Below are 57671 nucleotides of genomic sequence, written 5' to 3'. Positions count from 1 at the left end.
GCTTGACACCGGATTTCAAGTGCGAAATTCGAATGTGATTTCGAAAAAAATTACACTCAACACCGGTTATCAGTTCAATGAAATCGGAATTACCAATTTTGACGAAGTCAATCAGCCGTTTTTTTCCAGAACAATCACCAATGTTTTGCTGACGCATGTTGGGATTGCTGAAGGTATTTTTGAAACAGAAAACAAAAAAACATTTCTAAAAACCGGGGTTCGTGCCAATTACTTTGACAAGTTTGGTTTCTTTCTTTTGGAACCGAGAGTGCAGTTTAACCAAGCCCTAACTTCGGCCTTGCGATTGGAGGTTTTGGGTGAACAAAAAAGCCAAACACTTTCACAAATTATTGACTTACAACAGGATTTTTTAGGTGTAGAAAAAAGACGCTGGACTTTGGCGAACAATTCAACCATTCCCATTCAAAAAAGCAATCAAATTTCTTTGGGTTTGAGTTTTAAAAAGAACAATTGGTTACTGACTTTAGACAATTTCTACAAAAAAGTTACCGGAATTACCAGTAGTAGTCAGGGTTTTCAGAACCAGTTTGAATTGGACAAAACAGTCGGCAATTATCAGGTTTTGGGTTCGGAATTTTTGATTCAAAAATCTTTTAATCGATTTTACACTTGGTTGAGTTATTCTTATAACGACAACCAATACCATTTTGCCGAATTATTGAATACTTCTTTTCCTAACAATTACGACATTACGCATGCCATCTCCTGGGCCGGAATTTATGAGTGGCAAAAACTCAAATTGGCTTTGGGAACCAAGTGGCATACCGGAAGACCTATTACAACTCCTTCTGCTTTTATTGTAACCACGGCCAATCCGGATATTGTTTATAATTCTCCTAACAATTCTAAATTAAAGGATTATTTTCAAGTGAATTTTTCGGCTTCGAAAGATTGGAAATTAAAAGAGAAAATCACGCTACAAACTTCTGTCTCTATATTGAATTTACTCAATACTAAAAACAGTTTGAATCGTTTTTATCGGGTAAATACGGCGGATAATTCGGTGGAAAGCGTTGATACGTATTCGCTCGAAATGACGCCTAATATTAATGTAAAGATCAGTTTTTAGTATAAAAAAAGGCCGGAATAAATCCAACCTTATTTTTTTACATTCGCTCCGGAACATCTATTCCTAAAAGTTTGAAGGCTGATTTTATAGTTTCGCCCACTTTTTTGGAAAGCTGGACTCTAAAGGTCTTTTTATTCAAATCTTCCTCGCCCAAAATTGACACCGATTGGTAGAACGAGTTGTATTCTTTGACCAATTCATAAGTGTAATTGGCAATTAGCGCCGGACTGTGATTGTGAGCTGCGTTTTGAATTACTTCCGGAAAAAGTTCGATTTGTTTTAGCAATTCTTTTTCTTTTTCGTGAAGTTCAATGTCACTTGTGGTTGCATTCAAATCGAAATTCGCTTTGCGCAAAATCGATTGGATACGCGCGTAAGTATATTGAATAAACGGACCGGTATTTCCGGCAAAGTCAACTGATTCTTCCGGGTTGAACAAGATTTGTTTTTTCGGATCTACTTTTAAGATGTAATATTTCAAAGCACCGAGACCAATGGTTCTGAAGAGCTTTGCTTTTTCTTCGTTGGAATACCCTTCTAACTTTCCTAGTTCGGTGGAGATTCTTCCGGCCGTTTCGGTCATTTCTTCCATCAAATCATCGGCATCAACGACGGTTCCTTCACGAGATTTCATTTTCCCCGAAGGCAATTCTACCATACCATAAGACAAATGATATAGTCTTTCCGCCCAATCAAATCCTAATTTTTTCAAAATTAAGAACAACACTTTAAAGTGATAATCCTGTTCATTTCCAACGGTGTAAACCATACCGCCGACATCCGGAAAATCTTTCACACGTTGGATAGCCGTTCCGATGTCTTGCGTCATATAAACTGCTGTTCCGTCAGAACGCAGCACGATTTTTCTATCCAAACCATCTTCGGTTAAATCAATCCAAACCGAGCCGTCAGTATCTTTTTCGAAGATACCTTTTTCTAAGCCGAATTGGACAACTTCTTTTCCTAATAAGTAAGTATTGCTTTCGTAGTAATAGCTGTCAAAATCAACACCTAAATTTTTATAGGTTTGGGCAAAACCATCATAAACCCATTGGTTCATTTTTTTCCAAAGCTCAATGACTTCGGGCTTTCCGGCTTCCCAATCTAGAAGCATTTGTTGGGCTTCCATAATAATTGGCGCTTGTTTTTTGGCTTCGTCTTCGGTTTTACCTTGAGCCATTAAACTGCTAATTTGGGTTTTGTATTCTTGGTCAAATTTTACGTAGAAATTCCCTACCAACTTATCGCCTTTTAAACCGGCGGACTCGGGTGTTTGGCCTTCGCCGAATTTTTGCCAGGCCAACATCGATTTACAGATGTGGATACCTCGGTCGTTGATGATTTGGGTTTTGTATACTTTTTTGCCCGAAGCTTTGATAATTTCGGCTACGGAATACCCTAAGAGATTGTTACGAACGTGACCTAAATGCAATGGTTTGTTGGTATTAGGTGAAGAATATTCAACCATGACCGCTTTATCATTTGGCGCAGCCGAAACAAAACCGAAGTCTTCATCAACTCTGATATTATTGAAGAAATCCAAATAATAGGCATCGGCAACAACGATATTCAAAAAGCCAGAAACCACGTTAAAACGAATCACTTCCTCCGCATTGGTTACCAAATAATCCCCGATTTTCGTACCGATATCAATTGGATTGCCTTTAATCACTTTCAGCAAAGGAAAAATAACCATCGTGATATCGCCTTCAAAATCTTTGCGGGTCAATTGGAACTCTACTCTGTCAACGGTGACGTTGAATAATTCCTGAATGGCTACTTGTATGTGTTGGGTTAAAATTTGTGAAAGCTTCATGGTAATTCTTTTAAGTGGGCAAAGATAATCATTAGAATACAAATTTTAATGCATTGGTTTTAGGAATAAAAAAGGGTGGTTTGTGAGTATCAAAACATGCTTTTGTAGGTATTTTATAGATGTAAAAATAAATAAAATGCATTTTGTCGATTTTATTTGCATTTAAACGATTTAATGCTCAATATTTGCATTGTCAAAATCCCCCAAGAAATGAAAAAACTATTAACAACAATTAGCCTACTAATCAGTGCAGTTGGTTTTTCACAGCCCATTACAGTAAGTTCAAGCCAGTATACAGTCCCGCAATTAGTCAATGATGTATTGATCAACTCACCTTGTGTCTCTGCAACAAATATTACCTGGCGAACCGGAACCGACTATGGTTCATCTAACGGAATTGGCTTTTTCCAAAATACTAATTCCGGCTTTCCAATGCAAAGCGGTGTGATTTTATCAACCGGAAATGCTCTTAATGCTCCCGGACCGAATAGTTCAATATTAAATGACGGATCGGCAACATGGATAGGTGATGCCTCGTTGGAAGCTACTTTAGCCGCATCGGGAATTTCAATGGTTTCAACCAATGCAACTGTTTTGGAATTTGACTTTACGCCTATTTCACCCAATTTTAGTTTTGACTTTATATTTGCCTCTGAGGAATATGGTAATTTTCAATGCCAATATTCTGATGCTTTTGCCTTTTTGCTCACCAATTTAAATACCGGAACGACCACGAACTTGGCGGTCGTGCCTAACAGCACCAATCCCATTTCAGTAGTTACGATTAGAGAGTTCTTATACAATTCCTCTTGCCCATCGGTTAACTCACAATATTTCGGAAGTTTTAATGGAGGTTCAAATGCTGCGAACTCCGCCACCAACTTTAATGGTCAAACAACTGTATTGACAGCCGCTTCTGTTTTGACGCCGGGTGTTCCGTACCACATTAAGTTAGTCATTGCCGACCGATTAGACCCGCAATCAGATTCTGCAATTTTTATCTCTTCAGACAGTTTTAACATTGGCCAAGATGTTTTGGGGCTCGACTTAACAACAAGCAGCAACACTGCCTTGTGTTTTGGGTCTAACCATACTTTAGACACCGGTTTAAATGCAGCTGAATATACTTTTTCGTGGAAAAGAAATGGCACTACAATCAATGGTGAGACCGGACCAACATTAATAATCAATCAAGCTGGTACTTATAGTGTTACTTATACTAGTATTGACAATTCTTGTCAGCCTATTACTGATAGTATTATTGTGGAATATCTCCCGCAAATAAATTCGCCAAATCCGAATAATTTATCTAAATGCGATACCGGAGCCACGACTTATACATACAACTTAGATGCGAATACCAACAGAGTTAAACAAGGTTTGAATCCATCGACTGTAGTAACTTATCATGCTTCTCAAAGCGATGCTAACAATAATATCAATCCGCTACCGCTTCAATATAATGGCACTTCAGGACAAATCATTTATGTTAGAATTCAATTGCCTAATGGTTGTTTCAGAGTAAAATCATTCCAACTCTTGGTTTCCCCACCACCAACAGCTACACAGCCTCAGAATATAACTATGTGTGCAACCTCTTTGACACAAGTCAATGCTCAATTCAATCTTACTTCACAGAACGCTGCTATATTAAACGGACAACCCGGGTCAATTTATGCTGTAAGATATTATACCTCGCTAAATGATGCTACAAACAGCGTTAATCCAATTAGTGGTGCCGGTAGTTTTGTGTCTTCGGGGCAAACCATTTATGTTAGGGTATACAATGTTTCGGATCCGAGTTGTTTTAGCCTTACAAGTTTTAATTTAATTGTCAATCCTATACCTGTAGTTGATGAATTGGAAAATGTTTTGGTTTGTTCGAATTATACTTTACAACCTTTGACTAACGGCAACTATTTTACCGAAATTAATGGAGGCGGAACACCTTTATTTGCAGGAGATGTTATAACAGAAACCCAAACCATATTTATTTACAATCAATCCAACGGACCTGGTTCATGTACCGCTAATAGTTCTTTTACTGTAACTATCGTAGATACTTCTGACTTAACTCCTGAAGATGTAAACAGTTGCGGAAGCTACACTTTACCATCATTGAATTATGGAAAATACTACACCGGGCCAAGTGCCTCAGGAACAGAAATTCCAGCCGGAACGGTTATCAACTCCTCACAAACGATTTATTATTATTTCATAACTGAAATAGCTCCAGTTTGTATAGTTGACAGCAGTTTTACCATTACCATTTTACCCACTATAGAGGTTGGAGACAGAGCAGATGTCTTTGAGTGTACATCTTATACTTTACCGGCTTTATCTATTGGTAATTATTATACCGGAACCGGTGCTTCAGGAAATCAGCTTGCTCCCGGAACCGTAATTACTTTGAGCCAAACTATTTATGTTTATGCCACTACCACCGGAACTTCGCCTTGTAGTGACGAAGACAGCTTTGAAGTTTACATAGGTTTACCTCAGCCACAAAATATTGCGCAATGCAACGGTTACACCTTACCGCAATTGCCAATTGGAAATTATTATACAGGACCAATGGGTACAGGCCAACAAATTCCGGCAGGTACCGTAATTAATACTAGTAGCACAGTCTATATTTATGCTCCGACTGCAAGTGGCGGTGTAAACTGTACAGATAATTTAAACTTTACTATCAGTATTTCCCAACCACAAATTGATACTTTAAGCGATGTAACGGTTTGTGAAAGTTATACTTTACCTTCTCTAACCAATGGAGAATACTATACTGAAACAGACGGAACAGGAACGATGTTATATCCGGGAGATGTTATCCTTGCGACACAAACCATTTACATTTTCAAAAGATTAAACAGCAGTTGCTTCAATCAATCAAGTTTCACGGTAACTATACTTCCCTTACCGGCCATTAGTTCAAGATCGGATATTGATATTTGCGACCAATATGTATTGACTAATTTACAAGTAGGTAATTATTTCACAGGTCCGGATGGCACCGGAACTATGTTGGCTGGTGGTACAGTGATAACCAGCTCTCAAAGAATCTATATTTATGCCGTTTCAGGAACAACTCCGCCTTGTGTTGTCCAAAATAGTTTCCAAATAAACATATTTAGTACCTCGGCTGATGTAATGGCAGACGTAACAACTTGCGACAGTTTTACTTTACCTACATTGACCGCTACTAATAAATACTATACCCAATCTGGAGGTCCAAACGGAAGCGGTGTAGAGATTTTACCCGGAACAGTCATTACAACCAGCCAAACCATTTATATATTTAAAGAGTCCTTAATCCGAACCTCATTCTCTTGCGTTGATGAAACTTCTTTTACGGTTACGATCAACAACACGCCGGTTATTCCGACTATCGTTGACGTTTATGCTTGTAATTCTTATACGCTTCAACCCTTGACATTGGGGAATTATTACACCGGTAGCGGCGGAACCGGAACTTTATTACAAGTCGGTGATACTGTAACCCATTCTCAAACTGTGTATGTTTTTGCCCATACAAACACTACGCCTGATTGTAGCAGTGAAATTAGTTTTAACATTACTATTTTCAATGTTGATGTGTTGCCAAATGTGACCACCTGTGAAAACTATACTTTACCCAATTTAACAGTTGGACAGTACTTTACCGGATCTAATGGAACGGGATTGCAATTGAATGCCGGAGCAACTATTACAACTTCGCAAACAGTATATATTTACGGATTATCGCCATATTTACCGAGATGTTCCGATGAAAGTTCCTTTACAGTAACCATAATTGATACTCCGATAGCCAACTCCGTTCCGACAGCGCTTAGATCAGTATGTGATATGGATGGAAACAATGATGGCATAACTTCTTTTAATTTGACAACATTATCGGCAACCATTTTAGGCACTCAAACCAGTGCTGAATTTACCATTGCCTATTATGCTACAATGTCGGATGCCTTAAACCAATCAAATGCTATTACCAGTACTACGCTTGCTACAGTTTATGTTAGAGTTAGTAATACTTTAACCTCAAGTTGTTTCGACATCAAACCAATATCCATAGTGGTAAATACATTGCCTGAACCAACTCCGGTTGACGGAATCATTTGTTTTGACAGTGAAACACAAACACTTTTGAATGCTTATACTATTCACAGTGGTTTGAGTTCGGCTACCCATAGTTTTATATGGACCAATGAAGCAGGAACAACCGTGGGAACAGCAAGCAATTATACAGCTGTTTTACCGGGAATCTATACTTTAATAGCTACCAAAACAGCCACAGGATGTAGCTCAGAACCGGTGAATGTGACGGTAAATCCATCTGAGCCGGCTGTAGTTACTTACACTGTTGAGGAAGATTTTTCAGATTCGCAGTCGATTATTGTTACCGCTACCGGTCAAGGGAATAACTTTGAGTACCAGTTGGACAACGGACCATTCCAAGACAGTCCGGTTTTTAACAATGTATCTTCAGGAATGCATCTCATCACCGTAAGAGACCGAAACGGTTGTGGCTCTACTACTATTCAAGCAGTAGTAATCAATTATCCTAAATACTTTACCCCAAATGGTGATGGATATAACGACACTTGGAATATTACTAATTTGTCGAACCAACCTTCCGCCAACATTATTATCTATGATCGATACGGAAAAATCATCAAACAAATCAGACCCAACGGTAACGGATGGGATGGGACTTACAATGGCAATATGATGCCTTCCGATGATTATTGGTTTAGTGTGAGCTACACTGATGAAAATCAGGTAAGTCAGGAATTCCGTGCTCATTTCGCCATGAAACGTTAATCCCAAAAAAACATATCCCCTTGAAAACTCTCAAAATATTTTGAGAGTTTTTTGTTTTTTAGTGTAACAAATAATCGTTTTAACAGTCTACTTTGGTGATTGAATTAACAATTGTTGAAGATTTTAAAATTGAAATCTTTAACTCATCTCAACATTAAAAAAGCAACAAAAACAAAATGAAATTTAAATTATTATTCCTTTTAGTAGTTAGTAATTTTACCATTCTAATGGCTCAAAGCACATCAAATCCCGGTGTAATAACAGGTAAAGTGATTGACAAGAACACTAAACAACCTCTTCCTTATGTAAATGTTTCGGTTCTAGAAGATGCCAAAATCATAACCGGAGGAATTACTCTAGAAAACGGAAGTTTTTCTATTAAAAACCTAGCCTTAAAAAAATATACTGTTGAAGTGCAATTTATTGGTTATAAAAAAATAACCCAAGAAGTTACATTATCAGAAAGCAACAAGAATGTCAATCTTAGCACTATTGCCATTGAAGAAGAAGCCGTTCAATTGGCCGGTGTGGAAATTGTAAAAGAACGTTCCACTATAGAGCAAAAAATTGATCGTAAAGTGGTGAACGTCGGGAAAGATTTAATCGCTTCCGGAAATACAGCTTCTGAAATCATGAACAATATTCCCACAGTTAGTGTTGACCCACAAACCAAAGAATTAAGTCTAAGAGGAAATTCGAATGTGAGGGTTTTGATTGACGGAAAGCCGTCTAACATTGATGCGGCTCAATTATTACAACAAATTCCGTCATCTTCTATCAAACAAATCGAATTGATTACAAATCCTTCCGCCAAATATAACCCTGAAGGAATGAGCGGAATCATCAATATCATTTTGCACAAAAATTCACAAGAAGGTTTTAACGGAAGCATCAATTCGGGGGTGACTTTCGGAGTTACGCCTAAAGTTAATTCAGCCCTAAACCTCAACTACAAAGTCGGGAAAGTAAATTTCTATACCAACTACGGATTCAATCACGGTCAAAATGAAAATCACGGTCACATTAACAGCTATCGACCGCTTTTTGAGAACAGACAAGAATTTGGCGGATCAAACCTCAACACATCCCATTTGGTTAAACTGGGAATGGATTATTATATCAATGAAAAAAACAGTATTTCCTTTTACACCAACCAAAATATTGTAAATGGTGGCGGTACCGGATTTACCAATGTAGATTATACAAATGCATTACAGAGAGATTCCAGACAAACCTCTGATTCGGATACAGAAAACTATACCCAAACTTATGATTTAGCCTATAAACATGATTTTGATAAAAAAGGAGAAACTTTAGATTTTCAGGCGAATTTTTCCAACACCGAGAGCCCGGAAAATTCCGATTATTTGTTCAACCAAGAAAATCCAACTTCGACCAGATTCACCAATAACGACATTAAGCGTGATACGGATTATTTGCAAATTAACGTAGACTACGTAAACCCATTATCCGAAACGGTTAAATTAGAAATCGGAGCTGAAACCCGAATCCAAAAAATTACCAATGATTTTGATGAAACCATCAGCGAACCCTCGGAATCATACAACAGACAAGGAAATTCAAATTTTGAATTCACGCGAAACATTCATTCCTTTTACACCAATATTGGAAAACAATGGAAAAAATGGAGCGTTCAGGCCGGGATTCGTTTAGAACAATACGAAATTGAAGGTGATTTTCAAAATGTAGTTACCTCTTCTACTCCATCTGAAAACATTAACGATCAAAGTACTATTGAAGACGATATTTTCGCCATTTATCCGTCTTTATTTTTCAATTATAAAGCCAGTGATAAAGACTCGTTTAATTTCAACTTTTCAAGACGCGTTGACCGACCAAGCATTGGTCAAATCAGTCCGATCAGAGAATGGACAACTCCTTTGGTTGAATCCAGAGGAAATCCTTCATTGGAACCGCAATTCACCAACTCTTTCGAAGTAAATTATACCAGAACTACTAAAATCGGTTCTATTACAAGTGGCGTTTTTTACCGACAAATTAATGACGAAATCGGTAGAATCATCTATAAGAATCCGGATAATATCAATCAAGACATCATTTCTTATGACAATTTTGACGACAACAGTGCTATAGGTGCTGAAGTTTCCGCCAATTTAAAATTGACTACTTGGTGGTCTGTTAATGCCAGCAGCGATGCTTATTTCAAAACTGTCAGAGGTACTGTTCAAAATGCTAATACCCAAGAACAGGAAAGAGCCGAAGCCGATGTTATTATCTTTAATGCCAGAATAAACAACAACTTTGTAGCGACTAAAAAATTGAGATTCAATTTATTTGCCATGTACAGAGGAGAAGATTTAGGCTTACAATTTGAAAGAAAACCAATGTACAAAATGGATATTGGCTCAACCTACACCGTTTTGAAAGGAAAAGGAAGTATTACAGCCCGATTTAATGACGTTTTTGAAACCATGCATTTTGCTTTTGACGGGAACATTCCTTATCGTCAAACCGGAGCTTTTTACTGGGAAAGTCAAACTTTCTACGTAGGATTCAATTATATGTTTGGCGGTGGTAAAAACGCTGCTATGCAACGCAAACAAAGAGATCAAAATGAGACACAAGGTAGTGGTGGCCTTTTATAATTATCACAAAATTATTTGAATAGTTGTTAATGAAAAAGCCAAACGTAAAGTTTGGCTTTTTTTATTTATTGAAATTCCTTTTTACCACTTTATGATAGCGCTCGCCCAAGTAAATCCACTACCAAAAGCCGCTAAAACCAGGGTATCACCTTCTTTGATTTTGCCTTGTTCCCACGCTTCGGTCAAAGCTATCGGGATGGAAGCTGCCGTGGTGTTTCCGTATTTCTGAATGTTGTTGAAGACTTGGTCGTCCGTCAGTTTGAATTTTTGCTGAATAAACTGTGAAATTCTCAAATTGGCCTGATGCGGAATCAACAAATCTATATCAGAAACCTGCAAATTGTTGGCTTGCAAGCCCTCGTTAATCACTTCACTAAAACGCACAACCGCATTTTTGAATACAAATTGTCCGTTCATATAAGGGAAATAACTTTCGTCTTCAGGGTTATTTTCTGCGATAATATCAGTTACCCATCTTCCGCCCATACCCGGTGCTAAAACCGCTAACTCTTTGGCATGTTCTCCTTCTGAATGCAAATGTGTCGACAAGATTCCTTTGGTTACATCTTCTTCTCTACTAATCATTGCTGCACCGGCGCCATCACCAAAAATCACTGAAACGCCACGTCCTCTATCCGTCATATCTAATCCTAAGGACTGCAATTCCGAAGCAACTACTAAAATGTTTTTATACATGCCGGTTTTGATGTATTGATCTGCTACCGATAGCGCATAGATAAAGCCTGAACATTGGTTTCGGATATCTAAAGCGCCTATGGTTTTCAATCCTAATTCTTTTTGTAAAGCCACACCGGGTCCGGGAAAATAGAAATCCGGTGAAATCGTGGCGAAAACTATAAAATCAATATCGTCATTACTCACACCTGAACGCTCTATGGCAATCTTGGCTGCCTTTACACCCATCGATGTGGTAGTGTCTTCACCTCTTTTAATGTGTCTTCTTTCTTTGATGCCGGTTCTTTCCTGAATCCATTCGTCATTGGTGTCCATAATTTTGGCCAAATCGTCATTGGTCACAACATTATCAGGAACATAAAAACCTAAGCCTGTTATTTTGGAGTGGTACATATTTTTGCTTATTTACTAAAATGAGAATAGCAAATTTAACAATCTTATATTTCTAAAAGCTATTTTTAGATTCTAATTTACAGATTGACAAAAAAGGTTAATCTTTCATTTGCTTTGACCAAGGCCAAGTTTAACAAATTCTTTAAAATATTGTAACCGGAAAACTTTATTTTAGACAAACATTTTAAATCACATTAAACCAACAACAACATATGAAACTACAATTTACCTTTCTATTCTTAATCGGATTGGGATTTTCTTCTATGGCACAGGAGAATCTGAATTTCCAAAAACCTTCAGCTGAAATTTTGGCTTTGGCCGATTATGAACGCTCTCCATCGGTAAGCATGGATTCTAAAAAAGAATACATGCTTTTGAGTTACCGAAACACTTATAAAACCCTCGACGACCTGAATCAGGAAGAAATGCGTCTGGGCGGTTTACGAATCAACCCCATTACCAATATTTCGAGTACTGTGACTTACATCAACAACTTGAAATTGAGAAAAGTGACTGATAAAGTGGAAACTCAAGTTTCCGGCTTACCGCAAAATCCAAGAATCACGAATATTTCCTGGTCGCAAAACGAAAAGAAAATCGGGTTTACCAACACTACCAATACCGGTGTTGAACTTTGGGTGATTGATGTGGTTTCGGCTTCCGCCAAAAAAGTGACAGAGGCTAACTTGAATGCCAACTTAGGCAGTCCTTACAGCTGGATGAAAGACAATGAAACACTTTTGGTTAAAATGCTGCCCAAAAATCGTCCGACTTTAATTGACAGCAAAAAAGATTTGCCCAAAGGACCAACGGTTTCTACCAGCGACGGATCAAAATCACAAAACAGAACTTATCAGGATTTGTTGAAAAACAAAACAGATGAAGCCAATTTTGATGCTTTAGTAACTTCAGAATTGTATAAAGTCTCTTTATCCGGAAAGACAGAATTATTCAAATCGGCGGACATTTACGCCGGAGAAAGTTTCTCTCCGGATGGCAATTATTTGATGATTACCACTATTTTAAAACCGTATTCTTATATCGTACCGCTGAGCCGTTTTCCGCAAAAATCAGTTGTTTATGATTTGAACGGAAAAGAAATCAAAACAGTCAATGAAGTTCCTTTGAGCGAAGTGATTCCTAAGGGCTTCTCATCGGTTAGAAAAGGCAAAAGAAGCATGAACTGGAGAGCCGACCAACCGGCCACTCTTTCTTACGTGGTTGCTTTAGACGAAGGTGATCAGGCCAATAAAGTTGAATTCCGTGATGAAATTTTAATCTGGGAAGCACCTTTTAATAACCAACCTTATTCGGTTTTAAAAACACAACAACGATTTGGGGGCATTATTTGGGGTAACGAAACAACTGCTATTGCCTATGATAGTTGGTATGACACCCGTAATCAAAAAGCGTATTTATTTAACCCTTCAAATCCGAAATTAGCACCAAAAATTATTATGGATCGAAACTCACAAGATATATATAGTGATCCGGGAAATTTAGAAACCAAACGCAACCAATACAACCGATCTGTTTTGGCTATCGAAAATAACAATGTGTATCTGATTGGTGACGGATTCACCAAAGAAGGTCAGTTTCCTTTTATAGATGAATTCAATTTGGCTACCCTAAAATCTAAACGTTTGTATACTTCAACGTTTAAAGACAAAAAAGAAGACTTACAATCGATAGAAGATTTTAAAAAAGGGGATGTTTTAGTACAAATCCAATCCAAAACCGATTTTCCCAATTACTATTTCCGCAACATCAAATCGGGTAAATTAACCCAAATTACCAACTTCAAAAATCCGTTTGAAAGTATTAAAAATGTATACAAAGAAGTGATTAAATACAAACGAAAAGACGGTGTCGAATTGTCGGGTACACTTTATTTGCCGGCCGGTTACGACCGAACTAAGAAAGCGGAAAAATTACCATTATTGATTTGGGCTTACCCGGAAGAATTTAAAGATAAAAACAGCGCCGGACAAAGCAACAAAAATCCTAACGAGTTTACTTTTCCTAACTATGGTTCGTTTGTGTATTGGGTAACCAAAGGTTATGCGGTTTTAGATGACGCTTCGTTTCCTATTATTGGTGAAGGCAAAACCGAACCTAACGATACTTTTATGCCGCAATTGATTGCCAATGCGGAAGCTGCTATTGACGCGGTAGACAATTTGGATTACATCAACCGCAAAAAAGTCGCTATTGGCGGACATTCATATGGTGCTTTTATGACGGCTAATTTATTGACGCACTCCAATTTATTCGCTTGCGGAATAGCCCGAAGCGGTGCTTATAACCGAACACTGACGCCTTTTGGGTTCCAAAGTGAACAAAGAAATTATTGGGATGTACCGGAAATTTACAACGGTATGTCGCCGTTTATGAATGCCGATAAGATGAAAACACCATTATTATTAGTTCACGGTGATGCCGATAACAATCCCGGAACATTTACGCTGCAATCAGAACGTTATTTCCAAGCGTTGAAGAATTTGGGTGCGCCGGTTCGTTTGGTTTTGCTACCGAAGGAAAGTCACGGTTATGCCGCCAAAGACAATATTTTACACTTGCTTTGGGAACAAGACCAATTCCTTGAAAAGTATTTGAAAAACTAAAAAAAGAAACCCTGAAATTAATCGATTTCAGGGTTTTTTATTTCGAGATAAATTTTAGTTCCGATTGGAATATTGGTTTGATTTTCAAAGAAAATAATTTCCTTATTGTGTTTGGCTTCCGCCAAATAATGGCTGCCTTTGTAATAACAATTGACTATTTCAACTTGAATTTCGGATTTCGGAACCCTTTTTAATTGGTGAGGATAAATGTATTGTAAATTCCCGCCAATCTTCATTTCATTGACATCGCCAAAAAGTGAAGCGATGTATTTGTTCGTTGGATTTTGGTACAAACTTTTTGGTGAATCTGTCGCGATGATTTGACCATTTTGCATCACAATCACCTCCTCCGAAAAGGACAATACATCAGAGCTGTCATGAGTAGCAACAATAGTAGTGATTTGTTTTTCTTTTAAATAAGCAAACAATTTTCGGCGCAGGCTGTTCTTTCTGAAATTATCGATATGGCTGAACGGTTCGTCTAACAATAACACTTCGGGTTCTAAAGCTAAAACTCGAGCCAAAGCTACGCGTTGCATTTGACCGCCGCTCAAAAATTGGGCTTTTACTGACGCGAATTCCGTCATTTCAACGATGTCTAATAGTTCAGCGATGCGTTCCTTTTTCTTATCCGCATAAATGTTTGACAGGTATTTACCCACATTTTCGGCCACGGTAATAAAAGGCATTAAGTCAAAATCTTGAGCCAAATACTTCATGTACTCCATACCGGGAATCAGATGAAATTTGGGCCCTAAAACCTCGTTATCGTCCCAAAAAATATGTCCGGCATCCAAATCATATAAGCCGTAAACCAATTTGAGCAACGTACTTTTACCGCAACCGCTTTCGCCGATTACCGCTAAGTTTTTGCCTTTCATTAGTTCAAAAGAAAGCAAATGAATGGTGGGTTTTTCTTTATAGGAAAAGGAAATGTTTTGGACTTTCAGCATTTTGATAAAGTGTATGCAAACATACGAAGTTTATTAAAAAGATAAGAGCGACAGAACTCAAACGTGGAGTGTCGCTCTTACCAACCTAACCAATAAATAAACAATCTTTAATTCGGTATATATTTTTCGAATGACTTGGTGTCAATTCGTGCTTTTAAATCGTGTAACAAATTATACAGTCCGAAAAACGTTCGGTTGATGTATAAAAAGTGTTTTGAACCTCTATTGCCGTTCATTTTTCTGAGTTGGGTGTCTTTGGAAAACTCTTCTCCCATTTGGGCTATTTTACCAAAGAAATCTTCATCGGAAAAATCAAAATAGTCACCATGAAACGGTTTGGTAAACAAACTCAACAAGTCGTGGAATATTTTGGTGAAATACTCAATTTCCTTCTTGCTGTCATCGTGACGCAATATTTCTAATTCATATAATTTTTCGTTGAACAATTTCGGATTATCGATAACTTCAGGTTTGGCCAGTTCAAAATACGGCACATAAAACTCTTCAGGCACGTGCTTGATACAGCCAAAATCTATTGCTACCAATTTCCCGTCTTCATCTATCAAAAAGTTGCCCGGATGCGGATCGGCATGCACTTGTTTCAAATGGTGCATTTGGTACATATAAAAATCCCACAAGGCTTGCCCTATCTTATCTCCTTTAACCCTATCTTCATTGTGTGCGGTGAATTCTGAAAGGTGCTCACCGTCTATCCATTCCATTGTTAAAATTTTCTCCGAAGAAAACTCAGGATAATATTTCGGGAAACGCAAATTGTCAATCTTACTACACCAATCGGATACTTCCAAGCTTTGTTTTAGTTCCAAAATATAATCGGTTTCTTCAAGCAACTTGTGCTCCACTTCCTGAAAATATTTATCGGAATCTTTCCCTTTGATGTTAAACATTCTGATCGCAAAAGGTTTAACCAGCGCTAAATCAGAACTTATACTATCTGCCACTCCGGGATATTGGATTTTCACAGCAAGTTTTTCCCCATCTTTGGTTGCTTTGTGTACCTGACCGATACTCGCCGCATTCATAGCATCCGGAGTGAAAGAATCGTATAACTCTTCGGGGTATTTCCCTAAATATTTTTTAAAGGTTTTTCGAACCAATGGCGCTGACAATGGCGGAACCGAGAACTGTGACAGCGAAAATTTTTCTACATAAGCTTGAGGCATAATGCTTTTATCCATGCTCAACATTTGAGCCACTTTTAAAGCACTTCCCTTTAGATTTTTTAGTCCGTCATAAATATCTTCGGCATTGTTTTCGTTGAGTTTGTCACGATTCAAAGACGGATTGACAATTTTTTCACCATAATAAGCAACGTAATTTCCGCCTACTTTGATTCCGGTTTTGACCAATTGACTAGCCCGTTCTATTTTTCCGGTTGGAATTTTATCTAATGTTTTCATTTACTGCATTTTTTCTTTCCAAAGGAATTTGCCTAAGTCAAACAGACTTTCCAACGGTTTTGTGTCTAATAAATCAACTGCGGTGTTAACCGATTTTTCGATCAACACATCGGTTTTTTCGAATCCTTTCGAAGTATCGTCCATCCAAAATTTCAATATGAATAAGAACTGAAGCCAAGCACCTTCAGAGAAAACGGGTTCGGTTACTTTCGCCACTTTCCCGAATGGCTCTGAGGGTTTTGACTTTATTTCATTTACGATATAATCTTTAAAACGGTTTCGGAACTCTTTTAAATTTTTGAGGTTTTTTAATCCTTCTTTATTTTCTTTCAATGTAAACAACACATAGCTTCTGTTCAAAGTCAGGATTTCAAACAAAGTAAAATTTAGCGTCAACAATTTATTTTTATCAGAATAGCTGTTAAAGGCTTCCTCTTTTTCAATGGTCGCAACGGCATTTTCAAAAAATTTGACCCATATACTCTGCTTTACTGCGTCGAGTGAACCAAAGAAAGAGTAGAAATCACTTTCTTCAATATTATGCTTCTTACAGAATACAAAAGCGTTTTTCGGTTCTTCATTGGCTTCCAAAACATCAGTCATGTATAGTGAGATGATAGCATCGTCATTGAGAGCTTCTTTTTTTGCTTTTGTGCGTTTGATTGTTGCCATGGTATAGGTTTTAAATACAATGTAAATTTATTAATGTTTAACTATTTTAAAAAATAACTAAACAAAAAGTTTTGTTAAATGTTGTTCAAAAAAAATGAAAATAAAAAAAGCGCCCATTGGTGATGAACGCTTTAAGTATATAAAAAAGTAAAGTTTTATTTTCCGGCCTCTTTTTGAGCTTCCTGTATCATTTTTTCATTGGCTGTAATCGCAAATTCTACACGACGGTTTTGACTTCTGCCTTCCGGTGTATCATTAGTCGCAATAGGATCGGCAATCCCTAAACCCGTAGTTACAAATCGGGTAGAAGACAATCCTTTGCTCGACAAATAAGCTTTGACAGAAGCCGCTCTTTGATCAGACAAAGTCAGGTTGTACTCAGGTGTTCCGGTGCTGTCGGTGTAACCGTAAATTTGAATGTTGGTATCCGGATATTGGTTGAAAACCGGTACTAATTTGTCTAAATTGGCCTTAGCCGTTGGAGTCAAGCTTGATTTATTGGTATCAAAACGCACGGCATTCTCACCTAAAGTCAATTTGATTCCTTCTCCTACTCTTTCTACTTGTGCACCGGGCAATGCCGTTTCGATTTCTCTGGCTTGTTTGTCCATTTTAGTTCCAATAACACCGCCGGCAACTCCTCCGATAACGCCGCCTAAAACCGCTCCAAGAGCACCGTTTCCGCCTTTACCGATATTGTTTCCTAAAATTCCACCGATAACCGCTCCGCCTACGGCTCCAATCGCAACTCCTCGTTGTTGATTACTTGTATTTTTTACGGCTTCACAACTGGTAAACACCGTTGAAACCATCATTAAACTTCCTAATAATAGTGCGCTATATTTTCTCATGTTTTGTTAATTTATTTTTTGAAATTGATATACTACATCGGTTAAAGTACCGCCAACATTGATTTTGTCAATCAACTGAAACGATTTATCCGTTTGGTTGGCCACTTTCAAAACGTAGCCGGATTTTACTGTTTTGGCTTTCGCTTCATCTAAAATTTTCAATACGAACTCGCCTTCTTTATTGATAAACCAAGAAATCGGTGTGGAATAGGCCGTACAACTCGTACTGTTCAAAGCCATATTTCCTTTGTTACTCATCGAAACAAACTTCCATTTGCTTCCAATAAAACATTTAGAATCCGCTAAGTCAAATGAGGTTACTTTAATCACTTCAGAACCAGGATAATTAACCGAGGATATCACCCATTCACCTTTAATCGCAGTTTGCGATTTCGAATCTATTTTAGTGCTGGTGGCAGAATTTTTTGATTTGCATGAAAAAATCAAAATGGAGACTAAACTTAGAAAAATAATTTTTTTCATCCTTATTATGAGATTATGAATTAATATAGACAAATATACGCTCATTTTTGATTTTCCGTTTACATAATTTTACTTAATCCTTGTAGAATTGTTACTACGTCAATTTGTCATAAACGGCACAATTGGTATTAGTTTTGACTGATTGATTTTCAAATTGTTTAACCCGCCTGCCGTTTGGCAGGTTTAAAAATCGAATTATGACAACAGGAAAAATTAATGTATCAGTAGAAAACATCTTTCCGCTAATCAAGAAGTTTTTATACAGCGACCACGAAATTTTCTTGCGTGAATTGGTATCCAATGCTACGGATGCTACTTTAAAATTAAAACATTTAACCAGTATTGGCGAAGCCAAAGTAGAATATGGCAACCCAATTATTGAAGTTAAAATCGACAAAGAGGGGAAAAAATTGCACCTCATCGACCAAGGTTTGGGAATGACTGCCGAAGAAGTGGAGAAATACATCAACCAAGTGGCATTCTCAGGAGCCGAAGAATTCCTTGAAAAATATAAAGACTCTGCCAAAGATTCAGGTATCATTGGTCATTTTGGATTAGGTTTCTATTCTGCCTTCATGGTAGCGGAAAAAGTGGAAATCATCACCAAATCGTACAAAGACGAACCGGCGGCACACTGGACTTGTGACGGTAGTCCGGAGTTCACTTTGGAACCGCATGACAAAACCGACAGAGGAACCGAAATCATCTTGCACATCGCCGAAGATTCTTTAGAATTTTTGGAAGAATACCGAATCCGTGAATTGCTAACCAAATACAACAAATTCATGCCGGTGCCGATTAAATTTGGTACCCGAAAAGAAAAAATCGAACAGAAAAAAGGCGAATCCGTTGCCGAAGAAGACAAAGACAATATTTTCACCGAAGTGGAAGTGGACAACATCATCAACAATCCAAATCCGGCGTGGACTAAGCAACCGGTGGATTTGACCGATGAAGATTATAAAAATTTCTACCGCGAATTGTACCCAATGCAGTTTGAAGAACCATTGTTCAATATTCATTTGAATGTGGATTATCCTTTCAACTTGACCGGAATTTTGTACTTCCCAAAAATGTCAGCCGATTTGCAGTTGCAAAAAGACAAAATTCAATTGTACCAAAATCAGGTTTATGTAACAGACAACGTTGAAGGAATTGTTCCTGAGTTTTTAGGCATGCTGAAAGGTGTTATTGATTCTCCGGATATTCCGTTGAACGTATCGCGTTCTTATTTGCAAGCCGATGGCAATGTGAAGAAAATTTCGAATTACATCACCCGTAAAGTGGCTGATAAATTGAAATCGTTATTCAACGAAAACCGCGAAGACTTCGAGAAAAAATGGAACGACATCAAAATCGTTTTGGAATACGGGATGTTATCGGAACCGAAATTCTACGAAAAAGCCGGTGATTTTGTTTTGTATCCAACAGTAGATGACAAATATTACACATTGGCCGAATTAAAAGAAGCCATTACGGCAAACCAAACCGACAAAAACGGAAAATTAGTAGTCTTGTATGCTTCCAATAAAGATGCACAACACAGCTATGTGGAAATCGCCAAAGACAAAGGATACGAAGTATTGTTATTAGATTCGCCTATCGTTTCGCATTTGATTCAGAAATTAGAAAGCGATAATGAGAACTTGACCTTTACACGTGTCGACTCAGACCATATCGATAAATTAATTCAAAAGGAAGACACTCAAATTTCAAAACTGTCTGAAGAAGAATCAACGCAATTGAAAACGGTTTTAGAAGAAATTGTACCCAAAACCAATTACTCAGTACAATTGGAGCCAATGGACAGCAGCGCAGCGCCATTCATCATTACCCAACCGGAATTCATGCGAAGAATGAAAGAAATGAGTCAAACCGGTGGCGGCGGTATGTTCGGCATGGGCAATTTCCCTGAAATGTATAATTTAGTGGTGAATACCAATTCTGATTTGGCCACAACCATTTTAAACACTTCGGACAAATCGGCTCAGGAGAGTTTGGTGAAACAAGCATTAGACTTGGCTAAGATTTCTCAAGGTTTATTAAAAGGCGAAGAATTAACCGCTTTTGTAAAGAGAAGTTTTGAGTTGATCAAGTAATTAGGCATTAGCCAAAAGGCAATAGTAAAAAAAACCTGTGAGTGAAAACTTGCAGGTTTTTTTATTGGCTAAATTTGTCGAACTTCGTATTCGTAAATCAAACTTTACCCTTACCATGACACTCAACATAGAAACTCCGGCGCTTTTATTCTCTGCAACTTCGTTGATTTTGTTGGCCTATACCAATCGTTTTTTGACGATTGCTCAAATCGTTCGCAGCCTGAAAAAGCATTATGACGAAAACCATACACGAAGCATTTTGTTGCAGATTAAAAACCTCAACCTGAGACTGTCTTTAATTCGTTATATGCAGCTTTTCGGCGTATTGTGTTTGTTTCTTTCAGTGTTTGCCATGCTTTGTTTGTTTGTAGAATGGCATACTGCCGGTATTTATCTTTTTGCCGCAAGCCTACTGTGTTTATTGACTTCGTTGGCGATTTCTTTTTGGGAGATTAGTATTTCGGTAACGGCTTTGCGTTTCCATTTAAGTGATTTAGAAGAGGAAGAGAAAAAAAAGTAAAAACTTACATTGTTTTTTATATCTTTATTGATGTCAAACAGTTACTAAAACCAACATCAATGAAACAAAAACTACTATTCCTCTTTTTACTGACTTTTTCTATTGTCTTGGCTAAGCCGAAAGAGAAAACTACTGTTAACCCTGCTATTGGGATATTAATGTCCGCTACTAATTTAGGTACAGACATTTATTATAATATCAGTATTAAAAATATTGGAGAAGAAACCTTAACCAACGTTTTTGTCACACAAGGACCAAATACTTTTGGCATGACTTTTTGGTTTGGGACAATAGCAACTTTAGCTCCGGGAGAGGAAATTACCGGTTTAACGGCCCAAAAATTGGGTAGTGGTTGTTATGATCAAAGTCAAGTAATCGTTCATGCAACGCCTTCTTCAACAACTACCGAGATAACCGACTTGTCTTCAGATCCATTTGGATATGACACCAACGGGTTGCCGGGCACATATTACAACAACTTGCCTACAACAAGTTCCTATTTTGTTTATATTTATGGCTCTCAAGATGGTGTTTACCAAGACTTAAACAATAACTCCATAGTTGATGTTGGTGATATTATCAACTATACCTACACCGTTTCTGGTGGATCAGATGGAGGAGAAATTTATGACAGCAACGCTATTGTGACTAACCCTGTTTTTACAGGTGGTTTCTACATCACATCGGGAATTCATTATATCACTCAAGCTGATGTTGATTTGGGTTATGTATATAACACTTCCTATATAATATCATTTGGTCCATGTGATGTGGGCGGTTATTTTCAAGATGAATCCTATTGTGCCTGCCCAAATCCAAATGGTGCCAATATTGTAACACCATTAACGAGTTTATTGCCCAATAAAATTACAGGAACAGTGACATTCAATGCTAATAGTGACAATTGTGCTACCGGACTTAGTTTTCCTAATCGAAGAGTCAATACCACAGACGGCACTTACAACTATGCCAGTTACACTAATGCTGCCGGAAATTATCAGATTTTAATTCCGAATGTCGGTAATTATACAACCTCTGCATTGAACAATTTAAATTCTAATTTTACTTCCAATCCAAGTTCGACAGTAATTGTAAGCTCAGGCTCAGGAATGAATTACAATAACACTAACTTTTGCATCAGTTCAGCCGCCAATTTTGCCGATTTGAACGTAAATATGTTCAACATCAACCAAGCTATTCCGGGCAATGTGGCAACATACAGAATTGTATATACTAATCATGGAAGCACCAATCTCAATGGAAGCGTTCAGTTGACTTTTGACAATGGAAAATTGACTTTTGGCAATAGTACTCCTATTCAAAACAGTTCGACTACCAATACTTTGACTTGGAATTACACCAACCTATTACCATTTGAAAGTCGACAAATTAATCTGTCCTTAAACGTGCTAATTCCACCGGCTGTAAACGTCAATGATTTATTAAACTTTACGGTGGTAGCAAATCCAATTGCCGGTGACAGTAATGTAGCTAATAACACTATGGTTTGGGACCAAATCGTTAGGAGTTCGTTTGACCCCAATGATAAAACCGTTATTGAAGGTTCAACCATCACCACTGCGGAAGGTAGTAATTACTTGACTTATGTCACTCGTTTTCAAAATACCGGAACCGCTAATGCTACTACTGTGGTGATTAAAGAAACGCTCGACGCTAAATTAGATTGGAATACTTTTGAGCCTATTGCTTCAAGCCATACGGCCGACATCCAACTGCGTTATGGCAATGATTTGACTTATACTTTCTCCAATATTGATTTACCTTATGAGTCGGCTAACGAACCGGCAAGTCATGGTTGGATGGTTTATAAAATCAAACCTGTAAGTAACTTTGCCGTTGGCGATATTGCCAGTTCCAATTCAAATATTTATTTCGATTACAATCCGCCCATTCTTACCAATACAGTAACTACCGAAATGGTGGCTTTATCAATAAATGAAAACATTCAAAGTAATTTCACTTTGTATCCGAATCCGACATCAAATCATTTTGTAATTGAAATGCAAAACGAATTGAGTGCGCAATATGAAATCTTTGACCTCAACGGCAAGCGACTTCAAGCCGATACAGTTCAGCATTTGAAGCCAATAGACATCAGTGCCTTTCAAAGTGGTTTTTATTTCGTAACCATCAATACGGAACAAGGAAAAGCAACATACAAATTAGTTAAAAACTAACATAAAAAAATCCCGAGCTCACACTCGGGATTTTTTATTTATTTACTTAAGTACATTTTTCTTCTGGAGTACAATTCGTAGAATTGATCGTCTTTCAAATCATCTATGAATAAGATGCTTTCTCCTGTTGATTTCATTTCCGGTCCTAAAGCTTTGTTTACATTCGGAAATTTGCTGAAAGAGAATACCGGTTGCTTAATCGCATAACCTTTCAATTGTGGATTATAAGTGAAGTCGGTTACTTTGTTTTCTCCCAACATTACTTTGGTAGCATAGTTTACATAAGGTTCGCCATAAGCTTTTGCAATAAACGGCACGGTACGCGACGCTCTCGGATTGGCTTCGATGATGTAAACGATATCATCTTTGATGGCAAATTGGATATTGATTAAACCAACGGTTCTCAGAGCCAAAGCAATTTTCTTTGTATGGTCTTTGATTTGTTGCATTACAAATTCGCCCAAGTTAAACGGTGGTAAAGTCGCATTCGAATCACCCGAGTGCACACCACAAGGCTCGATGTGCTCCATGATTCCGATGATGTAAACATTTTCTCCATCACAAATAGCATCTGCTTCAGCTTCAATGGCTCCGTCTAAATAATGGTCAAGCAACAATTTGTTGCCGGGTATATTCTTTAGCAAGTCGATTACGTGTTCTTCTAATTCTTGTTTGTTGATGACAATTTTCATGCCTTGACCGCCCAATACATAAGAAGGACGAACCAATAACGGAAAATCTAAAACATCGGCTAGAGCTGACGCTTGGTCTGCATTTTCGGCTACGCCAAATTTTGGAAACGGAATTTTTAAGTCGGTTAACAACTCTGAGAAACGACCTCTGTCTTCGGCTAAATCCAAAGCATCGAAAGAAGTTCCTAATATTTTGATGCCGTAACGGTCTAATTTTTCAGCCAATTTTAAAGCGGTTTGTCCGCCTAGCTGTACTATTACACCTTCCGGTTTTTCGTGTTGAATGATATCGTAAATGTGCTCCCAAAACACCGGTTCGAAGTACAACTTATCAGCTGTATCAAAATCAGTCGAAACCGTTTCAGGATTACAGTTGATCATGATGGTTTCGTAGCCACATTCTTTGGCTGCTAAAACCCCGTGAACACATGAATAATCAAACTCAATTCCTTGTCCGATACGGTTTGGTCCCGAACCTAAAACCACAACTTTCTTTTTAGGAGTGACAATACTTTCGTTGTGAACGTATCTTTCTCCACTAGCGGTTTGGATTTGTGCTTCGAAGGTTGAATAATAATATGGTGTTAATGCTTTAAATTCGGCGGCACAAGTGTCTACCAATTTGTAAACACGCTTCACATTCATTTCCTCTCGCAGTTTGTAAACCTGACTTTCCAAACAACCCATCATGTGGGCAATCTGACGGTCACCGTAGCCTTTTTGTTTGGCTTCGAGTAATAATTCTTTGGGTAAAGTATCTACTTTGTAGTTGGAAATTTCTCTTTCCAGCAAGTATAATTCTTCGTATTGTTTTAAGAACCACATGTCTATTTTGGTGATTTCGTGGATTCTGCTCAAAGGAATTCCCATGGCAATCGCATCGTAAATCACAAATACTCGGTCCCAACTCGCGAAAGTCAGTTTCTCGATAATTTGTTCGTAGTTTTTATAGCCTTTTCCGTCTGCTCCGATTCCGTTGCGCTTGATTTCTAGTGATTGAGTCGCTTTGTGCAAGGCTTCTTGGAACGAACGTCCGATGCCCATTACTTCACCTACCGATTTCATTTGCAATCCTAAGGTTCGGTCTGAACCTTCGAACTTGTCGAAGTTCCAACGCGGGATTTTTACGATTACGTAATCCAAGGTTGGTTCGAATAAGGCGGAAGTTGATTTGGTAATTTGGTTTTGCAGTTCGTTTAGGTTGTAGCCTAACGCTAGTTTGGTGGCCACTTTCGCAATCGGATAACCGGTTGCTTTTGAGGCTAAGGCTGAGGAACGAGATACACGCGGATTGATTTCGATGGCTACAATGTCCTCTCTTTCGTCTGGAGAAACGGCAAATTGCACATTACAACCTCCGGCAAAATTTCCGATAGAACGCATCATCAAAATGGCCATATCACGCATTTTTTGGAAGGTTGTGTCAGACAAAGTCATCGCCGGCGCTACCGTAATCGAATCTCCGGTGTGGATTCCCATTGGGTCCATATTTTCGATGGAACAGATGATTACCACGTTGTCATTTTGATCGCGAAGTAATTCTAATTCGTATTCTTTCCAACCTAATAAAGCTTTATCGATTAAGACTTCGTGAATGGGTGACGCTTCTAAACCTCGGGTTAGTAACTCATCAAAATCTTCTTTTTTGTGTACGAAAGCCGCTCCGGTTCCACCCAAGGTAAACGAAGGACGGATTACCAATGGGAAACCGAATTCTTGTGCTATTTCTTTTCCTTTTAAGAAAGAAGTCGCCGTTTTCGCAGGTGCAGTTGGCACGCCTATTTTTTCAAGCAATTGTTTGAATTGCTCACGGTCTTCAGTAATGTTGATGGCGTTAATATCCACTCCGATTAACCTTACTCCAAAATCTTGCCAGATACCTTTTTCATCGGCTTCCAAACAAAGGTTCAAAGCGGTTTGTCCGCCCATGGTTGGTAACACGGCGTCAATTTGCGGGTGATTTTTTAAAATCTGGATAATCGATTTGGTGGTTAGTGGCAAAAGGTAAACATGGTCGGCCATGCTGGGATCGGTCATAATCGTTGCCGGATTGGAATTGATTAAGATGACTTCGATTCCTTCTTCTCTGAGTGAACGAGCAGATTGGGAACCGGCATAATCAAATTCGCAGGCTTGTCCGATTACGATGGGTCCTGAACCAATAATTAAAACCGATTTGATGGAGTTGTCTTTAGGCATTGTAGTGTTGTTGTTTTGTAGTTTAGTTGTTGTTTAGTTTACCGAATGTCCACCGGACATTCTCCTCTTAATATCAAATGTATGTTGTTGTTTATTCTTAATCCTAGCCCCGATGGCAGTGGCATCCTTTTACACTGGTCGCAGACCGGTGTAAAAGATACAACGAACAGCGGGAAACAGCTTCAAAAAATTATCAATATTTATGAACAGGTTTAAAAAAAAGCCGCTACTAATAAAAGTAACGGCTTGATATTGATTAGTCTCTAATCATTATTTTTTGTGTCTTGGTTCAGAAGATACAGTCAACTTATGTCTTCCTTTTGCTCTACGACGCGCAAGGACTTTTCTTCCATTTGCAGAAGCCATTCTGTCCATAAATCCGTGTTTATTTCTTCTTTTTCTTTTCGATGGTTGAAACGTTCTTTTGCTCATTGCTGTGTATCTTTAAAATCTTGTATTAATTTCTATGGTATACGGCTGTTTTAAAACCGAGTGCAAATATACAAACCTTTTTTTTTCCGGCAAGCACTTTTTTAAAAATATTTTTAATTCATTTTATTACCTTTGTGCCACTAAAAAACAAAAGACATGTTTCACAGATTTATTAAATTAATTATAGCGGCTTTGATGGTCGTAGCAGGAGTTTGGCAATTTACGGAAGGTAATATCGGCAATGGTATTTTTCTGATTTTATTGACCGCCATTCCAATCTTTTTATATTATAAAAACGAATACATCTTACTGGCATTCTTAAAATTAAGAAAACAGGATTTTGCCGGAGCGAAAGTTTGGCTGGACAAAATCAAAAACCCTGAAACGGCTTTGGTAAGAAAACAACAAGGCTATTACAATTACTTGCACGGCTTGATGACATCGCAAACCAATTTGCACCAATCGGAGAAGTTTTTCAAAAAAGCGATTGAATTAGGGTTGAGTATGGATATGGATTTAGCCGTAGCCAAACTGAACTTAGCCGGTATCGCCATGTCGAAAAGACGTAAAATGGAAGCCACTACTTTGTTGAACGAAGCGAAAAAGCTCGACAAACAAAACATGCTGAATGATCAGATTAAGATGATGAAAGAACAGATGAAGAAAATTTAGTGTTCAGTAAACAGTTACATTTTAACATAAAAAAAACGTCCTGAAAATTTCAGGACGTTTTTTTTTTCTGATTACTGCCAACTGATCACTTCTTTAATATCCCGCTAGCGGAATCTCAATCTCGTATCTTTTCTTATTAGGATTTACCAATTTCTTATCTCTCAACCACGGATTGTGGATTTTTAGAATCTTATAGTTAATACCTTGTGATTTTGCAAAACCGGTTAAATCGTTTATAGTACTGTCTACTTCTATTTTCTTAGTTGGAATTGGCGCGTACAAATCACCTGAAAAAATACTGAAACCGTATTTCGCAGGTTGTTTCATGATTTCTTTTAAGGCCAAAATTCTGAAAACATAGCGGGAAGTTTCTTCTGTTAAAGCCAAATCATAATAATTAGTGACTTTTTGTTCGTCAATCTTTTTGGTAATACCGTTCATACCGCCGTTGTATGATGCTGCAGCTAAGGTCCATGAACCAAATTTATCTTTAGCGGTCAACAAATAGCGGCAAGCAGCTTCTGTTGATTTTTCCAAATGGTATCTTTCATCTACAATATCATTGACTTCCATTCCTTTTTCCTTGGCGGTTTCGGGCATGAATTGCCAAACACCACGAGCTCCGGCTGAAGAAACGGCATTGACCAAACCACTTTCGATTACGGCTAAATATTTAAAATCATCGGGCACACCGTATTTGGCTAAAATCGGTTCAATGATGGGAAAAGCACGGTTGGCTCTTTTTATAATCAAGGCTGTTGTCGCATCAAGATTGGCATTGATCAGTAACTCTCTGTCTAATCTTTCTCGAACATCAGTAATTTGCAGCGGTGCTTTTTCTCCGGCAAAATCAACTTCTTCGGGAAAGTACATCGGAGTACCTTCGTGTATGCGCTTCTCTTTATTGTCGCCCGAAGTGCCAAAAACAAGAACTCCGGAAAGCAGGACAACAGTTAATACGGATAATAGGGCTTTATTCGTTTTCATAATGAAGGATTTTTATTTATTATGGGTCATTGTGGAATCACAGAAGTGATTTCATAATCTTTCTGTTTTAACGTTGTAAAACTACAACTTTATAGGGTAAAGCTACAAAAATTGAGCCGTTAAGCCTTATCTTCTAACAAAATTTTAGGCAAATTATCATTCAACCAACGGTACTTACTGAGAATCATGATATGCGTTCCACCTTTGACCGGAATAAAATTCTTAAGGTATTTTGGCGGAAAAACCTCGTCGGCATCACCATGGATATGAATGATTTCTTCGTCTATTACCGTTCGATCCCAATTGATGATTTGCTCGATGGCCCAATCTAAGTATCTCTTGTCACGAACAGCCAAAAACTTTTCATACAAGGCTAACCGCTGTTTGACAATAGCCGAACCAAAGGTAAACTTGACCAACATTTCAATATTCTCAAACAATTTCGTCGGGATTAGTTTATAAGCTTTCGTGGTTTTGGCCACTTTAAATCGCCTTGGAAATTCTGTATTTGATTTGACACTCGAAATAATGATTACTTTTTTGGGATTCAAAAACTGTTTCATTTCCTGAACTAAAACGCCTCCAAAAGAAACACCAATCAAAATTGGATTTTCATGGGTTACTTTTTCGGCTATTCTTTGAGCATAAGCCGCTAAACTTTCTCCGGCATTTGGAATCTCCCATTCGAGGAAATGCATTTCAAAGAATTCTTCCGGCAATTGGATTCGTTCAAAAATGGTAGAACTGGCTGCCATACCCGGCATGAAGTAAACATGGATTTTAGTCATTATTTAACTGTAAGCTCGTTAATTATTAGTAAATTTGCATAAAAATAATCCTTTTATTTCACTTGATTATGAACACAACATTAATTTCAGATAAAATGGAAATTAAAGACAACACCTTTGCACGACAGTTTGAAACGTTGGTAGGTGGGAAATTGATTTCTGTTGAATATTCCTTTCAAGAAAAGAAAATATTCCTGACGAGAATTAATACTTTTGAAGGCTTTAATGACGAGGAGTTTATCAATGATTTGCTGAAAAACATCATGGAAATTGCTTATGAACGGAAACTAAAAGTGGTTCCGATTTTACCCAAAATCGCACTTTTTTTTAGAAAGAACACCATCTATAGGGATTTATTACCACCGGGAATAAAAATCTAATCCCAGAAAATAACTTTAACACAAGTCGTCTTAAAACAAAGGCGACTTTTTTTGTGGATTTTATTTATATTTATCCGATGAATTCAGAAGCCTTTCTACAGAACATTATTGCTTTTTTTGAGCAAATCGATAAATATTATGGTTCGAAAACCGAAATCACGGAAGGTTTGTGTACCGATATGGAAGCTTTAGAAGCCAATTTGACCACTTGGAATTTGTCCGAATTCGAACTCATTCGTTCGGCTTATCGTCAAAATGGAGACAAATTTATGATTGAAGGCAGCAATATGTACTATGAAATTTCAGCCGTCAGAATCATCAGCTTTGAACAACTCGGCAGACACAAATTTGAATTCATTGAACAATATAGTGATTCTGTTTTTAGGATTACCAAAATCAGATTTCATTATAAATATTAAACACTAATTATGCTTCAACGTTTAAGAACTCCATTCTCACGCTTCCGTCTTCATCGATTCTTGACAAATTGATTTCGTGTAAAGTATTAACCAACTCCGGATTCCAAGGTGTTTTTACTTTGACGTAGTTTTCGGTAAAACCGTGAATATAGCCTTCTTTGTTTTCGCCTTCAAACAAAACGGTTCTGTTGGTTCCGATTTGGCTCTCATAAAACGCGCGACGTTTTTTTACCGACAAACCGCGAAGCATTTTACTTCTTTTGGAACGCACATTTGCTGGCACTACACCATCCATTTCGGCCGCTTCGGTATTGTCTCTTTCGGAATAGGTGAATACATGTAAATAGGAAATATCCAATTCGTTTAAGAAATTATAGGTTTCCAAGAAATGCTCGTCCGTTTCTCCCGGGAAACCAACGATTACATCCACGCCAATACAAGCATGCGGCATGACTTCACGTATTTTTGACACTCTGTCGGTATAGACTTCGCGCAAATAACGGCGTTTCATTTTCTTGAGAATTTCATTGCTTCCGCTTTGTAACGGAATATGAAAATGAGGTACAAATGTTCGACTTTGGGAGACAAACTCGATGGTTTCGTTTTTTAATAAATTGGGTTCAATTGAAGAAATACGCAATCTTTCAATACCTTCTACTTCGTCTAAAGCTTTGACTAAATCTAAAAAAGTATGTTCGTGCTTTTTGTTGCCAAATTCTCCTTTCCCATAATCACCAATGTTTACACCGGTCAAAACGATTTCTTTGATGCCTTGTTGTGAAATTTCGAACGCATTTTTCAACACATTGTCCAAAGCATCGCTACGCGAAATCCCTCGTGCTAACGGAATCGTGCAATAAGTACATTTATAATCGCAGCCATCTTGTACTTTCAGGAAAGCACGCGTTCTGTCGCCTATGGAATAACTGCCCACATAAAAATCGGCTTCTTCAATTTCGCACGAATGCACTTCACCCATATCATTTTTGGACAAATCATTGATATAATCGGTGATTTTGAATTTTTCTGTGGCACCCAAAACCAAATCGACACCGTCAACAGCAGCTAATTCTTCGGGTTTTAATTGCGCATAACAACCAACAGCTGCCACGAAGGCTTTTTCGTTGAGTTTCATGGCTTTTCTCACCACTTGTTTGAATTGTTTGTCGGCATTGTCGGTCACCGAACAAGTGTTAATGACATAAATATCGGCTATATCTTCAAAATCAACGCGGTCAAAACCTTCGTCTTGGAAGTTTCTCGCGATGGTAGACGTTTCGGAGAAATTCAATTTGCACCCTAAAGTATAAAAGGCGACTTTCTTTTTTTGTTCCATAAGTATGCTCAATTGATGAAATCGTTGTCAAAAAATTGAGTGTGCAAATTTACACACAATTATCGAATTACTATAAATGTCTGTTAAAATATTATTTAAGCGCTTTATTTTTAGTAAATTAGAGTCAGCAAATCCAAAAACCGCAACCTTATGAAAACCAAAATCATTTTTGCTGTTTTATTGCTTTTCATGGCAATGACAGCCATCGCACAAAAAAGAATTACTGTGGCCGAATTACCGCCGGGAGCTGAAGATTTTATCACCCAACATTTCCCAAAAGCCACTATTACCATTGCCAAAAAAGATTGGGAACACGGAGAAAAAGGCTTTGAAGTGATTTTATCCGACGGCACCGAAGTGGAGTTTTGGAAAGACGGCACTTGGAGAGAAGTTGACGGTCGAGGCAAACCCATTCCAACGGCCTTTATAGCACCTTCAATAGTAGAATATGTAACCAAAAATTACCCCAACCGCAAAATCACACACATTGATTACGGCCACAAAGATGTTGATGTTGATCTGACCGGGAAAATAGATTTGGAGTTTACCAAAGACGGACAATTTCTGAAAGCAGATTAAATTGATTTGAAAATTTGAGAATTTGAAGATTGTAATAACACTTTCAAATTGACACTACTCTTTTCTGTATTTCTTCGTGATTTCAAAAACGTGTTCCAAAATTCTGGCGTCTTCTTCTGAAAATTCTACTTGGCGGCGTGCCATTACAATTTTGGCGGTTTGAAATGCTTTAGAGGTCAAATAAGTCGTGAAACCGGCACTTCCTCCCCAAGAATAACTCGGCACAAAATTACGCGGAAATCCGGAACCGAAAATATTTGCTGAAACACCGACTACTGTTCCGGTGTTGAACATGGTGTTGATACCGCATTTGCTGTGATCGCCCATCATTAGACCGCAAAACTGCAAACCGGTTCGGGCAAAACCTTCCGTCTCGTAACTCCACAAACGCACTTCTTCGTAGTTATTTTTTAAATTCGAATTGTTACTGTCGGCACCTATATTACACCATTCGCCTAAAACAGAATTCCCCAAAAAACCATCGTGTCCTTTATTAGAATAACCCATCAAAACCGAATTGCTTACTTCGCCACCAATCACAGAATGTGGTCCGACAGTTGTGGCGCCATAAACTTTAGAAGCCAACTTCACCCTTCCCGATTCGCACAAAGCAAAGGGACCGCGAATGACTGAACCTTCCATGATTTCGGCATTTTTTCCGATGTAAATTGGTCCGGTTGAAGCGTTTAAAGTCACAAACTCCAATTTGGCGCCTTCTTCTATAAATATATTTTCGGGTGAAATGACGTTGACGCTTTTGGGAATTGGTTGGGAATGTCTTCCTTCAGTGATTAATTCGAAATCTTCGCGCAGTGCTGCATCATTTTTGGCAAAAATATCCCAGGTGTGTTCGATTTTCAATCCTTCCTCATTGTATTCAATGATTTCATACGAATCAAAATCAACTTCTTCTTGAGTATCATTGGTAAAAAAGGCGACTACTTCATCCCCTTGAAAAATGGCTTGATTTTTTTCCAAACTCTTGATGGTTTCAGCCAAGACATCATTGGGTAAAAAAGAAGCGTTAATCATGACGTTTTCTTCCATTTCCACCATGGGAAACTTTTCGGAAAGGTATTCTTCGGTTAAAGTCGTTGTGGTATAGCCTAAATGTTTCTCCCATTTTTCTCGTATGGTTAGAATACCCACACGAATATCGGCAACAGGTCTTGTGAAAGTAAAAGGCAATAAGGCATTGCGAACAGTTCCGTCAAAAAGTATATAGTTCATTGCTGTAAAGTATCTAAAGTTGTAAAGTCCCAAAGTTACAAAGTTTAGAATGACTTTGGAAAATAAAAAAACCACTCACTTTCGTGAATGGTCTTCCTAAAATTTGAACACTGAAACTACTATTTTGCGTGTTTCGCGTATTTGTTTTTGAATTTATCAATACGTCCAGCTGTATCGATAAGTTTAGATTTACCGGTGTAAAACGGGTGAGAAGTTCTTGAGATCTCCATTTTATACACTGGGTATTCAACACCTTCGTGAGTGATCGTTTCTTTTGTTTCTACTGTTGATTTAGTGATAAAAACATCTTCGTTCGACATGTCTTTGAAAGCAACTAATCTGTAATTTTCCGGGTGAATTCCTTTTTTCATGATAAATCTTTTTATGGTTTTGAAGTAGTTTCGTTTTGAAGCTTTCACTTTGAAAGGTGTAAACTGGCTACAACTTTTATTAATTTCTTTTTTAAATTGAGAGTGCAAAAATACAACTTTTTTACAAAAATCAAAGCTAAGTGTAACTTTTTTTAATTGTTTTAAACTTACTGTTAAGTAATCACGGAATTACTATATTTGTTAATTAATTAAAACCTAAAAACCATGAATGAAATTATTAAGAAAAACGGCGTAAACTTTGGAATTATTTTGGGGTTGTTTTCAGTTTTGTATACAACTGCTATTTACGTAACCGATTTAGAATTGTTCACCAGTTGGTGGCTTGGCTTGGTCTCTTTTGCCATATCTATTACCATTGGTATTGTTTTAGTTTCAAAAACAAAAAAACAACTTAGCGGAATCATTTCGTTCAAAGACGCCTTTACTGTGTATTTTATTTCTGCCTTAATCGGTTCATTTATTTCCACGATTTACAATTATGTTTTATTCAATTTCATTGACACTGAAGCTAAGGAAACCATCAAGGAAATTACCATGAAATATACTGCTGAAATGATGGAAAAATTTGGCACACCTGCCGCTGCCATCAATGAAACCATGACAAAATTAGCAGAAACCGACAATTATTCATTGGGCAATATGCTTTTTGGTTTGGCTGTTGTTTTAGTAATACAAGCTATTTTCGGTCTAATTTTAGCTGCCATTTTTAAATCAAAATCATCTCAAGGACTATAGATGAATCTATCCATAATCATTCCGCTTCTTAACGAGCAGGAATCTTTACCCGAATTACACCAATGGATTGTCAAAGTCATGACAACCCATAACTATTCCTATGAAGTTATTTTCATCGATGATGGAAGCACGGATAACTCTTGGGAATTAATTGAAAGTTTATCCCAAGAAAATCCTAATGTAAAAGGCATTCGTTTTCTGAGAAACTTTGGAAAATCACAAGCATTGCATGCCGGTTTTGCCAAAGCCAAAGGCGATGTCGTAATCACCATGGATGCCGATTTACAAGACAGTCCGGATGAAATTCCGGATTTGTACAATATGGTCATGAGCCAAAATTTCGACTTAGTTTCCGGCTGGAAGAAGAAGCGTTATGATAATGCTGTGACCAAAAACTTGCCTTCCAAACTCTTCAATTGGGCCGCAAGAAAAACTTCCGGTGTTCATTTAAATGACTTTAACTGCGGATTGAAAGCCTACAAAAGCACAGTCATTAAAAACATTGAAGTCTCAGGCGAAATGCACCGTTACATTCCGGTTCTGGCTAAGAATGCCGGTTTCTCCAACATAGGCGAAAAAGTAGTCATTCACCAAGCGAGGAAATACGGCGAATCTAAATTTGGCATGAGCCGATTCATCAATGGTTTTCTCGATTTGATTACCATTTGGTTCCTTTCCAAATATGGCAAACGTCCGATGCATTTGTTTGGAGCACTTGGTGTAGTGATGTTTATCATTGGTTTCATCTCTACGTTTTTAATCATAGCCATTAAACTGATGAAACTGTTTGTATTTCATGAACCAACTATTTTAGTAGCTCAAAATCCTCTTTTCTATATTGCTTTAACCTCAATGATTATTGGTTCCCAATTGTTCCTTGCCGGGTTTTTGGGGGAAATTATTCTGCGAACCAAAAACAATGAAGAGCGTTATAAAATTTCAAGCGAAGTGAATTTGTAACCAAACTTAAGGACGCAAATTGTGACCTTAAACAATCAAAAACATGGAAATAGAAGTTATACAACATAAGATATATGAAATTCGAGGTCACAAAGTGATGTTAGATTTTCATTTAGCAGAATTGTATAATGTTGAAACCAGAGTATTAAAGCAAGCTGTTAGAAGAAATAGCAATAGATTTCCAACTGATTTCATGTTTGCGCTTTCTGAAAACGAGATAAATCAATTGGTGTCACAATCTGTGATACCATCAAAAAGTTATTTTGGTGGTGCTTTCCCTTTCGCTTTCACAGAACAAGGAATCGCAATGCTTTCCAGTGTTTTGAATAGTGAAAAAGCAATCGAAATAAACATTTCAATTATTAGGGCTTTTGTTACCATCAGACAATTTTCTTTGTCTTATTCGGAACTTAAAAGCAGAATTGAAGAAATTGAAAGTCAGTTTCCCGATATTTACAAAGCTTTAAATTATCTGGTAGACAAAGACGCCAATAATAAAACCGAGAGAAACAAAATCGGTTATAAAAAATAATACCATGCATATCGAAAAACATATTTTAGACAAAGTAAACGAATGGTTGACCCCAACTTTTGACGTTGACACCCAAAACCAAATTAAAGAAATGATGACGACTTCTCCCAAAAATCTGGAAGAGAGTTTTTATAAAAATTTAGAGTTTGGAACAGGCGGAATGCGAGGTATTATGGGCGTTGGCACCAATCGCATCAATAAATATACTTTGGGTAAAAACACACAAGGCATCTCCGATTATTTAAAAAAATCATTCCCTGGTGAAGAGCTAAAAGTCGTTATTGCTTATGATTGTCGTCACAACAGTGACAATTTAGGAAAAGTGGTTGCCGATGTTTTTTCAGCTAATGGTATCAAAGTGTATTTGTTTTCAGAAATGAGACCTACGCCGGAATTATCTTTTGCGCTAAAATATTTGAAATGCCATGCCGGAATTGTATTAACCGCTTCTCACAATCCACCGGAATACAACGGCTATAAAGTGTATTGGCAAGACGGTGGCCAATTGGTTCCGCCACAAGATGAAGAAATTATTCAAGTGATTGAAGACTTAAAATACAGCGAAATCAAATTCCAGGCGAACAATGATTTAATCGAATACATCGACACCGAAATTGACAATGCTTTTGTAGATTCAACCGTGGCGAATGCGAGTTTTAATACTTCGGCTAGTGCCAAAGCGAATTTAAAAATTGTTTATACTTCTCTACACGGCACTTCCATTAAATCGGTACCGAGTGTTTTGGCCAAAGCCGGATATAGTGACGTGAACATTGTTCCGGAACAAGCAGAACCCAATGGCGATTTCCCAACCGTAGTTTCCCCAAATCCGGAAGAACCGGAAGCGTTGACGATGGCTTTGGCTTTAGCAGAAAAACTTCATGCCGATATCGTTTTTGGAACCGATCCTGACAGCGACCGTTTGGGCGTTGCCGTAAGAGATAACCAGAACAAAATGATGCTCCTTAACGGAAATCAAACGATGGTGGTTATGACCAACTATTTATTGGAACAATGGAAAAAAGCAGGTAAACTTGATGGCAAACAATTCATCGGTTCGACGATAGTTTCAACACCTATGATGTTGGAATTGGCTTCGGCTTATGACGTGGAATGCAAAGTAGGCTTGACCGGTTTTAAATGGATAGCCAAATTTATCAAGGATTTTCCTGATTTAAAGTTTATTGGCGGTGGTGAAGAAAGTTTTGGTTATATGGTCGGCGATGCCGTTCGTGATAAAGATGCTGTTGGTGCTATCTTATTAATGTGTGAAATTGCAGCACAAGCCAAAGAAAATAACAGTTCGGTATACCAATATTTACAACAAATGTATGTCGATTTTGGTTTCTTTAAAGAACATTTGATATCCATTACCAAAAAAGGAATCGAAGGTGCCAATGAAATCAAGCAAATGATGATTGACTTGCGTGAGAATCCGGTGTCTGAAATCAACGGACAACGCGTGCTTATGGTGGAAGATTATCAAAATTCGACTGCGAAAAACTTATTGACCGGCGAAACCGAAAACCTGACTATTCCGAAATCGGATGTGTTGATTTATTATTTGGAAGACGGTTCAAAAATTTGTGCCCGTCCAAGCGGAACGGAACCCAAAATCAAATTCTATTTCAGTGTCAATACCGCTATTGAAAGTTTGGAAGAAATTCCGGCAGCTGAAGCTTATTTAGACCAGAAAATTGCCACTATCATTTCTGAAATGCAGTTAAACTAATGGATACCAATCTAAAAAAATTAATTCCTTTTGCTTTTAAATATAAGAAGCATATTTATTTAAATATCTTCTTTAATGTCTTCTATGCACTATTTTCAACCTTGTTGATGGTGTCGATGATACCAACATTGAATGTTCTTTTTGGCTTAAATAAAAAAGTTTACACGGAACCTACTTATAATGGTATCGGACAAATTAAAAGTTACGCAGAAGAATTTTTAAATTATAAAATAACAATACTCACTGAAGCCAATGGTTTTAAAATTGCGCTATTATTTGTTATTTCAATCATTATCACCACTGCTTTTTTAAAAAACATCACCAACTATTTCGCTTCCTATCACGTTACTCGATTGAGAACCGGAGTTCTAAAAGACCTCCGAGAAAAGCTTTATAATAAAATTATCAATCTTCCTATTTCATACTATTCAGAAAAAAGAAAAGGCGATGTTATGGCCAGAATGTTAGGCGACATCAATGAAGTTCAAAATTCCTTTTTTCAAATTTTAGAACTCGTTGTCAGAGAACCGCTTACCATTCTTTTTTCTATCATTACGATGTTTATCATTAGTCCGAAACTAACCCTTTTTGTTTTTGCTTTTATTCCTATTTCGGGAATTATCATTTCACGCGTTGGAAAAAATCTAAAGGCTAAATCGGTCAAAGCGCAACAGGAAAACGGAATTTTCATATCTATATTGGATGAAACGCTCGGTGGTCTTAAAGTCGTAAAAGGATACAATGCAGAGAATTCGTTTATTAATAAATTTAACGATTCAATCAATCGATTATTGCGACTTTCCAACAGCATTGGCAACAAAAACAATTTGGCTTCCCCTTTGAGTGAATTTTTAGGAATTGTAACCATTGCTACGTTGCTTTGGTTTGGTGCCCAAATGGTAGTCGAGGAAAAATCAATTTCTTCAGCAACTTTTATCACCTACATTGCGTTGGCTTACACCATACTGACGCCTGCCAAAGCGATTTCGAAAGCGTCTTACCAGGTCAAAACCGGATTAGCAGCAGCCGAAAGGGTTTTCTCTTTAATGGAACAGAAAAATACCATCACCGACCAACCAAACGCGGTAGACAAAAAATCATTTGAAGATAAGATTGTCCTACAAAACATCAATTTCCGATATCAAAATGAAAATGTCCTAAAGAATTTTTCATTGGAAATACCAAAAGGAAAAACCATAGCCTTAGTAGGTCAATCCGGTTCAGGAAAAAGTACTATTGCCAATTTATTAACCCGTTTTTATGATGTAAATGAAGGTATCGTTCGCATTGATAACGTTGACATAAAAGACATCAAACTAAAATCATTACGAGATTTAATGGGATTGGTTACCCAAGATTCCATCTTATTTAATGATACTATTAAAGGCAATATTGCATTGGGAAAACCGCATGCCACCGATGAAGAAATCATTGAAGCGTTGAAAATTGCCAACGCCTATGAGTTTGTAAAAGATTTACCGGATGGTATTCATACTAATGTTGGCGACAGCGGAAACAAACTTTCAGGTGGACAAAAACAACGTTTGTCCATTGCTCGTGCGGTTCTAAAAAATCCACCGATTATGATTTTGGACGAAGCGACTTCCGCTTTGGATACTGAAAGCGAAAGGTTGGTACAACAAGCCTTGGAAAATATGATGCAAAACCGAACTTCGGTGGTGATTGCGCACCGACTTTCAACTATTCAAAAAGCCGACATGATTGTCGTAATGCAAAAAGGCGAAATTGTGGAGCAAGGAACACATGACGAACTTTTAACCAAAAACGGAACTTATTCCAAATTGGTAACGATGCAATCTTTTGAATAGATTATTAGATTATTGGATTTTTAGATTATTAGAAATTTAAGGTATTATATTTGGTCTTTATTGACCTAAATTCATAATTCATAATTCATAATTCATAATTCCAAAATGTACGTAAACAATCCAAATATCAAACTGCCTGAAGATCCAAACACAGTGGTTTGGAAGTATTTGGACTTATCTAAATTCCTCGATTTATTGCTTTCGCGAAAGTTATTCATGTCGCGTTCGGACAAATTTGAAGACCAATACGAAGGCACATTCAGCGAACCAACTTATGAGGAAATCAAAAAACTATCCGAAAATAATCCTGAATTTTTAGCGTATTACAAATCGCATCGCGAAAAAGTGGTGGTTAGCAGTTGGCACATCAACGAATACGAATCGTTTGCGATGTGGCAAATTTTTACACAAAACAGCGAAGGTTTGGCAATTCAATCTACCATTGGACGTTTACAAAAAGCGCTGGAAGCCGAAAAAGATTTCAACCAATTCATCGGTGAAGTCAATTATATCGATTACAAAAAAGAATACATTCCGTTTGACGATATGTTCTTTCCTTTTTTATTCAAGCGAAAAAGTTTTCAGTATGAAGGCGAAGTCAGAATCATTGCGGACTTATCAGACAAAGATATTAAAATCAACGACGGTTTAAAAATTGATGTTGATATTAACCAAATGATAGAGAAAATCTACATTCATCCTAAATCAGAGAATTGGTATAAAAAATTGGTCATCGAATTGGTGTCTAAATTAGGCTTTGACTTCGAAATTGAAAAATCCGATTTAGAAAGTGATATTCTGATATAATAATTAAGGTAATGAATTCATTTCAGTGGCTTTCCATTCTTTGTCCAAAAGATTGACAAAGTAATAATGAAGCTTGTCTTCTTTATCGAATGCGCCATTTTTATTAGTATCTTCAATAGCTCTGAAATACAATCTGTTTCTGGATTCTATTACATTCCAATCAATCAATTCTTGAAAATCAGTTGAGATTTTAGTAAAGTTTTTTCCGGAAATATCACTTAAATAAAGTGATTTAATATCGTTATTGTTTACTTTATTGTCCTTATTGGTGTCTGAATCTGCCAAAGTAAAAACCATCAATTGTTTTTTAGTTTTGTCGGCTATCCCTTTTAAATAAGTAGCCGTTTCAATCAACACATTTTTATCAGTCAAGGCATAAATGGTGTCCTGCCCTATTTCTTGGAACTTCAAATTCTGCAAATAACCGGTAATTTGGTATTCCCCATAATTGGAAACCGTATAACCGGTATTAGAATCATAAGAAGATTTTATGCCTTTTTTGTCACTAGAAACCGTTCCGATTGGGAAGATTAAGTAATTGGTTCCATCCATGCTGACGGGCAAATCGGCGATTTCAATTTGGGTTGTGTCTTCAGGAACTTCGGTTTTAGATTTTGAAGTATCTTGGTAAATCACTTTAGGTTTTGGCGCTTCTTCTTTTTTGCAACTTCCTAAAGTCACTGTCAGCATCAAGGCAATATAGAAACCGATTTTTTTCATCTCAAATTTATTTGTAATCAAAAATAGTGATTTATTTCTACAATTTCGCCGTCAGTTTTACATTGAAAACTCGAGTCGTCATGTAGTTTGGAATTCCGTATTGGTTTTTAGTGTAAACATCACGAACCCAAGTATTGGTAATGGCATTTTGATTGTTGAATAGGTTAAAGATTTCAAAACCGATTGACAAGTCTTGGAATTTTTTAATCCAATGACCTTCAGGTCTTTCATTGTTTCTCTCGGTCAACACATACGAGAATCCAACATCGGCACGACGGTAATCGCGCAAACGGGTTTGGTATGTATAAGCATCGGCATACGAAGGCGAACCGCCGGGCAAACCGGTGTTGTAAACCAAATTCAAATACAATTTCATGTTGGGTAAATTCGGCATATAATCTTGGAATAGAATCCCAAATTTTAACCTTTGATCGGTTGGGCGTGCTATAAAACCTCTTCCGTTTTGGTTTTCTTCCGTTTTCATATAGCCAAAACTCAACCACGATTCTGTTCCGGGAACGAATTCTCCGTTTAATCTCATGTCAAGCCCATAAGCATAAGCTTCTGCATCATTATTGGCGCGATAACGAATCCTGACGTTTTCCAAAGTATAAGTATTGACATCGGTCATGGTTTTATAATAAGCTTCGGTAACCAACTTAAACGGACGATTGTTCATTTTGAAATTATAATCGTTACTCAACACAAAATGAATCGATTGCTGCGCTTTCACATTCGGATTCACAATTCCATTCCTGTCTCGCAACTCGCGATACAATGGTGGTTGATGGTAAAAACCGGCTGCCAAGCGAAAAATCATATCGTTATCCCAATCGGGTTTTAGCGCCAATTGTGCTCTCGGACTGATAACCGTTTGGCTTTTCGCATTTGAAATACCATCACCCGAAACGGTCCAATTATGAAAACGCGTACCGGCAGTAATCCACAATTGACTGTTGCCAATATTAGCCTTGGTATTCCATTGGGCAAAACCTGACAATCTATCAATATCAATGAAGTTTGTGGCCCTTACATTTTGGTAAGGCACTAATGGTCCGGTGTAAGGATTGTAAGGTTGGTCATTTGGCAAATCAAAATCAGGCGGGTTTAAAGAAAAACCGGCTGAGTCAATTACTTCCCATTCTACGATTCGGTCACGAATATTTTCACGCGTATATTTGAAACCCCAATCGATTTGGTGTTTTTTGTTGTTGATATAATGCGTTCCTTTCACTTCAGCATTGATGAATAAAGCGTCTAAATCGTTACGCGCATGGTTCAACTGACTTCCTACGCCTTGACTAAATGTAATTTCTCCTAAAGTTTCCGAACCGATGTTGGTATCAACTTCGCCTAAAAAATAAGCGGCATAAATATCAAAATACTCTTGCTCCTGAGTATGATAAACTGAAGTAATTAATCTGTAATTATTGTTTTCATCTTGGGCAAAAGTGGTTTTGAAGGCACCAAAAAGTGTTTGGTATCGGTCTTTTTCCTGTCCATCGTAAAAAATTTGCAATGCAATCGGTTCGTCTATGGTTCCAAAATTAGTTTGGCGTGTTAAAGGCTGATAATTATACCTGTTCTGCGATGCATTTCCCAGGAAACTGAATTGCCATCTTTTATTAGGGCTAAAATTTACATTGGTTTGTACATCCATAAAGGTTGGTCGGAAATTGGTTTGCGTTTCCTGACTGTTCACAAAAAGGGAATTGTCGCGGTAACGAATTCCGGTAATGGCTGACCATTTTTTATTTTTAGAAATGCCTTCTCCTGTAACACTTCCACCCAAGAAACTGGCTTCGGCGGTAATGCCATATTTTGTTGGCTTGCGGTAAGTAATATCCAAAACAGAGGACATTTTATCGCCATATTTTGCTTGAAAACCACCGGCAGAAAAGTCAACATTTTGGACCATATCCGTATTGGTAAAACTCAATCCTTCTTGTTGACCGGAACGCACTAGGAACGGACGATAGACTTCAATTTCGTTGACATAAACCAAGTTTTCATCGTAATTTCCGCCACGAACGTTGTATCCTGAACTCAATTCGTTATTGGCATTCACTCCGGCGAAAGTTTTTAAAACGCTTTCTACTCCTGGCATAGCACTTGGGTTTGTTCTTATGGTTTCAGGCTCAATTGAGGTAATCCCTTGCACTCGTCTTCTACTGCTTGTGATAACTACATCGCTTAATTGTTCCGCTTTTTCACTCATCACAACATGCCACTCCAAATTTTCACCGGGTTTCAACTGAAATGTTGCCGTTATGTTTTTTAGATTTTTATGGGTAAAAACTAAAATTATTTTTTGGTTTGCAGGAACGTTTATTTCATAGAAACCATTTTTATCCGTTGTAGCGGTTTTAGTTTGGTAACTAACACTAACATTTTCAACCGGTCTGTTGTTTTCGTCGAGTACGACTCCGGCGACTTTAGCTGTTGGGTTTTGTTGCGCAAAAGCGAGGCAAGTAAACGCTAAAAAAAGGAGCGTAAAAAGGAATTTATTTGTTCTCAAAAGATATAATTAAGGTTTTTGACTTCTAAAAAATTGTGTTTCAAAGATAGTAGAATTTCCAACATTATCCTTAACGATGAGTTTTAAATCGTTTTTCCCTTCCGCTACTATTCCATCTGAAAAGCGATGAATTAGTTTTTTGGTTTTGGGTTCATATTCTAACAAAATCCATTTGCCGTTGAGCGTCCCTTCGTAACTTTTGATGCCCGACAAATCATCGGAAATGGTAAATATTAATTCGTTTTGCTGGCTAATCCATTGGCCTCCGATTTTTTTGTCGATTTTGACTTTCGGTGGCATGCTGTCTTTGAATAACTTGTAATCTCCCAAATATTTGGAATAAACAGTAAACGAATTTTTGTAGCGTTTAGTATTGTAGTAGTATATTTTTTTGCCGTTAATGGAGCCGACAAACATTTTCTGCCTGTCTTTTTCCGAGCTTACACTGTCTTCAAAAGTGATTGCCATATTAGTGAAAGCCGGTTCCAAATCATCGTGCAAATGCAACAATCCGTTTTTGACTTCAAAATCCATATAGAAATCTTTCAGAAAGGTATTGGCCGGAATAGAAACCGTTACATTTTCCAAAGAAAAAACGTTTTCTTTGTTGGCTTTTACCAAATATTTTGACGTAATCGGTTCTTCGTTTACTTTAGGGGACAACACTGAATATTCAATCGGAATAAAAACCTTAGTGAGATTTTCGTTGAAATCGGCTATTTCTATTTTATAATTTTGAGTGAAATTTGAATTGAGCGTAATAATTCCATTGGTTTTACCGGGTTGAATTATGCTTAGCGAAAATGGATTTTCGACAAATAATTTTTGAACGCGCTGACCTAACTTTTTATATCGACCATAATCAATTAACGCATTGATGTATCGGGTTTCGTCAAAAGCGAAAGTGTCAAACTTATAACTAAAATCCGCTTTTCCGTTTAAAAAAGTTTGGACTCTAAAAATACCGTTGGCATTCCAAGAAACATCGTCATAGTCGATTGCTGTAATTCCGAAACCAATTTTTCCGTTAGCCAACACTTTCTCTGCAATATAACTTCCATCGGCTTGCTGCGAAATACTGACTGCAATGGGTCTTTTTGATTGATTGACCACTGAATTATTGTCTAGTGGATAAACGTATAAACTGTTTAGAATTGGTTTTTTCGTATCTTTTATAACCGAATCAAATCCGAAATACAATGGATTTATGATTTTTTCAGATTTTGTGTCTCGGATTTCAAAATGCAAATGCGGACCATCAGAACCTCCTGTATTTCCTGAAATAGCGATGACATCATCTTTCTTGACTAACAAATCTGTTGGCGCAAATGCTAGGTCAATTTCATAAGATTTGGCTTTGTATTGTTCTCTTTTAATTAATTTTTCGACTTCCCCAAAACCTGATTGCAAATGGCCGTAGACCGAAGTATAGCCGTTAGGATGTGTGATGTAAATGGCTTTACCATACCCGTTTTCGGCAATTTTTATCCTTGAAACATAACCATCAGCCACCGCATAAACCTTGAATCCTTCTTTTTTTTGGGTTTTGAAATCGAAACCGGAATGAAAATGATTCGGCCTTAGTTCGCCAAAATTGCCTGAAAGCTGCAAAGGAATATCTAAAGGAGAACGAAAATAATCCTTTGGATACTGATTTTGACCCAAAACCAAAGCCGTATAAGAGCAAAACAGCCAGATGAATTTCATAAAAAAGTTATTTTAGATAAAGGTATGAAAAAAGTGAGTTAAAATTTACAAGTACGAAATATATTTATAACTCCTTAAAAAACAAATTATTATAAATCCGTTTAAAATTAGCAATAAATAATTGTCAAAAATATTGTGCAAACAAAATAGAATCCTAACTTTGTAAAGTAAGTAATGAATAAAGTAATTTATGAGTGAAATTGCAGAAATAATTGATTCTGTTGAAAATAGGATTGAAAAACTTTTTATGAAAATAAACAGTTTGGAGCAAAATTCTATAGCATTGAGAACAGAATTACAACAAGCTGCAAGCCTGATTCAAAAACAAACCGATGAGATTAACACCTTAAAATCGGAATGTGAATCGCTCAAAATGGCCAATTCATTATTAGGCGGTGAAGAAAACAAACGAGATACCAAGCTTAAAATAAATTCATTAATCCGAGAGATAGATTACTGTATCGCGCAGTTGTCAGACTAAAATATGGAGGATAAGCTTAAAATAAAGTTATCAATTGCAGACAGAGTTTATCCGTTGACGGTAGACCTTTCACAAGAAGAAGGACTGAGAAGTGCTTCCAAAAAAATTGATGCGATGATTAAGCAATTCGAGGAGAACTACGCTGTTCGCGACAAGCAAGATGTATTGGCCATGTGCGCTTTACAATTTGCCTCTCAGGTAGAACAAAAGCAAGTAGACAACGCCATTGATGGTTCGGAAACTCTTGAAAGATTGAAAAAAATTAATGATTTATTGTTCGACTATCTCGACACCCGAGGCGCAGACGAACTGACCGAAGGTAAAAAATAACGTTCTTAACATAGATTACAATACCGCCTACATTAGATTTTAATTGGTAAACTCAACACTAACAAATTAGAATGAGCAAATCATCGTTACTAAAGCACGCCACTTTTATCGTGGATCCTTGACCAACGAGTTAGCTCAAAACTTGTCTTTACGAGTTTATGCATTCACCTAATGTAGGCTTTTTTTATATATAAACACTAACAAAACATGGAAATTACATTAACTATAATTGCGTTAATCGTTGGCGTTGCCGGAGGCTTTGGAATTGCAAAATTCTTGGAGAAAAGCAATGTATCCAACATGGTTAAAAATGCAAAGAAAGAGGCAAGTTCAATTTTGAGAGACGCCAACATTGAGGCAGAAAACATCAAGAAAGACAAATTACTTCAGGCCAAAGAGAAGTTTTTAGAATTAAAATCGGAACACGAAAAAGAAATTCTAAACAAAGACAAGAAGATAGCCGAAGTTGAAAAAAGAACTCGTGATAAAGAATCACAAGTATCTAGCGAATTGGCCAAAGCCAAGAAAATCAACGACGATTACGAAGCCAAAACGAAAGAATACGAATCAAAAATTGAGTTGCTTGACAAAAAGCACCAAGAGCTTGAAAAATTACACAAAAGCCAAGTAGAGCAATTGGAAGTAATCTCAGGTCTTTCGGCTGAAGATGCCCGCGAACAATTGGTAGAAAGTTTAAAAGCTGAAGCCAAAACCAAAGCGATGTCGCACATTCAAGACACTATTGAAGAAGCGAAATTAACGGCGCAACAAGAAGCTAAAAAAGTAATCATCAACACTATCCAACGCGTCGGAACAGAAGAAGCAGTAGAAAACTGTGTTTCTGTATTCAATATTGAGTCAGATGACGTAAAAGGAAGAATCATTGGTCGTGAAGGACGAAACATCCGCGCTCTAGAAGCTGCAACCGGTGTTGAAATCATCGTTGACGATACCCCTGAAGCGATTATCCTTTCGTGTTTTGATCCTGTGAGAAGAGAAATTGCTCGTTTGTCATTACACAAATTGGTTACCGACGGTAGAATTCACCCTGCGAGAATTGAAGAAGTAGTTGCTAAAACAACCAAACAAATAGACGACGAAATTATTGAAGTGGGTAAACGTACCGTAATCGACTTAGGCATACACGGTTTACATCCTGAACTCATCAAAGTGGTCGGAAGAATGAAATACCGTTCGTCTTACGGACAAAACCTATTACAACACTCGCGTGAAGTAGCCAAGCTTTGTGGAATCATGGCAGCCGAATTAGGATTGAATGTAAAATTGGCCAAACGTGCCGGTTTATTACACGATATTGGAAAAGTACCGGATACCGAAAGTGATTTGCCACACGCTTTATTGGGAATGCAATGGGCTGAGAAATATGGCGAAAAAGAAGAAGTTTGCAACGCGATTGGAGCTCACCACGACGAGATTGAAATGAAATATTTGATTTCACCAATCATTCAGGTGTGTGACGCGATTTCAGGAGCAAGACCGGGCGCCAGACGCCAGGTGTTGGATTCTTATATCCAAAGATTGAAAGACTTAGAAAACATTGCCTTTGGCTTCAACGGTGTGAAAAATGCTTATGCCATCCAAGCCGGACGTGAATTGCGTGTGATTGTAGAAAGCGAAAAAGTGAGCGACGATATGGCTGCTAACTTATCGTTTGAAATTTCACAAAAAATACAAACAGAGATGACTTATCCTGGGCAAGTAAAAATCACGGTAATTAGAGAAACGAGAGCAGTGAATATTGCTAAATAATAATACAATCTATTATACAAAAGGCGACCATCATGGCCGCCTTTTTTTATTCTAGGAAAATAGATTTAACCATATCATTTGTCATGGGTTTGACATAGTAATTGGCGATAGAATTTTTAAATAGTTCAATCATATCAGTATTGAAATAATCCTCCGAAGAGCTAACCAAACAGATGGTAATTTCTTCGGGAAAGTCTTCTTTCAAAAGATTGAATTCTTCCAAGAATTGCCAACCATCCAGCACCGGCATGTTGATGTCCAACAGAATTAAATCTGGCGGATTTTCGCCTTTAAGGAGTTTAGACTTAAGGTCTTTCAAAGCTTCATCGCCATTTTCAAAAAAAGTGGCATTGACCTGTATGTTGTTTTTCTCAAGTAGTTTCTTGATGATAAAGTGGTGTACTTTGTCATCATCCACAACAAATACGTTGTTGAATTTCATTGTAAAAACAGATTTGGGGATTATTGTTTTTTCTGACTTGACAAAAATAGATAAAAATCCAATAAATTACCTTTTTCTGGGATGAAATGTATGCATGATTTGTGTTAAATGTTTACGATCCAAATGCACATAAATTTCGGTAGTGGTTATAGATTCGTGTCCCAACATCATTTGAATGGAGCGCAAGTCAGCACCATTTTCAAGCAAATGGGTTGCAAAGGAATGTCTGAGTGTATGCGGACTTATATTTTTGGCCAAATTGATTTTAACTGCTAACGATTTTATAATGGTGAAAACCATTGCTCTGGTGAGTTGTTTTCCCCTTCGGTTCAAAAACAAGGTGTCTTCAAATCCTTTGGCAATGACCATATGGTTTCGGATTGCGTCTTTATAAAGCTCTATGTACTTTTGAGTCGATTGGGCTATCGGAACAAATCGTTGTTTGTTGCCTTTACCGGTAATTTTTATAAAACCTTCCTCAAAAAACAAATCAGATATCTTTAGCGTTATAATTTCAGACACACGTAAACCACAACCGTATAATGTTTCCAGCATAGCTCTGTTGCGTTCGCCTTCGGGCGTGGCCAAATTGATTGCACCAATCAAATTATCAATATCTTCTACGGAAAGCGTATCGGGTAATTTTCGACCGATTTTTGGTGCTTCAATCAATTCCATTGGATTATCAGTACGGAAATCTTCGAAAATCATATAAGAAAAAAAGCTTTTCAATCCGGAGATAATTCGGGCTTGTGAACGCGCGTTGACTTCTTTGGAGACGGCATAAATAAATTGTTGTATAGTTTCTTCGCTAATCTTTTCGGGCGCTACACTGATACTGTTTTCATTCAAAAAAACACACAACCGTTCCAAATCGAAAGTGTAATTATCAATAGTATTCTTTGACAACCCACGCTCAATCTTTAAATAAGATTGAAAACTTTTAAGATACGGACTCCAATTCATAAAACAAAGAAACGAAATGTATAGAGATAAAAAAACCTCTCACATGGAGAGGTTTTAAATTATAATCTTCTAAATTGATTAGAATCTGTATCCTAAACCAACGTTAAAAGAATTTTGAGTAATTTTTGCACCTTCTAATAATGAACCTGCAGGGAAATCATTAAGATCAGATAAACCTAAGTTATATCTAGCGTCAAAGAATAATCCTGACTCTAACTCATAACCCGCACCTATTCCTAAACCAAAATCCATCGATTTTAAATAGTCTTTAGCTGCTCCACCACCGGCAACAAAAGCAATCTGTGGACCAGCTTGTAAATTGAAACCTTCAGCTACATAATACTTAGCCATAATTGGAATTCTCAAGAAGTTTAAATCAAATTCTTCTTCTCCGTTACCTTCCATAGTATACAATAATTCCGGTTGTACGTGGAATTTTTCAGAGATAGCAAAATCTACTAGACCTCCTAAATAAAAACCAGATCTTGCATCTCCGCCATCAGCATCTGAGCCGTAATTTGCGCTAACAAAACCAGCTTTTACACCAAATTTCATGTCGCTAGATCCACCTTTGTCTTGTGCGTTAGCAAACGATACTGCAAATACTGCAGCCATTGTTAAAAAAACTTTTTTCATGTTTGTTTAATTTTATAAATTAGTAAAACGAAAGTAGTATTTTTATATCAATATCCAAATTATAATTTTAAAATTTTTAACAAAAAAATCACGCCATTGGCGTGATTTTATTGAATATTAGTTATTTAACTAATTACAGTTTGTAAATCAAACCAAAGCTAACTTCAGACAAATCTAATCCTAAGTCAAAAGTGTTGGTTTTTTCAGCACCGTTTCCACCGTTGTCGTTTGATGAATAAGCAAATCCACCCCAAGAAGTAGTGATTGCAAATTTATCAGAAACGAAATAATGTAAACCTACCGGTACATTTAAACCCATGATTTTAGAAGTACTTTCTCCTAAACCATCTACTTCTGCTTTTATTGAAGCGTAAGAAACGTTTCCACCAACAGAAAGAGAGAACTTACTTGCAGGTGTCCAGAAGTATTTTACTCCGGCATTGATCCCAAAACCTGAACTCTTTACTTCAAAGAAGTCCCCGTCTCCCGTGATATCTAAAGTTTCTTTTCCAGATGTAAATCCTAATGAACCTTCGATAGCTAAGTTTTCAGTAAGAAAATAGCCTAAACCAGGAGCTACGGTGAAAGAGTCAGTTTTAAAATCTCCAGTTTTAGAATTTGAGAAATTGAAAGTACCAGATAAGTACAAATCCCCTTTAGAAAATCCTTCTGAACCTTCTTTTTTGTCTTGTGCATTAGCAAACCCAAAAGCGAATACTGCTGCAACTGTTAAAATAATTTTTTTCATGTTTGTTTAATTTTAAAATTAATACAACAAAGTTATTGGTTTAGATTAATAGGAATTGTCAGGGGTATTCGACTTATCAACAAGGTTGTTAACAAAACACCGGCGCTCTTTTGCCTGTTTTACAAAGCTTTACCAATGGAATCCTCTTCTTTATCACTTTTACCTATCCTAAAAACTTAACCCAAAATAGACCCTTGTATTGGTCAAAATCAATTTTAACATACTAAAACGGCCTAAATTCCGTTTATGTATTAATCCAGTTAACTTATAAAACAAAAAGTATGAAAAAAGCAATCGTAATTTTAATTGTACTATTTGGCATTAACGCTGTAACTGCCCAAACATTCAAGTTTGGTCTGAAAGCCGGTGCCAACTTTTCTAATTTAGAAGGCAATAACGTAGCAGGTTCTACTTATACCAGCTTTCATTTTGGGGCATTAATAGAAGTAAAACTATTGGAAAATCTGTCCTTGCAACCTGAATTGGTCTATTCTTCTCAAGGAACAAAAATCGATGAAACCGCTTTTGACGACATCAATTACAATTATATCACAGTTCCGGTGTTGGCAAAGTTTTATTTGACTAAAAATAAGTTGAGCTTTGAAGCAGGTCCGCAATTTTCATTCTTAGTCAATGAAAATGTAGAAGCACAATTTGAAGGAGAAACTTTTGACTTCGCCTTAGCAGGCGGTTTAGGTTACAACATCACTGAGCACTTCTTAATTCAGGCGCGTTATGTTGCCGGTTTGACCGAAGCTTCTAAAAATGCCGATGTAAAAAACAGAACCATTCAGCTTTCTTTAGGTTACCGATTTTAATAAAATCATAACTTTAGTACAAAACCGTTGTCCGTTCGACAGCGGTTTTTTATTTTTACTCAAAATCTTTACCATGAAAATCATTATTATTAATGGACCAAACTTAAATCTGCTGGGGAAACGCGAACCGGAAGTGTATGGCCATATGACTTTTGAAGACTATTTTGACGAACTCAAAAACAAATACCCAACCTTAGAGTTAAGCTATTTCCAGAGCAACATAGAAGGCGAATTGATTGATAAGATTCAGGAAGTTGGTTTTACTTATGAGGGGATTATTCTCAATGCCGCCGCCTATACACACACTTCTGTCGGAATCGGCGATGCTGTTAAAGCTATCACAACACCGGTTATTGAAGTACACATTTCTAATACATTTGCTCGTGAAGCTTTCCGTCATCAATCATTTATTTCTCCCAATGCGAAAGGAATTATTATTGGTTTCGGGTTGAAAAGTTACGAATTGGCTCTGCAATCATTTTTATAACCCTAAAAAATTCAACTTATGTTTAGAAAATTACTCTACGCCTTTACCTTATTGCTTACCACTATTTCCATTGCCCAAATCAAAGGCAAAGTCACCGACGAAAAAGGAAATCCGTTGCCTTTTGTAAACATCTTTGAAGAAAACACTTATAACGGCACCACCACCAACGAACAAGGAAAATTTGAATTAAACATCAGGATTTCAGGGAATCACACTATTATTTTTCAGTATTTAGGCTACAAAACCGCCAAACAAGTGGTTACTATAGATAAAACACCGGTGGACATTGAGGTTGTTTTGGCCGAAGAAAACATCATTCTGAATGAAGTGGTCATCAATCCTAAAGACAATCCGGCCAACGAAATCATTCGCAAAGCCATCCAAAACAAAAAAGAAAACTCAGCCAAAACCGCCAAGTACAAAGCCGATTTTTATTCCAGAGGCATCTTCAGAATTAAAGACGCGCCCAAAACCATTTTGGGACAAAAATTTGATTTCTTTGATGAAGTCTTAGATTCTACCCGAAGCGGTATTTTATATTTATCGGAGACCGTTTCGAGAATTACTTTTCAAAAACCGGATAAGATGAAAGAAGTTATTGTGGCCTCAAAAGTCAGCGGCAATGACAATGGCTTTAGTTTTAACAATGCGGCTTCGGTTAATTTTGATTTTTATGAAAATTACCTTCCGTTTGAAATTAATGTGGTTTCGCCCATTGCTGACAATGCTTTCAACTATTACAAATACCAATTTGAAGGTTCGTTTTTCACCGAAAACCGCCAACAAATCAACAAAATAAAGGTCATTCCGCGTCGCAATACCGAACCGGTTATGGATGGGTATATTTATATTGTAGACGATTCCTATGCTGTTTATGCTGTCGATTTATCTATCAAAGGAAACCAAATGCAAACACCGGCTTTGGACCAACTGAATTTAAAACAAAGCTTCAGCTATAATACCAACAGTAAAATTTGGGTCAAAAATACACAGACCATCGATTTTGTGGCGGGCATGCTCAGCATCAAACTCAACGGCAGATTTACTTATGTGTATTCGAATTTTGAATTTGAACCCGAAATTACCAAACGCACTTTTACCAGTCAGGTTTTGGCTTTTGAGGAAAATGCCAATAAAAAAGAAGATGCCTTTTGGAACACCATTCGGCCCGTACCGCTAACCGAAGAGGAAACCACCGATTATTTGAAGAAAGACGTTTTGCAAACCAAAAAGAAATCGCAAACCTACTTGGATTCCATTGACAACAAACGAAATAAGTTTCGACCAATGGACATTTTAAATGGCTACAGTTACCGCAATTCGTTTAAAAAATGGTCTATTGATTACGATGGTCCGTTACTGTCGACTTCTTTTAATACGGTGCAAGGCTGGAGAATCAACGCCGGACTATCGTATACCAAACGCAATGAAGAAAAACGGACATTCACCCGAATCGGCTCGCGATTTGACTATGGCTTTTCCGAAGAAAAAATCAGAGCAACGGCTAGTTTTGCTCATAAATTCAACAATCTTAACAACAGTTTCTTGTCCGTCAATGCCGGAAGCGCAGTGAGTCAATTCAATCCCGGCAATCCAATTTCAAACATAGTCAACACGGTTAGTACTTTGTTTTTTAAAAACAATTTCATGAAGTTGTATGAGAAGAACTTTGCTTCGGCGTTCTTTGGCAGAGAAGTCGTAAACGGTTTTTACATGAATGCCAATATTGAATATTCCGAAAGAAAACCTCTTTACAACACTACTGATTACACTATTATCAAAAATACTGATGCATATACGTCCAATAATCCGCTTTCACCCTTTGATGAGACTTCGGCTGCTATTGAGAAGCACAATTTGGTCAAAGCCAATGTTCTGATGCGTTTTAATTTTGGCCAAAAATATTGGTCAAGACCCGATGGTAAATTCAACATTCCTAACGACGATTATCCGACACTTTCTTTAGGTTATGAAAAAGGATTAGCGGCTTCGGACAAAAATTACGAATACGACTTACTTATGGGAAGAGTAACTTATGAAGTTACATTGGGCAATAAAGGGTTTATGCAAATGAATCTCAAAGCCGGCAAATTCTTCAATGCCGATAACATTTCGTTTGTAGATTACAAACATTTTAACGGTAACCAAACACACATTGGCCAAACCGACAGTTACACCAATGTATTTAATTTATTGCCTTATTATGCTGCCAGTACGAATGACAGTTATTTTGAAACCCACATCGAACACAACGACAAAGGGTATTTTATGAATAAATTACCCTTGCTGAAACACTTGCAGTCGCAATTGGTCTTAGGTTTTCACAACTTATCAGTCCCGGACAGAAAGCCATATCAGGAGTTTTCAATAGGGTTAGACAATTTAGGGTTTGGGAAATTCAAGTTCTTAAGAGTTGATTATGTTCGCTCGTATCAAAACGGCTACCAAGGAGACGGTGTAGTTTTCGGTCTTAAATTCTTGAATGTATTGGAATAAACTATTTCAAAAAGACATCATAACCAAAACGGATTAATGTCAATATCACCACAAAAAGGAAAAACTTTCTAATGAAGGTATTTCCTTTTTTTATGGCCAATTTGGCGCCAACCCAACCGCCCAGCGCATTGCAAAAAGCCATTGGAATCGCGAAAGCCCAAACGATTTTGCCTTTCAATACAAACAAACAAATCGAACCAAAGTTGGTCGCAAGATTGACCATTTTAGCATTGGCGGAAGCGTGAAGAAAATCATACCCTAGAATAGAAACAAAACCCAAAACTAAAAAACTACCCGTTCCCGGACCAATAAAGCCGTCGTAAAAACCAACCAGTAAACTGATGATAACGGCATAGGCAAGTTCTTTTTTAAGCGAATGATCTTTATCTTGTTGTTGGCCGAAATTCTTTTTTTTAAAAGTATAAATCGCTAAACCGATTAAGATAAAAAACAATAACGGCTTCATAAAATCATTGCTGACTACGTTCAAGAGCGCTGAACCCAAAAAAGCAGCGCAAAAAGCCAAAACCGCCATGATGGAAAGTAACTTCCAGTTCATCTCCACTTTCTTCAAATACTGAAAAGCCGCAAAACTGGTCCCGCTAAACGCCGGGATTTTGAGTGACCCGATAATACTCGCTACGGACAAATTGGGCATCAAAATCATCGCCACCGGAGTTTGTATCAAACCGCCGCCGCCGACAATAGCATCGACAAATCCGGCAAAGAAAGAAGCAATACAAAGTAAAACGATGATGTAGGTTTCCATAGGCTTAAAATGAAAAGAGGCACAATAATGCACCTCTATTTTCTATATTCTTTTCTCTATTTTCTTAAATTAGACACGAACAATATTGGCTCCTAAAGCTCTCAATCTTTCGTCAATTCTTTCGTAACCTCTATCAATTTGCTCAATATTTTGAATCGTAGACGTTCCTTTGGCTGAAAGCGCTGCAATCAATAATGAGATTCCTGCACGAATATCCGGCGAAGACATTACCGTGGCTTTGAGTTGCGATTGGAAATTGTGTCCCATTACTACCGCTCTGTGCGGATCACACAGCATAATTTTAGCACCCATATCGATCAACTTGTCCACAAAGAACAAACGGCTTTCAAACATTTTTTGGTGAATTAAAACATCGCCATTCGCTTGCGTTGCTACTACCAAAACGATGCTCAATAAATCCGGTGTAAATCCAGGCCATGGTGCATCGGCTATGGTTAAAATCGAACCGTCAATATCTGTTTTTACAGTATACCCTTTGGTATGCGCCGGTATATAAATATCATCGTCTTTTTTCTCTAATGTAATTCCTAATTTTCTGAACACGCTTGGAATGACACCTAAGTTTTCCCAACTCACATTTTTAATAGTTATCTCACTACGGGTCATTGCGGCCAATCCAATCCACGAACCGATTTCAATCATGTCCGGAAGGATTCGGTGTTCGCAACCGCCTAATTTTTCAACGCCTTCAATGGTCAATAAATTCGAACCCACTCCGGTGATTTTTGCACCCATCGAGTTCAACATTTTACACAATTGTTGCAAATAAGGTTCGCAAGCGGCATTGTAAATTGTAGTAGTTCCTTCGGCCAAAACAGCCGCCATCACGATATTCGCTGTTCCGGTTACCGAAGCTTCGTCCAATAACATGTGCGCACCTTTCAAACGGGTTTTGGTTTCTACGCCATAAAAATGGTCTTCTCTTTCGTAACGGAATTTCGCCCCAAGATTGATAAAACCTTCGAAGTGCGTATCCAAACGACGTCTTCCGATTTTATCGCCACCCGGTTTTGGAATGTATCCACAACCAAATCGGGCTAAAAGCGGCCCGACAATCATAATCGAACCTCTTAAACTGCCGCCTTCTTTTTTAAAGGCTTCCGTTTTTAAATAATCAATATTGACTTCATCGGCTTGAAAAGTGTAATCACCAACGCCATTTTTTTGAATTTTTACGCCCAAATTCCCCAATAAAACGATTAATTTATTAACATCGATAATATCCGGAATATTGGTAATTCTAACTTTCTCCGAAGTTAACAATGCCGGACACAAAACTTGCAATGCTTCATTTTTTGCGCCTTGCGGCTGTACTTCTCCTTTTAGTGAAATTCCACCTTCAATTTTAAAAGTTCCCATATTTTTTTAGTAGCTGAGTAGCTGAGTGGTGAGTAGCTGAGTTCTGATGAGATTAACATTCTCACACACTCCGCAACTTAGTCCCTCAGCCACTTATTTCTGATTGTTGTTATTATTTTTCTGAAACGGTTTCTTTCCGTTTTTATTGCTCTTGATTTTGTTGTTTTGCGGCGGCATGTTTTTATTCGACATCTTTTTATTGGTCCGCATCAAATCGTTGGTATTCAACAACTCTTCGCTGCTTTGCAATAGGTTTAATTTGCCGGCCGACAATTCGTATAAATGTTCAAAAATAACGGTATCGGTTACCGTGTCTTTGTTCCAACTCAAATACGATTTCTTCATGTGGTTGGCAATTACTTTCACCAAAGCGTTTTTCATTTCACCTTCTTCCCAACTGTTGGCCACATCTATCATGTATTTGATATTGTTGCCGTAAAAACGATACTTCGGATTTTTTTGCGGGTAAGGCAATCGCTCGGGTTTCAAATTAATCACATCACGAGTCGGAATCGGATACGGAGAATCGACATCCAATTTAAAATCGGACATGATAAAAATCTGATCCCACAATTTGTGCTGAAAATCGGGTACATCACGCAAGTGCGGATTCAAACTGCCCATCACCTGAATGATGTATTTGGCGGCTTTGTTGCGCTCTTCCCTATCGGCGATTAAAGTAGCTTGGTCAATCAATTTTTGCAAATGACGACCGTATTCCGGAATGAGCAAATGCGGTCTTTCGGCATTGTATTCCAAATGGTGCACCACATCATTGGCATTCTCTTTTATATATTTATCGCCCATTATAATGAAATTATTCCTTCTATATTAGAAACTTCGATGTATTTCTCCACCACGCTTTCCGGACTTTCCATCATTACGTTGACCGAAAGACTGGTGTATTTTCCCGTTTTAGACTGGGTAGTTTGGATTACGGCGCCCAAATTGTCAAAAGCATTTTCTACTTCTTCAATCTTTTTAGGGTCAGTGGGTACAATAAATTTATACAAATATTCAGTAGGCCATGTTGAAGTATTGTTCAACTCTTCTCGCAATCGGGTATAAAATTCTTGGGTTTTCTTATCCATTAATCAAAAAATAAAAGCAAATATACAGTATTGATTTCAGATTTTGCAGAAGAATTCCAACGGTTTTATTTATTTTTTTTGACTGGTGCTGATGGATTTGAGGAGCGAAAGGTTTGGTCTGGTTTGCCAACCGTTTTCCTGCTGTCCGCTTTTACACGGTAACCGCTCCCATCAGGGCTAAAAAGGAAACTTTTCGCACTTTTGGCCACGACCGAAATAAAAACCAAAATCCTTTTCTATATTCTAATTTGTTTCGATAAATTTGCCCCTCTCTAGGCCGAAAGGCTGAACTGTACGAAGTAATATTTCTAAAAATCTTGAAAAAAGAACTTATTGTCATAACCGGC

Annotated in this window: 49 protein-coding genes and 1 other RNA gene (2 of these 50 cut by a window edge); 25 read left to right on the top strand and 25 right to left on the bottom strand. The window is 37.4% G+C overall.

The genetic code is table 11. The features are described 5' to 3' along the window. A protein-coding gene (locus HA632_RS06500) for a TonB-dependent receptor plug domain-containing protein (protein WP_176306392.1) crosses the window boundary here: on the top strand, nt 1-1090 show its final stretch. The gene continues 1436 nt to the left of window position 1, outside the view; 1090 of the gene's 2526 nt are visible here — the last part of the coding sequence; its start codon lies off the left edge, out of view; it ends in the stop codon at nt 1088-1090. A 37-nt stretch (nt 1091-1127) separates the two neighbouring features. Here HA632_RS06500 and argS read toward each other — a convergent pair whose 3' ends face one another. Further along, nucleotides 1128-2906 (bottom strand): arginine--tRNA ligase, encoded by a 1779-nt coding sequence (gene argS / locus HA632_RS06495; RefSeq protein ID WP_176306391.1) that lies wholly within the window; start codon nt 2904-2906, stop codon nt 1128-1130. A 210-nt stretch (nt 2907-3116) separates the two neighbouring features. Here argS and HA632_RS06490 point away from each other — a divergent pair, with 210 nt between their 5' ends. Both HA632_RS06490 and HA632_RS06485 read left to right on the top strand, forming a co-directional pair. Next, entirely contained in the window at nt 3117-7727 is a 4611-nt protein-coding gene (locus HA632_RS06490) for a T9SS type B sorting domain-containing protein (protein ID WP_176306390.1), read from the top strand. A gap of 176 nt (nt 7728-7903) precedes the next feature. Then, nucleotides 7904-10354 (top strand): outer membrane beta-barrel family protein, encoded by a 2451-nt coding sequence (locus tag HA632_RS06485; protein WP_176306389.1) that lies wholly within the window; start codon nt 7904-7906, stop codon nt 10352-10354. A gap of 81 nt (nt 10355-10435) precedes the next feature. Here the strand turns inward: HA632_RS06485 and HA632_RS06480 are convergent, their stop codons facing one another. Then, a complete protein-coding gene (locus tag HA632_RS06480) occupies nt 10436-11443 on the bottom strand; it encodes a 3-oxoacyl-ACP synthase III family protein (protein WP_176306388.1) in 1008 nt (335 codons plus the stop codon). Between the two features lie 212 nt (nt 11444-11655). Between HA632_RS06480 and HA632_RS06475 the strand changes: the two genes are divergently transcribed. Then, nucleotides 11656-14067 carry a prolyl oligopeptidase family serine peptidase gene (locus tag HA632_RS06475; protein ID WP_176306387.1) on the top strand — a complete coding sequence of 804 codons (2412 nt, stop codon included), beginning with the start codon at nt 11656-11658 and terminating at the stop codon, nt 14065-14067. Between the two features lie 17 nt (nt 14068-14084). On the opposite strand, the gene HA632_RS06470 is transcribed toward HA632_RS06475, so the two are convergent. The 5 genes from HA632_RS06470 to HA632_RS06450 all read right to left on the bottom strand — a co-directional run bounded on the left by HA632_RS06470 (nt 14085) and on the right by HA632_RS06450 (nt 18447). Further along, nucleotides 14085-15020, bottom strand: a complete 936-nt coding sequence (locus HA632_RS06470; protein WP_176306386.1) for an ABC transporter ATP-binding protein — start codon at nt 15018-15020, stop codon at nt 14085-14087. A 107-nt stretch (nt 15021-15127) separates the two neighbouring features. Next, entirely contained in the window at nt 15128-16441 is a 1314-nt protein-coding gene (locus HA632_RS06465; RefSeq protein ID WP_176306385.1) for an AarF/ABC1/UbiB kinase family protein, read from the bottom strand. Then, nucleotides 16442-17113, bottom strand: coding sequence for a TetR family transcriptional regulator C-terminal domain-containing protein (locus HA632_RS06460; RefSeq protein WP_176306384.1), 672 nt, complete (start codon nt 17111-17113; stop codon nt 16442-16444). Nucleotides 17114-17268: 155 nt separating this feature from the next. Then, nucleotides 17269-17964, bottom strand: coding sequence for an OmpA family protein (locus tag HA632_RS06455; RefSeq protein ID WP_176306383.1), 696 nt, complete (start codon nt 17962-17964; stop codon nt 17269-17271). A gap of 6 nt (nt 17965-17970) precedes the next feature. After that, nucleotides 17971-18447 (bottom strand): hypothetical protein, encoded by a 477-nt coding sequence (locus tag HA632_RS06450; protein WP_176306382.1) that lies wholly within the window; start codon nt 18445-18447, stop codon nt 17971-17973. 197 nt (nt 18448-18644) lie between these two features. On the opposite strand from HA632_RS06450, the gene htpG reads away from it, so the two are divergent. The 3 genes from htpG to HA632_RS06435 all read left to right on the top strand — a co-directional run bounded on the left by htpG (nt 18645) and on the right by HA632_RS06435 (nt 23264). Then, nucleotides 18645-20546, top strand: a complete 1902-nt coding sequence (gene htpG, locus HA632_RS06445) for a molecular chaperone HtpG (RefSeq protein ID WP_176306381.1) — start codon at nt 18645-18647, stop codon at nt 20544-20546. A 115-nt stretch (nt 20547-20661) separates the two neighbouring features. Beyond that, nucleotides 20662-21066 (top strand): DUF2721 domain-containing protein, encoded by a 405-nt coding sequence (locus HA632_RS06440; protein ID WP_176306380.1) that lies wholly within the window; start codon nt 20662-20664, stop codon nt 21064-21066. A 59-nt stretch (nt 21067-21125) separates the two neighbouring features. Next, nucleotides 21126-23264, top strand: a complete 2139-nt coding sequence (locus HA632_RS06435; protein ID WP_176306379.1) for a T9SS type A sorting domain-containing protein — start codon at nt 21126-21128, stop codon at nt 23262-23264. 38 nt (nt 23265-23302) lie between these two features. Here HA632_RS06435 and carB read toward each other — a convergent pair whose 3' ends face one another. Both carB and rpmH read right to left on the bottom strand, forming a co-directional pair. Then, the gene (gene carB / locus HA632_RS06430; protein WP_176306378.1) at nt 23303-26155 is read right to left on the bottom strand and encodes a carbamoyl-phosphate synthase large subunit; all 2853 of its coding nucleotides are present in this window, start codon (nt 26153-26155) and stop codon (nt 23303-23305) included. A gap of 270 nt (nt 26156-26425) precedes the next feature. Continuing rightward, a complete protein-coding gene (gene rpmH / locus HA632_RS06425; protein ID WP_008464848.1) occupies nt 26426-26587 on the bottom strand; it encodes a 50S ribosomal protein L34 in 162 nt (53 codons plus the stop codon). A 156-nt stretch (nt 26588-26743) separates the two neighbouring features. On the opposite strand from rpmH, the gene HA632_RS06420 reads away from it, so the two are divergent. After that, on the top strand, nt 26744-27259 hold the full coding sequence (locus HA632_RS06420; protein WP_176306377.1) for a DUF2892 domain-containing protein: 516 nt from the start codon (nt 26744-26746) through the stop codon (nt 27257-27259). 93 nt (nt 27260-27352) lie between these two features. Here the strand turns inward: HA632_RS06420 and HA632_RS06415 are convergent, their stop codons facing one another. Further along, nucleotides 27353-28246, bottom strand: a complete 894-nt coding sequence (locus HA632_RS06415; protein WP_176306376.1) for a lytic transglycosylase domain-containing protein — start codon at nt 28244-28246, stop codon at nt 27353-27355. A 119-nt stretch (nt 28247-28365) separates the two neighbouring features. Continuing rightward, entirely contained in the window at nt 28366-29034 is a 669-nt protein-coding gene (locus HA632_RS06410; RefSeq protein WP_176306375.1) for an alpha/beta hydrolase, read from the bottom strand. A 95-nt stretch (nt 29035-29129) separates the two neighbouring features. Here HA632_RS06410 and HA632_RS06405 point away from each other — a divergent pair, with 95 nt between their 5' ends. Next, on the top strand, nt 29130-29414 hold the full coding sequence (locus HA632_RS06405; RefSeq protein WP_176306412.1) for a GNAT family N-acetyltransferase: 285 nt from the start codon (nt 29130-29132) through the stop codon (nt 29412-29414). Between the two features lie 77 nt (nt 29415-29491). Beyond that, complete coding sequence (locus tag HA632_RS06400) at nt 29492-29833, top strand: hypothetical protein (protein ID WP_176306374.1); 342 nt, start codon at nt 29492-29494, stop codon at nt 29831-29833. A 7-nt stretch (nt 29834-29840) separates the two neighbouring features. Here the strand turns inward: HA632_RS06400 and mtaB are convergent, their stop codons facing one another. Next, complete coding sequence (mtaB, locus tag HA632_RS06395; protein ID WP_176306373.1) at nt 29841-31169, bottom strand: tRNA (N(6)-L-threonylcarbamoyladenosine(37)-C(2))-methylthiotransferase MtaB; 1329 nt, start codon at nt 31167-31169, stop codon at nt 29841-29843. Nucleotides 31170-31319: 150 nt separating this feature from the next. Here mtaB and HA632_RS06390 point away from each other — a divergent pair, with 150 nt between their 5' ends. Continuing rightward, nucleotides 31320-31748: a PepSY-like domain-containing protein gene (locus tag HA632_RS06390; RefSeq protein ID WP_176306372.1), complete on the top strand. Its 429-nt coding sequence runs from the start codon at nt 31320-31322 to the stop codon at nt 31746-31748. Nucleotides 31749-31802: 54 nt separating this feature from the next. Here HA632_RS06390 and HA632_RS06385 read toward each other — a convergent pair whose 3' ends face one another. Both HA632_RS06385 and HA632_RS06380 read right to left on the bottom strand, forming a co-directional pair. Then, a complete protein-coding gene (locus tag HA632_RS06385; protein WP_176306371.1) occupies nt 31803-32978 on the bottom strand; it encodes a GlmU family protein in 1176 nt (391 codons plus the stop codon). 119 nt (nt 32979-33097) lie between these two features. Next, the gene (locus tag HA632_RS06380; protein ID WP_171222269.1) at nt 33098-33349 is read right to left on the bottom strand and encodes a type B 50S ribosomal protein L31; all 252 of its coding nucleotides are present in this window, start codon (nt 33347-33349) and stop codon (nt 33098-33100) included. A gap of 225 nt (nt 33350-33574) precedes the next feature. Between HA632_RS06380 and HA632_RS06375 the strand changes: the two genes are divergently transcribed. From HA632_RS06375 to HA632_RS06350, 6 genes are all read left to right on the top strand, one after another. Further along, nucleotides 33575-34105 carry a DUF4199 domain-containing protein gene (locus HA632_RS06375; RefSeq protein ID WP_176306370.1) on the top strand — a complete coding sequence of 177 codons (531 nt, stop codon included), beginning with the start codon at nt 33575-33577 and terminating at the stop codon, nt 34103-34105. After that, complete coding sequence (locus HA632_RS06370; protein WP_176306369.1) at nt 34106-35065, top strand: glycosyltransferase family 2 protein; 960 nt, start codon at nt 34106-34108, stop codon at nt 35063-35065. It begins immediately after the preceding gene. 43 nt (nt 35066-35108) lie between these two features. After that, nucleotides 35109-35597 carry an ORF6N domain-containing protein gene (locus HA632_RS06365; protein WP_176306368.1) on the top strand — a complete coding sequence of 163 codons (489 nt, stop codon included), beginning with the start codon at nt 35109-35111 and terminating at the stop codon, nt 35595-35597. Between the two features lie 4 nt (nt 35598-35601). Beyond that, the gene (locus tag HA632_RS06360) at nt 35602-37329 is read left to right on the top strand and encodes a phospho-sugar mutase (RefSeq protein ID WP_176306367.1); all 1728 of its coding nucleotides are present in this window, start codon (nt 35602-35604) and stop codon (nt 37327-37329) included. Next, nucleotides 37329-39158, top strand: a complete 1830-nt coding sequence (locus HA632_RS06355; RefSeq protein WP_176306366.1) for an ABC transporter ATP-binding protein — start codon at nt 37329-37331, stop codon at nt 39156-39158. The genes HA632_RS06360 and HA632_RS06355 overlap by 1 nt, the downstream gene beginning before the upstream one ends. Nucleotides 39159-39263: 105 nt before the next feature. After that, nucleotides 39264-39965, top strand: a complete 702-nt coding sequence (locus HA632_RS06350) for a hypothetical protein (RefSeq protein ID WP_176306365.1) — start codon at nt 39264-39266, stop codon at nt 39963-39965. A gap of 3 nt (nt 39966-39968) precedes the next feature. Here the strand turns inward: HA632_RS06350 and HA632_RS06345 are convergent, their stop codons facing one another. The 3 genes from HA632_RS06345 to HA632_RS06335 are packed head-to-tail and all read right to left on the bottom strand — an operon-like array spanning nt 39969 to nt 44910. Beyond that, nucleotides 39969-40685, bottom strand: coding sequence for a hypothetical protein (locus HA632_RS06345; protein WP_176306364.1), 717 nt, complete (start codon nt 40683-40685; stop codon nt 39969-39971). A 37-nt stretch (nt 40686-40722) separates the two neighbouring features. Then, a complete protein-coding gene (locus HA632_RS06340; RefSeq protein ID WP_176306363.1) occupies nt 40723-43203 on the bottom strand; it encodes a carboxypeptidase-like regulatory domain-containing protein in 2481 nt (826 codons plus the stop codon). A 9-nt stretch (nt 43204-43212) separates the two neighbouring features. After that, nucleotides 43213-44910, bottom strand: coding sequence for a M23 family metallopeptidase (locus tag HA632_RS06335; RefSeq protein WP_176306362.1), 1698 nt, complete (start codon nt 44908-44910; stop codon nt 43213-43215). Nucleotides 44911-45100: 190 nt separating this feature from the next. On the opposite strand from HA632_RS06335, the gene HA632_RS06330 reads away from it, so the two are divergent. From HA632_RS06330 to rny, 4 genes are all read left to right on the top strand, one after another. Then, nucleotides 45101-45391 carry a hypothetical protein gene (locus HA632_RS06330; protein ID WP_176306361.1) on the top strand — a complete coding sequence of 97 codons (291 nt, stop codon included), beginning with the start codon at nt 45101-45103 and terminating at the stop codon, nt 45389-45391. Between the two features lie 3 nt (nt 45392-45394). Further along, the gene (locus tag HA632_RS06325) at nt 45395-45721 is read left to right on the top strand and encodes a cell division protein ZapA (protein ID WP_176306360.1); all 327 of its coding nucleotides are present in this window, start codon (nt 45395-45397) and stop codon (nt 45719-45721) included. A 50-nt stretch (nt 45722-45771) separates the two neighbouring features. Continuing rightward, nucleotides 45772-45879: non-coding RNA, 6S RNA (gene ssrS / locus HA632_RS06320), on the top strand. A 49-nt stretch (nt 45880-45928) separates the two neighbouring features. Beyond that, a complete protein-coding gene (gene rny, locus HA632_RS06315; protein WP_176306359.1) occupies nt 45929-47491 on the top strand; it encodes a ribonuclease Y in 1563 nt (520 codons plus the stop codon). Nucleotides 47492-47537: 46 nt separating this feature from the next. On the opposite strand, the gene HA632_RS06310 is transcribed toward rny, so the two are convergent. The 4 genes from HA632_RS06310 to HA632_RS06295 form a co-directional block, all read right to left on the bottom strand. After that, nucleotides 47538-47933, bottom strand: a complete 396-nt coding sequence (locus HA632_RS06310) for a two-component system response regulator (protein WP_176306358.1) — start codon at nt 47931-47933, stop codon at nt 47538-47540. Nucleotides 47934-47999: 66 nt separating this feature from the next. Continuing rightward, nucleotides 48000-48899 (bottom strand): site-specific tyrosine recombinase XerD, encoded by a 900-nt coding sequence (xerD, locus tag HA632_RS06305; protein WP_176306357.1) that lies wholly within the window; start codon nt 48897-48899, stop codon nt 48000-48002. 78 nt (nt 48900-48977) lie between these two features. Continuing rightward, a complete protein-coding gene (locus tag HA632_RS06300; protein WP_176306356.1) occupies nt 48978-49535 on the bottom strand; it encodes a porin family protein in 558 nt (185 codons plus the stop codon). Nucleotides 49536-49668: 133 nt separating this feature from the next. Next, nucleotides 49669-50283 (bottom strand): outer membrane beta-barrel protein, encoded by a 615-nt coding sequence (locus tag HA632_RS06295; protein ID WP_176306355.1) that lies wholly within the window; start codon nt 50281-50283, stop codon nt 49669-49671. 281 nt (nt 50284-50564) lie between these two features. Here HA632_RS06295 and HA632_RS06290 point away from each other — a divergent pair, with 281 nt between their 5' ends. The 3 genes from HA632_RS06290 to HA632_RS06280 all read left to right on the top strand — a co-directional run bounded on the left by HA632_RS06290 (nt 50565) and on the right by HA632_RS06280 (nt 54084). Next, the gene (locus tag HA632_RS06290) at nt 50565-51101 is read left to right on the top strand and encodes a porin family protein (RefSeq protein WP_176306354.1); all 537 of its coding nucleotides are present in this window, start codon (nt 50565-50567) and stop codon (nt 51099-51101) included. A 73-nt stretch (nt 51102-51174) separates the two neighbouring features. Beyond that, nucleotides 51175-51588: a type II 3-dehydroquinate dehydratase gene (aroQ, locus tag HA632_RS06285; protein WP_176306353.1), complete on the top strand. Its 414-nt coding sequence runs from the start codon at nt 51175-51177 to the stop codon at nt 51586-51588. Between the two features lie 18 nt (nt 51589-51606). Further along, on the top strand, nt 51607-54084 hold the full coding sequence (locus HA632_RS06280; protein ID WP_176306352.1) for a DUF5686 and carboxypeptidase regulatory-like domain-containing protein: 2478 nt from the start codon (nt 51607-51609) through the stop codon (nt 54082-54084). Nucleotide 54085: 1 nt separating this feature from the next. Here HA632_RS06280 and HA632_RS06275 read toward each other — a convergent pair whose 3' ends face one another. From HA632_RS06275 to HA632_RS06260, 4 genes are all read right to left on the bottom strand, one after another. Beyond that, nucleotides 54086-54853, bottom strand: a complete 768-nt coding sequence (locus HA632_RS06275; RefSeq protein WP_176306351.1) for a TSUP family transporter — start codon at nt 54851-54853, stop codon at nt 54086-54088. A gap of 69 nt (nt 54854-54922) precedes the next feature. Further along, nucleotides 54923-56233, bottom strand: a complete 1311-nt coding sequence (gene murA / locus HA632_RS06270) for a UDP-N-acetylglucosamine 1-carboxyvinyltransferase (RefSeq protein ID WP_176306350.1) — start codon at nt 56231-56233, stop codon at nt 54923-54925. A gap of 93 nt (nt 56234-56326) precedes the next feature. Next, nucleotides 56327-57040: a DUF4290 domain-containing protein gene (locus HA632_RS06265; RefSeq protein ID WP_176306349.1), complete on the bottom strand. Its 714-nt coding sequence runs from the start codon at nt 57038-57040 to the stop codon at nt 56327-56329. Then, complete coding sequence (locus tag HA632_RS06260) at nt 57040-57324, bottom strand: DUF493 family protein (RefSeq protein WP_171222248.1); 285 nt, start codon at nt 57322-57324, stop codon at nt 57040-57042. The genes HA632_RS06265 and HA632_RS06260 overlap by 1 nt, the downstream gene beginning before the upstream one ends. 317 nt (nt 57325-57641) lie before the next feature. Between HA632_RS06260 and HA632_RS06255 the strand changes: the two genes are divergently transcribed. Further along, nucleotides 57642-57671: the 5' end (the start) of an AAA family ATPase gene (locus HA632_RS06255; protein WP_176306348.1), read on the top strand. It continues 507 nt past the right edge of the window; 30 of the gene's 537 nt are visible here — the first part of the coding sequence; its start codon is at nt 57642-57644; its stop codon lies off the right edge, out of view.

Source organism: Flavobacterium sp. J49 (assembly GCF_011742145.1).
In the GTDB taxonomy this organism is placed as follows: domain Bacteria; phylum Bacteroidota; class Bacteroidia; order Flavobacteriales; family Flavobacteriaceae; genus Flavobacterium.
Note: the sequence above shows the minus strand (reverse complement) of the source record. Positions and strands in the feature narration are given on the sequence as shown.

Coding starts and splice junctions, on each gene's coding strand:
- argS (WP_176306391.1), bottom strand. CDS start 2,906: ATGAAGCTTTCACAAATTTTAACCCAACACATACAAGTAGCCATTCAG.
- HA632_RS06490 (WP_176306390.1), top strand. CDS start 3,117: ATGAAAAAACTATTAACAACAATTAGCCTACTAATCAGTGCAGTTGGT.
- HA632_RS06485 (WP_176306389.1), top strand. CDS start 7,904: ATGAAATTTAAATTATTATTCCTTTTAGTAGTTAGTAATTTTACCATT.
- HA632_RS06480 (WP_176306388.1), bottom strand. CDS start 11,443: ATGTACCACTCCAAAATAACAGGCTTAGGTTTTTATGTTCCTGATAAT.
- HA632_RS06475 (WP_176306387.1), top strand. CDS start 11,656: ATGAAACTACAATTTACCTTTCTATTCTTAATCGGATTGGGATTTTCT.
- HA632_RS06470 (WP_176306386.1), bottom strand. CDS start 15,020: ATGCTGAAAGTCCAAAACATTTCCTTTTCCTATAAAGAAAAACCCACC.
- HA632_RS06465 (WP_176306385.1), bottom strand. CDS start 16,441: ATGAAAACATTAGATAAAATTCCAACCGGAAAAATAGAACGGGCTAGT.
- HA632_RS06460 (WP_176306384.1), bottom strand. CDS start 17,113: ATGGCAACAATCAAACGCACAAAAGCAAAAAAAGAAGCTCTCAATGAC.
- HA632_RS06455 (WP_176306383.1), bottom strand. CDS start 17,964: ATGAGAAAATATAGCGCACTATTATTAGGAAGTTTAATGATGGTTTCA.
- HA632_RS06450 (WP_176306382.1), bottom strand. CDS start 18,447: ATGAAAAAAATTATTTTTCTAAGTTTAGTCTCCATTTTGATTTTTTCA.
- htpG (WP_176306381.1), top strand. CDS start 18,645: ATGACAACAGGAAAAATTAATGTATCAGTAGAAAACATCTTTCCGCTA.
- HA632_RS06440 (WP_176306380.1), top strand. CDS start 20,662: ATGACACTCAACATAGAAACTCCGGCGCTTTTATTCTCTGCAACTTCG.
- HA632_RS06435 (WP_176306379.1), top strand. CDS start 21,126: ATGAAACAAAAACTACTATTCCTCTTTTTACTGACTTTTTCTATTGTC.
- carB (WP_176306378.1), bottom strand. CDS start 26,155: ATGCCTAAAGACAACTCCATCAAATCGGTTTTAATTATTGGTTCAGGA.
- rpmH (WP_008464848.1), bottom strand. CDS start 26,587: ATGAGCAAAAGAACGTTTCAACCATCGAAAAGAAAAAGAAGAAATAAA.
- HA632_RS06420 (WP_176306377.1), top strand. CDS start 26,744: ATGTTTCACAGATTTATTAAATTAATTATAGCGGCTTTGATGGTCGTA.
- HA632_RS06415 (WP_176306376.1), bottom strand. CDS start 28,246: ATGAAAACGAATAAAGCCCTATTATCCGTATTAACTGTTGTCCTGCTT.
- HA632_RS06410 (WP_176306375.1), bottom strand. CDS start 29,034: ATGACTAAAATCCATGTTTACTTCATGCCGGGTATGGCAGCCAGTTCT.
- HA632_RS06405 (WP_176306412.1), top strand. CDS start 29,130: ATGGAAATTAAAGACAACACCTTTGCACGACAGTTTGAAACGTTGGTA.
- HA632_RS06400 (WP_176306374.1), top strand. CDS start 29,492: ATGAATTCAGAAGCCTTTCTACAGAACATTATTGCTTTTTTTGAGCAA.
- mtaB (WP_176306373.1), bottom strand. CDS start 31,169: ATGGAACAAAAAAAGAAAGTCGCCTTTTATACTTTAGGGTGCAAATTG.
- HA632_RS06390 (WP_176306372.1), top strand. CDS start 31,320: ATGAAAACCAAAATCATTTTTGCTGTTTTATTGCTTTTCATGGCAATG.
- HA632_RS06385 (WP_176306371.1), bottom strand. CDS start 32,978: ATGAACTATATACTTTTTGACGGAACTGTTCGCAATGCCTTATTGCCT.
- HA632_RS06380 (WP_171222269.1), bottom strand. CDS start 33,349: ATGAAAAAAGGAATTCACCCGGAAAATTACAGATTAGTTGCTTTCAAA.
- HA632_RS06375 (WP_176306370.1), top strand. CDS start 33,575: ATGAATGAAATTATTAAGAAAAACGGCGTAAACTTTGGAATTATTTTG.
- HA632_RS06370 (WP_176306369.1), top strand. CDS start 34,106: ATGAATCTATCCATAATCATTCCGCTTCTTAACGAGCAGGAATCTTTA.
- HA632_RS06365 (WP_176306368.1), top strand. CDS start 35,109: ATGGAAATAGAAGTTATACAACATAAGATATATGAAATTCGAGGTCAC.
- HA632_RS06360 (WP_176306367.1), top strand. CDS start 35,602: ATGCATATCGAAAAACATATTTTAGACAAAGTAAACGAATGGTTGACC.
- HA632_RS06355 (WP_176306366.1), top strand. CDS start 37,329: ATGGATACCAATCTAAAAAAATTAATTCCTTTTGCTTTTAAATATAAG.
- HA632_RS06350 (WP_176306365.1), top strand. CDS start 39,264: ATGTACGTAAACAATCCAAATATCAAACTGCCTGAAGATCCAAACACA.
- HA632_RS06345 (WP_176306364.1), bottom strand. CDS start 40,685: ATGAAAAAAATCGGTTTCTATATTGCCTTGATGCTGACAGTGACTTTA.
- HA632_RS06335 (WP_176306362.1), bottom strand. CDS start 44,910: ATGAAATTCATCTGGCTGTTTTGCTCTTATACGGCTTTGGTTTTGGGT.
- HA632_RS06330 (WP_176306361.1), top strand. CDS start 45,101: ATGAGTGAAATTGCAGAAATAATTGATTCTGTTGAAAATAGGATTGAA.
- HA632_RS06325 (WP_176306360.1), top strand. CDS start 45,395: ATGGAGGATAAGCTTAAAATAAAGTTATCAATTGCAGACAGAGTTTAT.
- rny (WP_176306359.1), top strand. CDS start 45,929: ATGGAAATTACATTAACTATAATTGCGTTAATCGTTGGCGTTGCCGGA.
- HA632_RS06310 (WP_176306358.1), bottom strand. CDS start 47,933: ATGAAATTCAACAACGTATTTGTTGTGGATGATGACAAAGTACACCAC.
- xerD (WP_176306357.1), bottom strand. CDS start 48,899: ATGAATTGGAGTCCGTATCTTAAAAGTTTTCAATCTTATTTAAAGATT.
- HA632_RS06300 (WP_176306356.1), bottom strand. CDS start 49,535: ATGAAAAAAGTTTTTTTAACAATGGCTGCAGTATTTGCAGTATCGTTT.
- HA632_RS06295 (WP_176306355.1), bottom strand. CDS start 50,283: ATGAAAAAAATTATTTTAACAGTTGCAGCAGTATTCGCTTTTGGGTTT.
- HA632_RS06290 (WP_176306354.1), top strand. CDS start 50,565: ATGAAAAAAGCAATCGTAATTTTAATTGTACTATTTGGCATTAACGCT.
- aroQ (WP_176306353.1), top strand. CDS start 51,175: ATGAAAATCATTATTATTAATGGACCAAACTTAAATCTGCTGGGGAAA.
- HA632_RS06280 (WP_176306352.1), top strand. CDS start 51,607: ATGTTTAGAAAATTACTCTACGCCTTTACCTTATTGCTTACCACTATT.
- HA632_RS06275 (WP_176306351.1), bottom strand. CDS start 54,853: ATGGAAACCTACATCATCGTTTTACTTTGTATTGCTTCTTTCTTTGCC.
- murA (WP_176306350.1), bottom strand. CDS start 56,233: ATGGGAACTTTTAAAATTGAAGGTGGAATTTCACTAAAAGGAGAAGTA.
- HA632_RS06265 (WP_176306349.1), bottom strand. CDS start 57,040: ATGGGCGATAAATATATAAAAGAGAATGCCAATGATGTGGTGCACCAT.
- HA632_RS06260 (WP_171222248.1), bottom strand. CDS start 57,324: ATGGATAAGAAAACCCAAGAATTTTATACCCGATTGCGAGAAGAGTTG.